At 65.8% G+C, this 57,298-nt stretch carries 51 protein-coding genes and 1 tRNA gene (2 of these 52 cut by a window edge); 28 read left to right on the top strand and 24 right to left on the bottom strand.

Features of this window, described 5'->3' with window-relative positions; translation table 11 throughout:
* Both CEY05_RS15420 and CEY05_RS15415 read right to left on the bottom strand, forming a co-directional pair.
* Positions 1-451, bottom strand: partial view of a hypothetical protein gene (locus CEY05_RS15420; RefSeq protein WP_198952784.1) — the 5' portion only. Its footprint begins 104 nt before the window's first position; 451 of the gene's 555 nt are visible here — the first part of the coding sequence; it begins with the start codon at positions 449-451; the stop codon falls past the left edge of the window.
* Positions 448-1,029: a TIGR00730 family Rossman fold protein gene (locus tag CEY05_RS15415; protein WP_088599159.1), complete on the bottom strand. Its 582-nt coding sequence runs from the start codon at positions 1,027-1,029 to the stop codon at positions 448-450. Before CEY05_RS15415 ends, CEY05_RS15420 begins: the two co-directional genes overlap by 4 nt.
* 253 nt (positions 1,030-1,282) lie before the next feature.
* On the opposite strand from CEY05_RS15415, the gene CEY05_RS15410 reads away from it, so the two are divergent.
* Positions 1,283-1,831 carry a bacterioferritin gene (locus CEY05_RS15410; protein WP_088599158.1) on the top strand — a complete coding sequence of 183 codons (549 nt, stop codon included), beginning with the start codon at positions 1,283-1,285 and terminating at the stop codon, positions 1,829-1,831.
* A gap of 102 nt (positions 1,832-1,933) precedes the next feature.
* Here the strand turns inward: CEY05_RS15410 and rimO are convergent, their stop codons facing one another.
* The 4 genes from rimO to CEY05_RS15390 all read right to left on the bottom strand — a co-directional run bounded on the left by rimO (position 1,934) and on the right by CEY05_RS15390 (position 4,838).
* Positions 1,934-3,430 (bottom strand): 30S ribosomal protein S12 methylthiotransferase RimO, encoded by a 1,497-nt coding sequence (gene rimO, locus CEY05_RS15405; RefSeq protein ID WP_255407767.1) that lies wholly within the window; start codon positions 3,428-3,430, stop codon positions 1,934-1,936.
* A gap of 61 nt (positions 3,431-3,491) precedes the next feature.
* Positions 3,492-3,743 (bottom strand): DNA-binding transcriptional regulator, encoded by a 252-nt coding sequence (locus CEY05_RS15400; RefSeq protein ID WP_088599157.1) that lies wholly within the window; start codon positions 3,741-3,743, stop codon positions 3,492-3,494.
* 201 nt (positions 3,744-3,944) lie between these two features.
* A complete protein-coding gene (locus CEY05_RS15395; protein ID WP_088599156.1) occupies positions 3,945-4,394 on the bottom strand; it encodes a PA2169 family four-helix-bundle protein in 450 nt (149 codons plus the stop codon).
* A gap of 81 nt (positions 4,395-4,475) precedes the next feature.
* Complete coding sequence (locus tag CEY05_RS15390; protein WP_088599155.1) at positions 4,476-4,838, bottom strand: hypothetical protein; 363 nt, start codon at positions 4,836-4,838, stop codon at positions 4,476-4,478.
* A gap of 260 nt (positions 4,839-5,098) precedes the next feature.
* Here CEY05_RS15390 and rsmB point away from each other — a divergent pair, with 260 nt between their 5' ends.
* The 7 genes from rsmB (at position 5,099) to CEY05_RS15355 (ending at position 14,755) form a co-directional block, all read left to right on the top strand.
* Positions 5,099-6,529 carry a 16S rRNA (cytosine(967)-C(5))-methyltransferase RsmB gene (gene rsmB, locus CEY05_RS15385; RefSeq protein WP_088599154.1) on the top strand — a complete coding sequence of 477 codons (1,431 nt, stop codon included), beginning with the start codon at positions 5,099-5,101 and terminating at the stop codon, positions 6,527-6,529.
* A gap of 18 nt (positions 6,530-6,547) precedes the next feature.
* Entirely contained in the window at positions 6,548-7,153 is a 606-nt protein-coding gene (locus CEY05_RS15380; protein WP_198952804.1) for a DUF4390 domain-containing protein, read from the top strand.
* A complete protein-coding gene (locus CEY05_RS15375; protein WP_088599153.1) occupies positions 7,150-9,504 on the top strand; it encodes an ATP-binding protein in 2,355 nt (784 codons plus the stop codon). Before CEY05_RS15380 ends, CEY05_RS15375 begins: the two co-directional genes overlap by 4 nt.
* 12 nt (positions 9,505-9,516) lie before the next feature.
* A complete protein-coding gene (locus CEY05_RS15370) occupies positions 9,517-10,236 on the top strand; it encodes a response regulator (RefSeq protein ID WP_088599152.1) in 720 nt (239 codons plus the stop codon).
* Between the two features lie 10 nt (positions 10,237-10,246).
* Entirely contained in the window at positions 10,247-11,626 is a 1,380-nt protein-coding gene (gene trkA, locus CEY05_RS15365; RefSeq protein ID WP_088599151.1) for a Trk system potassium transporter TrkA, read from the top strand.
* A 79-nt stretch (positions 11,627-11,705) separates the two neighbouring features.
* Complete coding sequence (locus CEY05_RS15360) at positions 11,706-13,175, top strand: TrkH family potassium uptake protein (RefSeq protein WP_088599265.1); 1,470 nt, start codon at positions 11,706-11,708, stop codon at positions 13,173-13,175.
* Between the two features lie 308 nt (positions 13,176-13,483).
* The gene (locus CEY05_RS15355; RefSeq protein ID WP_088599150.1) at positions 13,484-14,755 is read left to right on the top strand and encodes a YbdK family carboxylate-amine ligase; all 1,272 of its coding nucleotides are present in this window, start codon (positions 13,484-13,486) and stop codon (positions 14,753-14,755) included.
* A 135-nt stretch (positions 14,756-14,890) separates the two neighbouring features.
* On the opposite strand, the gene CEY05_RS15350 is transcribed toward CEY05_RS15355, so the two are convergent.
* Together CEY05_RS15350 and CEY05_RS15345 are read right to left on the bottom strand one after the other, a co-directional pair.
* Positions 14,891-15,877 carry a tripartite tricarboxylate transporter substrate binding protein gene (locus CEY05_RS15350; protein ID WP_088599264.1) on the bottom strand — a complete coding sequence of 329 codons (987 nt, stop codon included), beginning with the start codon at positions 15,875-15,877 and terminating at the stop codon, positions 14,891-14,893.
* A gap of 239 nt (positions 15,878-16,116) precedes the next feature.
* Entirely contained in the window at positions 16,117-17,034 is a 918-nt protein-coding gene (locus tag CEY05_RS15345) for a methyltransferase domain-containing protein (protein ID WP_088599149.1), read from the bottom strand.
* Between the two features lie 299 nt (positions 17,035-17,333).
* Between CEY05_RS15345 and CEY05_RS15340 the strand changes: the two genes are divergently transcribed.
* A complete protein-coding gene (locus tag CEY05_RS15340; protein WP_233161532.1) occupies positions 17,334-17,942 on the top strand; it encodes a ComF family protein in 609 nt (202 codons plus the stop codon).
* Positions 17,943-18,027: 85 nt separating this feature from the next.
* Entirely contained in the window at positions 18,028-18,498 is a 471-nt protein-coding gene (locus tag CEY05_RS15335) for a tRNA (cytidine(34)-2'-O)-methyltransferase (RefSeq protein ID WP_088599147.1), read from the top strand.
* Positions 18,499-18,601: 103 nt separating this feature from the next.
* Here the strand turns inward: CEY05_RS15335 and CEY05_RS15330 are convergent, their stop codons facing one another.
* The 5 genes from CEY05_RS15330 to CEY05_RS15310 form a co-directional block, all read right to left on the bottom strand.
* Positions 18,602-19,606, bottom strand: coding sequence for a tripartite tricarboxylate transporter substrate binding protein (locus CEY05_RS15330; RefSeq protein WP_088599146.1), 1,005 nt, complete (start codon positions 19,604-19,606; stop codon positions 18,602-18,604).
* 48 nt (positions 19,607-19,654) lie between these two features.
* Positions 19,655-20,758, bottom strand: a complete 1,104-nt coding sequence (locus tag CEY05_RS15325; protein WP_088599263.1) for an NAD(P)H-dependent glycerol-3-phosphate dehydrogenase — start codon at positions 20,756-20,758, stop codon at positions 19,655-19,657.
* A 13-nt stretch (positions 20,759-20,771) separates the two neighbouring features.
* Entirely contained in the window at positions 20,772-21,287 is a 516-nt protein-coding gene (gene secB, locus CEY05_RS15320) for a protein-export chaperone SecB (protein WP_088599145.1), read from the bottom strand.
* Positions 21,288-21,425: 138 nt separating this feature from the next.
* Positions 21,426-21,683, bottom strand: a complete 258-nt coding sequence (gene grxC / locus CEY05_RS15315) for a glutaredoxin 3 (protein WP_088599144.1) — start codon at positions 21,681-21,683, stop codon at positions 21,426-21,428.
* A gap of 128 nt (positions 21,684-21,811) precedes the next feature.
* Positions 21,812-22,228 (bottom strand): rhodanese-like domain-containing protein, encoded by a 417-nt coding sequence (locus tag CEY05_RS15310; protein WP_088599143.1) that lies wholly within the window; start codon positions 22,226-22,228, stop codon positions 21,812-21,814.
* A gap of 170 nt (positions 22,229-22,398) precedes the next feature.
* Here CEY05_RS15310 and gpmA point away from each other — a divergent pair, with 170 nt between their 5' ends.
* The 5 genes from gpmA (at position 22,399) to CEY05_RS15285 (ending at position 28,649) form a co-directional block, all read left to right on the top strand.
* Positions 22,399-23,151 carry a 2,3-diphosphoglycerate-dependent phosphoglycerate mutase gene (gene gpmA, locus CEY05_RS15305; RefSeq protein ID WP_088599142.1) on the top strand — a complete coding sequence of 251 codons (753 nt, stop codon included), beginning with the start codon at positions 22,399-22,401 and terminating at the stop codon, positions 23,149-23,151.
* Positions 23,152-23,153: 2 nt separating this feature from the next.
* Positions 23,154-24,815, top strand: a complete 1,662-nt coding sequence (locus CEY05_RS15300; RefSeq protein ID WP_088599141.1) for a murein hydrolase activator EnvC — start codon at positions 23,154-23,156, stop codon at positions 24,813-24,815.
* A 35-nt stretch (positions 24,816-24,850) separates the two neighbouring features.
* The gene (locus CEY05_RS15295; RefSeq protein WP_088599140.1) at positions 24,851-26,329 is read left to right on the top strand and encodes a S41 family peptidase; all 1,479 of its coding nucleotides are present in this window, start codon (positions 24,851-24,853) and stop codon (positions 26,327-26,329) included.
* Between the two features lie 78 nt (positions 26,330-26,407).
* On the top strand, positions 26,408-27,160 hold the full coding sequence (locus tag CEY05_RS15290) for a molybdopterin-synthase adenylyltransferase MoeB (RefSeq protein WP_088599139.1): 753 nt from the start codon (positions 26,408-26,410) through the stop codon (positions 27,158-27,160).
* A 79-nt stretch (positions 27,161-27,239) separates the two neighbouring features.
* Positions 27,240-28,649, top strand: a complete 1,410-nt coding sequence (locus CEY05_RS15285; protein ID WP_088599138.1) for an FAD-binding oxidoreductase — start codon at positions 27,240-27,242, stop codon at positions 28,647-28,649.
* 11 nt (positions 28,650-28,660) lie between these two features.
* On the opposite strand, the gene CEY05_RS15280 is transcribed toward CEY05_RS15285, so the two are convergent.
* The 3 genes from CEY05_RS15280 to CEY05_RS15270 form a co-directional block, all read right to left on the bottom strand.
* Entirely contained in the window at positions 28,661-29,617 is a 957-nt protein-coding gene (locus tag CEY05_RS15280; RefSeq protein WP_088599137.1) for a 3-hydroxyacyl-CoA dehydrogenase family protein, read from the bottom strand.
* Positions 29,614-30,336 carry a GntR family transcriptional regulator gene (locus tag CEY05_RS15275; RefSeq protein WP_088599136.1) on the bottom strand — a complete coding sequence of 241 codons (723 nt, stop codon included), beginning with the start codon at positions 30,334-30,336 and terminating at the stop codon, positions 29,614-29,616. The genes CEY05_RS15280 and CEY05_RS15275 overlap by 4 nt, the downstream gene beginning before the upstream one ends.
* Before the next feature lie 68 nt (positions 30,337-30,404).
* Positions 30,405-32,138, bottom strand: coding sequence for an IlvD/Edd family dehydratase (locus CEY05_RS15270; protein ID WP_088599135.1), 1,734 nt, complete (start codon positions 32,136-32,138; stop codon positions 30,405-30,407).
* 180 nt (positions 32,139-32,318) lie between these two features.
* On the opposite strand from CEY05_RS15270, the gene CEY05_RS15265 reads away from it, so the two are divergent.
* Positions 32,319-33,311, top strand: a complete 993-nt coding sequence (locus CEY05_RS15265) for a tripartite tricarboxylate transporter substrate binding protein (RefSeq protein WP_088599262.1) — start codon at positions 32,319-32,321, stop codon at positions 33,309-33,311.
* A gap of 67 nt (positions 33,312-33,378) precedes the next feature.
* Here CEY05_RS15265 and slmA read toward each other — a convergent pair whose 3' ends face one another.
* From slmA to argB, 3 genes are all read right to left on the bottom strand, one after another.
* Complete coding sequence (gene slmA / locus CEY05_RS15260) at positions 33,379-33,966, bottom strand: nucleoid occlusion factor SlmA (protein ID WP_088599134.1); 588 nt, start codon at positions 33,964-33,966, stop codon at positions 33,379-33,381.
* 99 nt (positions 33,967-34,065) lie between these two features.
* On the bottom strand, positions 34,066-34,809 hold the full coding sequence (locus CEY05_RS15255; RefSeq protein WP_088599133.1) for a pyrimidine 5'-nucleotidase: 744 nt from the start codon (positions 34,807-34,809) through the stop codon (positions 34,066-34,068).
* Positions 34,809-35,711, bottom strand: coding sequence for an acetylglutamate kinase (gene argB / locus CEY05_RS15250; RefSeq protein WP_088599132.1), 903 nt, complete (start codon positions 35,709-35,711; stop codon positions 34,809-34,811). The genes CEY05_RS15255 and argB overlap by 1 nt, the downstream gene beginning before the upstream one ends.
* Before the next feature lie 398 nt (positions 35,712-36,109).
* On the opposite strand from argB, the gene CEY05_RS15245 reads away from it, so the two are divergent.
* On the top strand, positions 36,110-36,901 hold the full coding sequence (locus CEY05_RS15245) for a MetQ/NlpA family ABC transporter substrate-binding protein (protein ID WP_088599131.1): 792 nt from the start codon (positions 36,110-36,112) through the stop codon (positions 36,899-36,901).
* A 147-nt stretch (positions 36,902-37,048) separates the two neighbouring features.
* On the opposite strand, the gene CEY05_RS15240 is transcribed toward CEY05_RS15245, so the two are convergent.
* The gene (locus tag CEY05_RS15240; RefSeq protein ID WP_088599261.1) at positions 37,049-37,795 is read right to left on the bottom strand and encodes an aldolase; all 747 of its coding nucleotides are present in this window, start codon (positions 37,793-37,795) and stop codon (positions 37,049-37,051) included.
* Between the two features lie 194 nt (positions 37,796-37,989).
* On the opposite strand from CEY05_RS15240, the gene CEY05_RS15235 reads away from it, so the two are divergent.
* From CEY05_RS15235 to ppk2, 3 genes are all read left to right on the top strand, one after another.
* Positions 37,990-38,484, top strand: a complete 495-nt coding sequence (locus tag CEY05_RS15235; protein WP_088599130.1) for a MarR family transcriptional regulator — start codon at positions 37,990-37,992, stop codon at positions 38,482-38,484.
* A gap of 120 nt (positions 38,485-38,604) precedes the next feature.
* A complete protein-coding gene (locus CEY05_RS15230; protein ID WP_088599129.1) occupies positions 38,605-40,158 on the top strand; it encodes an MDR family MFS transporter in 1,554 nt (517 codons plus the stop codon).
* A 160-nt stretch (positions 40,159-40,318) separates the two neighbouring features.
* Positions 40,319-41,221 carry a polyphosphate kinase 2 gene (ppk2, locus tag CEY05_RS15225; protein WP_088599260.1) on the top strand — a complete coding sequence of 301 codons (903 nt, stop codon included), beginning with the start codon at positions 40,319-40,321 and terminating at the stop codon, positions 41,219-41,221.
* A 9-nt stretch (positions 41,222-41,230) separates the two neighbouring features.
* On the opposite strand, the gene CEY05_RS15220 is transcribed toward ppk2, so the two are convergent.
* Together CEY05_RS15220 and CEY05_RS15215 are read right to left on the bottom strand one after the other, a co-directional pair.
* Positions 41,231-42,235, bottom strand: a complete 1,005-nt coding sequence (locus CEY05_RS15220) for a DNA topoisomerase IB (protein WP_088599259.1) — start codon at positions 42,233-42,235, stop codon at positions 41,231-41,233.
* Between the two features lie 255 nt (positions 42,236-42,490).
* Positions 42,491-44,401, bottom strand: coding sequence for a glycoside hydrolase family 15 protein (locus CEY05_RS15215; RefSeq protein WP_088599128.1), 1,911 nt, complete (start codon positions 44,399-44,401; stop codon positions 42,491-42,493).
* Between the two features lie 198 nt (positions 44,402-44,599).
* Here CEY05_RS15215 and CEY05_RS15210 point away from each other — a divergent pair, with 198 nt between their 5' ends.
* Positions 44,600-46,306 carry a response regulator gene (locus tag CEY05_RS15210; RefSeq protein WP_088599127.1) on the top strand — a complete coding sequence of 569 codons (1,707 nt, stop codon included), beginning with the start codon at positions 44,600-44,602 and terminating at the stop codon, positions 46,304-46,306.
* Between the two features lie 43 nt (positions 46,307-46,349).
* Here CEY05_RS15210 and CEY05_RS15205 read toward each other — a convergent pair whose 3' ends face one another.
* On the bottom strand, positions 46,350-46,859 hold the full coding sequence (locus CEY05_RS15205) for an acyl-CoA thioesterase (protein ID WP_088599126.1): 510 nt from the start codon (positions 46,857-46,859) through the stop codon (positions 46,350-46,352).
* 232 nt (positions 46,860-47,091) lie between these two features.
* Between CEY05_RS15205 and fdnG the strand changes: the two genes are divergently transcribed.
* From fdnG to CEY05_RS15165, 7 genes are all read left to right on the top strand, one after another.
* On the top strand, positions 47,092-50,160 hold the full coding sequence (gene fdnG / locus CEY05_RS15195) for a formate dehydrogenase-N subunit alpha (protein WP_143220450.1): 3,069 nt from the start codon (positions 47,092-47,094) through the stop codon (positions 50,158-50,160).
* Positions 50,161-50,173: 13 nt separating this feature from the next.
* The gene (gene fdxH, locus CEY05_RS15190) at positions 50,174-51,076 is read left to right on the top strand and encodes a formate dehydrogenase subunit beta (protein WP_088599123.1); all 903 of its coding nucleotides are present in this window, start codon (positions 50,174-50,176) and stop codon (positions 51,074-51,076) included.
* Positions 51,069-51,776 (top strand): formate dehydrogenase subunit gamma, encoded by a 708-nt coding sequence (locus CEY05_RS15185; RefSeq protein WP_088599122.1) that lies wholly within the window; start codon positions 51,069-51,071, stop codon positions 51,774-51,776. The genes fdxH and CEY05_RS15185 overlap by 8 nt, the downstream gene beginning before the upstream one ends.
* A 75-nt stretch (positions 51,777-51,851) precedes the next feature.
* Positions 51,852-52,793: a formate dehydrogenase accessory protein FdhE gene (fdhE, locus tag CEY05_RS15180; protein ID WP_088599121.1), complete on the top strand. Its 942-nt coding sequence runs from the start codon at positions 51,852-51,854 to the stop codon at positions 52,791-52,793.
* A 3-nt stretch (positions 52,794-52,796) separates the two neighbouring features.
* Positions 52,797-54,407 (top strand): L-seryl-tRNA(Sec) selenium transferase, encoded by a 1,611-nt coding sequence (gene selA / locus CEY05_RS15175; RefSeq protein ID WP_088599120.1) that lies wholly within the window; start codon positions 52,797-52,799, stop codon positions 54,405-54,407.
* A complete protein-coding gene (locus CEY05_RS15170; RefSeq protein WP_233161531.1) occupies positions 54,404-56,461 on the top strand; it encodes a SelB C-terminal domain-containing protein in 2,058 nt (685 codons plus the stop codon). Before selA ends, CEY05_RS15170 begins: the two co-directional genes overlap by 4 nt.
* A gap of 97 nt (positions 56,462-56,558) precedes the next feature.
* Positions 56,559-56,654 (top strand) — tRNA-Sec (locus CEY05_RS15165).
* Between the two features lie 159 nt (positions 56,655-56,813).
* Here the strand turns inward: CEY05_RS15165 and CEY05_RS15160 are convergent.
* Positions 56,814-57,298, bottom strand: the 3' end of a protein-coding gene (locus tag CEY05_RS15160) for a sigma-54-dependent Fis family transcriptional regulator (protein ID WP_088599119.1). It continues 1,477 nt past the right edge of the window; the window shows 485 of its 1,962 coding nt (coding positions 1,478-1,962); its start codon lies beyond the right edge, outside the window; the stop codon is at positions 56,814-56,816.

The raw sequence follows: 57,298 nt of genomic DNA, 5'->3' as shown, positions 1-57,298 counted from the left end.
CCGTGATCCAGTCGAACACCGCGCCCGCCGTCTCGGCCGGCAACACCTCCATGGCATCGATGGTGATGGCCAGTTCACGCACCAGGTGCGGATCGGCCTGGAAGTGCCAGTCATAGCTGCCGCAACCCACGCGCACCTGGCCGCTGGTCTTGTCGGTCATGGCCACCATCCAGTCGCAGGCGAACTGGTCCAGCCGCGCGCCGGCGGTCGGGCGAGCCAGATAGAAGGTGTACACGTTCTCGTAGGTCTGGCCGAACTTGCGCACCAGCGTGTCGGCGATGCCGGGCGCGCCTTCGACCTCGGAGGGAAAGGCGATGGCCTGGGTCTTCAGGATCATGCGCAGCCGCGCATCCGGCGCGAAGGCGCGCGCGATGTAGAGCGGACGGTTCTCGTCCTTGCCGTGAAAGTAATCGCGCAGCAGCGCTTCGCTGGTGGGTTGCGGGCGGGTCATGGGCGGCTGATCCATTTGGAAACGGTGGGTGCGGTGTAATGCGCGAAGCGGTCCAGCAGCTTGCCCGGATCGCTGTCCACCATCAGCATCGCGCGATGTTCGGGGCGCATGAAGGCTTCCTCTTTGGCATGGTCCAGGAACTGGGCCAGCTTGTCGTAGAAGCCCGCGATATTGAGCAAACCGCAAGGCTTCTTATGCATGCCCAACTGCGCCCACGTCCACGTCTCGAAGATTTCCTCGAACGTGCCGGCGCCGCCGGGCAGCGCGACGAAACCATCGGCGCGTTGCACCATCATGGTCTTGCGCTCATGCATGGAGCCGACGATATGTTGTTCGGTCAGGCCCGCGTGGGCCATTTCCTTCGCTACCAGCGATTCCGGAATCACGCCGATGACGCGGCCACCCGCGGCCAGGACGGCATCGGCCAGTACGCCCATGGTGCCGGCGCGGGCGCCGCCATAGACCAGGCCCAGCCCGCGCCGGGCGAGCTCGCGGCCGAAGGCGGCGGCTTGTTCCACATAGACAGGCTGGCGGCCCGAGTTCGAGCCCAGATACACGCAGATATTTTCAAGTGCCATGGATACGTCGGAAATGGTCGGCCGGGCCGGGCGGTTCGCGCCCGGGGCAAGCGGGATAGTTTACGCATATTTTCAATTGGTCCTGCCAGGGGCAACCGACCCGCGGCACGGGGCTTGCGTAGGAGGTCCACACACAGCGGTCCGGCTTTCCCTTATCTGCTCAACAGGGCAGCTGGAAATTACCGGGAAATCCGCGGAAACGGCGTCGCAGGACGCCGTTCCATTCACTGCAACGCGATCAGGAGAGTACGCCATGGATATGCCCACCCGTTCGGCCGACAACGGCAAGTTCGATATGGATGTCGAGGCCATACGCAAGAAGGCGCGCCAGGATATCGAGGACGGCGCCATCACCGATAGCTATCAAGCGGATCGTGAGACGGTGCTCAAGCTGCTCAATGAAGCATTGGCCACCGAGGTGGTCTGTGTGCTGCGCTACAAGCGCCACTTCTTCATGGCCCGCGGCATGAACGCCGAGCCGGTCGCCGCCGAGTTTGCCGAGCATGCGACCGAAGAGCAGCAGCACGCCGACAGCCTGGCTGAACGCATCGTGCAATTGGGTGGTGCGCCCGACTTGAATCCGGACCGCCTGAGCAAGCTCAGCCATTCCGAATATGTCGAGGCCAACACGCTGGAAGACATGATCAAGGAAAACCTGATCGCTGAACGTATCGCCATCGACAGCTACAAGCAGATGGTGCAGTACATCGGCGACAAGGATCCCACGACGCGCCGCCTGCTGGAGCAGATCCTGGCCGTCGAGGAAGAACACGCCGACGACCTGGCGGACTTCCTGGGCTGATAGCGTATCAGGGGTAGCGTAGAAAAAAAATGCGCGCCACGGAGAACCGTGGCGCGCATTTCGTGTTGATTCGATCAGGTGCGGCCAGCCGGGCGTTTCGAGTTACGCGCGCGGCGTATCGACTTCGTCGGCCCACAGATCGTATTCGTCCGCATCGGTGACTACCGCGCGCACCATGTCGCCCGGCTTCAGGTCGCGGTCCGACGACAGGTAGACGCTGCCGTCGATTTCCGGTGCGTCGGCGCTGCTGCGGCCGACGGCGCCGTCTTCGTCGACTTCGTCGATCAGCACGTCGATTTCACGACCTACCTTGGCCAGCAGGCGCTGGGCGGAAATCGCCTGCTGATGCGCCATGAAACGTTCCCAACGTTCCTGCTTCACTTCATCGGGTACGTGGCCTTCCAGCGCGTTGGCGGGCGCGCCTTCCACCGGCGAATACTGGAAACAGCCCACGCGATCCAGCTGCGCTTCGGTCATCCAGTCCAGCAGGTATTGGAAGTCCTCTTCGGTTTCGCCGGGGAAGCCGACGATGAAGGTGGAGCGCAACGTCAGGTCCGGACAGGCTTCGCGCCAGCGCTTGATGCGTGCCATCGTCTTGTCTTCGAAGGCCGGGCGCTTCATCAGCTTGAGCACGCGCGGGCTGGCGTGCTGGAAGGGGATGTCCAGATACGGCAGGATCTTGCCCTCGGCCATCAGCGGGATCACTTCGTCGACGTGCGGATACGGATAGACGTAGTGCAGGCGCGTCCACACGCCCAGGTCCGACAGGGCCGCGCACAGCTCGGTCATGCGGGTCTTCACCGGGCGGCCGTTCCAGAAGCCGCTGCGGTATTTGACGTCGACGCCGTAGGCGCTGGTGTCTTGCGAGATCACCAGCAGTTCCTTGACGCCGGCCTTGACCAGGCGCTCGGCCTCGTTCAGCACGTCGCCCACCGGGCGGCTGACCAGGTCGCCGCGCATGGACGGGATGATGCAGAAGCTGCAGCGGTGATTACAGCCTTCCGAGATCTTCAGGTAGGCGTAGTGGCGCGGCGTCAGCTTGACGCCTTGCGGGGGCACCAGGTCCAGGTAGGGATTGTGGTTGGCCTTGGGCGGCGCGGCGCTGTGCACGGCGCGCACCACTTGTTCGTACTGCTGCGGACCGGTGACGGCCAGGACGCTGGGGTGCACGTTGCGGATGACGGCTTCTTCGACGCCCATGCAGCCCGTCACGATGACCTTGCCGTTTTCGGCGATGGCTTCGCCGATGGCGTCCAGCGATTCGGCCTTGGCGCTGTCGATGAAGCCACAGGTGTTGACCACCACCACGTCGGCGTCGTCATAGGAAGGCGTGACTTCGTAGCCTTCGGTGCGCAGTTGCGTGAGGATGCGCTCGGAGTCCACGAGCGCCTTCGGACAGCCCAGGCTGACGAAGCCGACACGCGGGGTACGGCCGCTCTGGCCGTCATTGCCGCCCCCGCCGCCCTGGCCGCCATTAGCACCGCCGTTGTTGCCGATCTTGCCGATGTCACCGCCATTGCCACCTGCGTTGATCGCAGCAGCATTGCCGGAAGCGTTATCGGCACTCGCGCCGGGCCGGGATTTTTCCAGGATTTCCAATCTATTTCACCGTAGGTTCGCGCAGCGGCAGGCGCCGTGCGGCAGATATTCATTCGTACATTCAGGCAGATTCGTCCGCGTGCCAGCGGGGCAGGTCGCGCAGGGTTTCCGGATGGAGTATTGCCACCTGCAGCAGTGTCTTGGCCGCGCCGGAGGGATTGCGCCGTCCTTGCTCCCAATCCTGCAGGGTACGCACACTGACCCCCAGCAACTCCGCGAAATCCGCTTGGGGCAAGCCGACACGGCTACGCGCCTCGCTGATATGCGACGCCTGCCACCGGCCGGAACATGCCGGCGGGGCTACTTTCTTCATGACTCGATCGATTCACGGGCTCGGCGGCACGACGCCACCACCCTGTTTCAGGCCGCCGTTCCGGATCGGACAACGGGGATGGGCCGGAATTATACGGCATTGCCGTACCGAAGTTCCAGCACCTTGAAAAGAAAAGCCCCGCGCGAGGCGGGGCTGGGCTGCATAGGCGCGAGCGGCGCCAGGTAACAGCTCAATGTGCGCTCAGTGCGCTGCTTTGAAGCGATTGCGCAGGTCGCGGATCTGGTCGTGGTTGCGCAGTACGCCTTGGTACTGGCGTTCCACTACCGCGCGGACGTCAGGCGTCAGCTGTTCCTTCAGCGCATCGGTATATTGCGCCTTTGCATGGTCCTCGCCGCGTTCGCATTCTTCAAGGATGGCGGCGTCGCTGCGGCCGGTGACGGTGGACTTGAGTTCGGTCCAGCCGCGGTGCATCGCACCGGCAACCGTGCCACCCGTCGCGGGATCGCCGCCCAGTTGGCGAACGATGGCCTGAAGCTCGCCCGCACCCGTGGCGCAGTCGCGCGCACGGCTTTCAAACAGGGCCTTCAGCTCCGCGGTCTTGGTGTCCTCAGCGGCTTTGGCAAATCCCTTCTCGCCGTTCTTCGAAGTTTCAATCAGGTCGTTCAGTACTTTGACGATGTGGTCAGCCATGGCTGTCTCCTGGGAATATGGGTCTACGACAAATAAACGGCGGACGCGATATCGACGTCCGCCTCGGCTCCAGCCGTATTCTTATTGGTGGTACTGCTTCTTGGCGTTGGCAACGCAGGTGTCCTTGGCATCACCAGACATGGCGTCGCACTTTTCCTTCGCTACCTTGTAGTCGGCGTCCATCTTGGTCTTGCTGGCATCGCGGCCGGCCTTGGCCTGTTCCTTGTTTTCCTTCAGGTCGGCCTTGGACTTGTCGCGCGTGGCCTTGGCCTGCTGTTCGCACACATCCTTGTCATTGCCCTTCATGGCGTCGCAGCGCTTCTGCTCCGTCTTGTAGTGGGCGTCGATGTCTTTGTCGGTGGTTGCGGTCTGCGCATGCGCACCGAACGACAGGGCGGTCAGGCTGAAAATGGCAGCAGCAAAAGCAGGTTTGAAGTTCTTCATTTGATTCTCCTTTGATCAAGCGCCACCGGAAAGCCCCCTCGGCATTTCCGGCCGCTTGAATAATCAGGTGGCTCGCGCCACACGCCGGTCCATTAAGCAACCGTCGTGCCTGAGCTGATGCCTCGTCCGATACCTTGCCCGACCCTTCCTGCTCCTTTCCCTCCTTTCTCTCCTTTCCCCCATCCATTGCCGCGACCCTGCAGTGACGCCGCCGGATGCCCGCCGGGGTACCATACGGATCTTTGCGTCCGCGATTCGCCATGTCCTCATCTCCTCCTGCCTCGTCCCGTCCCAGCGCTCCTCTGCATGACCTGCTGCTGGAAAGTGCCGAGGTGGTCCGCGCCGTGCAGGCCGGGCGCTCGATGACCGACGCCATCGCGCAGGTGCCGGCAGAATTCCGCGCCGGTACCCAGGCCCTGTCCTTCCACACGATGCGCCATCTGGGCACGGCGCGCGCGCTGCGCCGGCTGCTGGTGCCGCGCGATCCGCCCGAACCGCTGGTGGATGCGCTGCTGCAAGTGAGCCTGACGCTGCTGCTGCCCGCGGCGAGCGCCGCAGGCGCAGCCGCCGCTGCCGATTCCGCAACGCCGGCCACCACGGCAGCTACGGCAGCTACGACCTCAGCGCCGGCTGTCGGCACCCGCTTGCCCGACAGCAGCGCGCCCATCTACACCTCCCATACCGTCGTCGACCAGGCCGTGAAGGCCGCCGACAGCATGCGCCGCCTGCTGCCCTTCAAGGGCCTGGTCAATGGCTGCCTGCGCGGTTTCCTGCGTGATCCGGCCGGCCTGCTGGCTCAGGCCGCCAAAACCGTGGAAGGGCGCTGGAACCACCCCCAATGGTGGGTCGACAAGATACGGTCCGCCTATCCGGCTGACTGGCAGCAACTGCTGGCCGCAGCCAACGTGCCCGCCCCCCTGACCCTGCGCGTCAATCGCCGCCGCGCCACCCGCGAGCAGGTGCTGGCCGCGTTCGCCGCCGCCGGCATCGCCGCCGAGCCCAGCGGCAGCGACGGCCTGGCGCTGGCCCAGCCGCGCCCGGTGGCGCAATTGCCCGGCTACGACCAGGGCTGGTGGTCGGTGCAGGACGCCGGCGCCCAGCTGGCAGTGCCGCTGCTGGCCGTGCGCGACGGCGAACGGGTGCTGGATGCCTGCGCCGCCCCGGGCGGCAAGACCGCTCATCTGCTGGAACTGGCCGATGTCAGCCTGACCGCGCTGGACGCCGACGGCGTCCGCCTGCAGCGGGTGCGTGAGAACCTGGAACGCCTGGACGTGCGCCGTCCCGACACCGTCCTGCGCCGTGCCGACGCGGCCGATCTGGCCGAATGGTGGGACGGCGTGCCCTTCGACGCGGTGCTGGCCGACGTGCCCTGCACGGCGTCCGGCATCGTGCGGCGCCACCCCGACATCCGCTGGCTGCGCCGGGCCGACGACGTACCGCGCACGGTCAAGCTGCAGACCCGCATCGTCGACGCGCTGTGGACCACCGTGGCGCCGGGCGGGCGCCTGCTGTACGTCACCTGCTCGATCTTTCCCGAGGAAAACGAGCGCCAGGCGGCTGCGTTCCTGACCCGCCACCCCGATGCCCGCCGCCTGGACGCCCCCGGCCAGCTGCTGCCCGTGGCGATGGATACAACACCCGGAGCCCAGCGCGACGGCTTTTTCTATGCCCTGTTTGCCAAGGCCTCCTGAATCGCCAAGAATATCGGCATCGCCGCGCAAATGTTCCGTATGCCCCTCCTACCGCGACTGCTCCTGGCCCTGGTCTGCCTGTTCACGCTGTTGCCGTGGAGCGGTGACAGCATGGCATCCGAACCCACCGTGGTGCGCATCGACCCGGCGCTGCGCAACGGCCGCGTCGAAATCGACGCCGATATCGACATCAAGCTCAACGACCAGTTGCGCGAGGCGGCCGAACGAGGCCTGCCGCTGTATTTCACCGCCGACATCACCATCACCCGCTCGCGCTGGTGGTGGCTGGACAGCACCGTCGCCGACACCAGCATGACCTGGCGTATCGTCTACAACGCGCTGACCCGGCAATGGCGCGCCGGCGTCGGCGAATTGTCGCTGCCCGTGCGGTCCCTGGACGACGCCATGGACATGATCCGTCACATTCGCGGGTGGGCCGTGGCCGATGCGGGCGATTTCAAGCCCGGGGTCAAATACGAAGGCCAGTTGCGCCTGCGCCTGGATACCTCGATGCTGGCGCGGCCTTTCCAGGTCAACGCCTTGAACAGCAGCTCCTGGACCCTGTCCACGCCCTGGGCGGGTTTCGAGTTCGCCATCGCCGATGAAGGGAATCGGGACCGATGAGAAAACTACTGCGCTTCGCCTTGGTCGCAGGCGCGTTGGCGGGTGTGCTGCTGCTGGGCCTGCTGGCCTGGTCCACCGGCAATGCCTCCCGCTTTGCCCGCTATTACGATGCCCTGCTGCTGCTCAACGGCGTGGTGGCGCTGGCCCTGTTCGCCTGGGTGCTGGCCCTTACCGTCAAGCTGGTACGGCAGATCCGCCGGCGCCAGTTCGGGGCGCGCCTGACCGCCCGCTTCGCCCTGGCCTTCACTCTCATAGGCGTGGTTCCCGGCGCATTGATCTACACCTTGTCGGTGCAGTTCATGTCGCGCTCCATCGAGTCCTGGTTCAACGTGCGGGTCGATTCCGCCCTGGAAGCGGGCTTGAACCTGGGCCGCGCCGCGCTCGATTCCCTGCTGGCGGATCTGGATGCGCGGGCCCGGTCCATGACCACCGAGCTGAATCGCGCCAGCGACAGCAATATCGCCTTGACCCTGACCCGCCTGCGCGAAGCCAACGGCGTGCAGGAGGCCATGGTCTTCACCGGCTCCGGCCGCATGATCGCCTTCTCGACCAACCAGTACGGGCAACTGATGCCTGCGCTGCCGCCGTCCACGGTGCTCAACCAGCTGCGCCTGTCGCGTGGCTACTCGGCCGCCGAAGCCGACGACCCGGTGCAGTCCGAGAGCGGCGGCGCGCTGCACCTGCGGGTGGTCATCCCGCTGCTGCCCAATGAACGCTTCGACGGCCTGCTGGGCGCTTCGGCCGAACCACGCTGGCTGCAGCTGCTGCAGCCTGTGCCGGACCAGATCGCGCACAACGCCAACCTGGTGCAGCAGGGCTTCCGCGATTACCAGGAACTGGCCCTGTCGCGGCTGGGCCTGCGCAAGCTGTACGGCATCACGCTGACCCTGGCCCTGCTGGTGTCGGTGTTCACCGCCATTGCCGTGGCGTTGTCGCTGTCCAAGCGCCTGGTGCGCCCGCTGCTGCGGCTGGCGGCCGGCACCCAGGCGGTGGGCGTGGGCGACTATCGCCCGCTGCCGGAGCCGCCCGAACGCGACGAAGTGGGCCAGCTGACCCGCTCGTTCAACGCCATGACGCGCCAGCTGGACGAGGCTCGCCGCATGGTGGAAAGCAATCGCCAGCAGCTGGAACGTTCCAACGTCTACCTGGAAAGCGTGCTGTCCAACCTGTCTTCCGGCGTGTTGGTGTTCGACGAAGCGTTCCGCGTGACGACGGTCAACCAGGGTGCGCAGACCATTCTGCAGAGCGATCTGCGCTCGGTCATCGGCCGCCCGCTGGAAACCATAGACGGCATGCTGCCCTTCGCACAGGTGGTGCGCCAGGCCTTCGCGGCCCATGCGGCGGTGGGCTCGGAACGCCAGCACTGGCAGCAGCAATTCGAAATCCAGCCGGTGCAGATGGATAACGCGGGCGCCGCCGGGGCTTCCCACGCGTTCCCCGTGGCGCAGTCCTCGCACGGACAATCGCTGACCCTGCTCGCCCGCGGCACCCATCTGCGCGTGGACGGCCGCGGCAACGGCTATCTGGTGGTCTTCGACGACATCACCGAATTGATGTCCGCCAACCGCACCGTGGCCTGGGGCGAGGTGGCGCGCCGCCTCGCGCATGAAATCAAAAATCCGCTGACGCCCATCCAGCTGTCGGCCGAGCGCCTGGCCATGAAACTGGCCGATCGCCTGCAGCCGGCCGACCGCCAGATGCTGGAACGCTCCACCAATACCATCGTCAACCAGGTCAGTTCGCTGAAGCACATGGTCGATGATTTCCGCGAATTCGCCCGCACGCCGCCCGCCGTGATGCAGCGTATCGACTTCAATGCGCTGGTCTCCGACGTGCTGTCGTTGTATGGTTGGGATCCTGTGGAAGGGCTGGTACGTGACCACGTCAACTCGCTCAACCTGGAGGTGGACCTGGCGTCGGACCTGCCCGCCATCGAGGGCGATCCAACGCAATTGCGCCAGGTCATCCATAATCTCCTGGCCAATGCGCGTGATGCGATCGCAGGGCAAGGCGAGGGCCGGGTGCGCGTTTCGACCCAGCTGACGCAGGCCCCGCAGAGCGAAGGCGTGGAGCATCGAGCGCTGCGTTTCACCGTGTCCGACACCGGTCCGGGCTTCTCGCAGCAGGTCATGCAGCGTGCCTTCGAACCATACGTGACAACCAAGTCGCACGGTACTGGGTTAGGATTGGCGATCGTTCGCAAAATCGTGGAAGAACACGGCGGACGTATCGACTTGGCGAATCGCCGCGAGGGCGGGGCGCGTATTTCTATACTATTGACCCGTCTGGCGGGCGCGGTTGATACTCTGGACGCATCCGCACAACAACAGGATAATGCGGCTACGCAATAGGTGGATGGGCTTATGGCCAGAATTTTGGTGGTTGACGACGAAGTTGGCATTCGCGAGCTTCTGTCCGAAATCTTGTACGACGAAGGGCACACGGTGGAGCTGGCCGAAAACGCGGCGCAGGCTCGTGCCGCGCGCCTGCGGGCACGTCCCGATCTCGTGCTCCTGGACATATGGATGCCGGATACCGACGGTGTCAGCCTGCTCAAGGAGTGGGGCTCGCAGGGTCTGCTGGACATGCCCGTGATCATGATGAGCGGTCATGCCACCATCGATACCGCAGTCGAAGCCACCCGTATCGGCGCCATGGACTTCCTGGAAAAGCCGATTACCCTGCAAAGGTTGTTAAAAACTATTTCGGCTGGACTGGCTCGTGGCCGCGCGCCGCAGTCCGTTCCCATGCCCGCGGCATCGGTCGGCCAGGCCCCGCGCGACGACGATGGCGATGCACCCCTGGGCAGCACCGCGGTGGGCGCCATCGCGAATTCCAGCGTGAATGCCGGCGGCGCCGCTGAACTGCCTGCCTCCGGCAATGGCCAGTTGGGCAGCATCTCGCTGGACCAGCCGCTGCGCGAAGCCCGCGATGCCTTCGAGCGCATCTACTTCGAGTACCACCTGGTCCGGGAAAGCCACAGCATGACGCGGGTTTCCGAGCGCACCGGGCTGGAACGCACCCACTTGTACCGCAAGCTGAAGCAACTGGGCATCGAGTCCGCGCGCAAGCGCAGCACTTGAGCCGCCTGCCTTGAAAGTCCTCATCGTCGGCGCGGGTCGCGTAGGCACCAGCGTCGCGGAAAATCTGGTCTCCGAACAGAACGACATCACGGTCATCGACACGGATGTGCGCAATCTGCAGGGCTTGCAGGAACGCTATGACCTGCGCGCGATGCAGGGCGACGGCACCCAGGTAGCGGTGCTGGAAGCGGCCGGTGCGGCCGATACGGATCTCTTCATCGCCTGTGCCGCCTCGGACGCCGTCAACATGGTGGCGTGCCGCATCGCGCGCCAGCACTTCAACGTGCCCCGCCGCATCGCCCGCATCCGCGCGGCGGATGTTGCCGAATACCCGGCGCTGATGGGCGACGAGGGCTTCTGCATCGATGCCCTGATCAGCCCGGAGCGCAGTGTCACCGCCTATCTGCACAGCCTGATCGAATTTCCCGAGGCCCTGCAGGTGGTGGAGTTCGCCGACGGCCGCATCAGCGTCATCACGGCGCGGGTCAGCCGCGGCAGCGCCATGGCCGACCGGCCCGTGGAGGACCTGCGCGAAGCCTGGCCCGACGTCACCGCCTGTGTCATCGACGTGCTGCGCAACGGCCGGCCCCTGCAGGCCGGCACCAAGACGGTCATCGCCCCGGACGATGAAGTGGTGGTGCTGGTCGATACGCGCCACGCGCGCCGTGCCGTGCGCCAACTCTGCGATGCGGAGAAAACGGTACGCCGTGTGATGATCGCCGGCGGCGGCAATATCGGCATGCGGCTGGCGCGCCAGCTGGCCGAGGAAAGCTATAGCGTAAGGCTGATCGAACGGGATCCGGCACGCTGCGAATACCTGGCCGTCAACCTGCCGGGCAATGTGCTGGTGCTGCAGGGTAACGGCACGGACGAAGACCTGCTGCGGCGCGAGAACATCGGCGACATGGACACGTGGCTGGCGTTGACCAGCGACGACGAGGACAACATCATGTCCTCGCTGCTGGCCAAGCGCCTGGGGGCGCACAAGGTGATCGCGCTGATCAACCGGCCGGCCTATGGCGAGCTGATGCAGGGCAGTCATATCGATATCGCCGTGTCGCCCGCGCAGGCCACCATGAGCGAGCTGCTGCGCCATGTGCGGCGCGGCGACGTGGTGGCCGTGCATCGCTTGCGCCAGGGCGTGGCCGAAGCGGTGGAGGCGGTGGCCCACGGCGACAGCAAGACGTCCCACGTCGTGGGGCGGCGCGTTGGCGAACTGCGCCTGCCCAAGGGCGCGACCATCGGGGCGCTGGCGCGCGACGAAGACATCATCATTCCGGACGCCGATACGGTCATCGAAGCGGGTGACCACGTCATCGTGTTCGTCCCTTCGCGCCAGCAGATGGCGCGCGTGGAGAAGCTGTTCCAGGTCTCCGCGTCGTTCTTCTGAGCGCCCGTCCATGCCCCATTTCCGTTCCCGAGCCTTCGCGACACCAGGCCAGCGTCCGTATCAACGCAGCACGGGTCCGCTGAGCCGCCTGCTGGCCCTGGTCAATCTGCTGGGGCTCGTCATGACGCTGTTCGCCCTGACCATGGTGATTCCCCTGGCGGTCTCGCTGTACCTGGGTGACGCGGCCTTGTCGGCCTTCATCGACGGGTTCCTGGTGGCCTTGGGCATAGGCGGCGCGCTGTGGCTGGTCTCGCGTCGCCATCGCTATGAATTGCGGCCGCGCGACGGCTTCCTGCTGGTGGCGCTGGTCTGGACCGTGCTGCCGCTGCTGGCGTCGATACCGCTGTTCATCTACTTCCACCGTGCCGGCCTGCCGCTGTCCTTCACCGACGGCTACTTCGAGGCCATGTCGGGCTTGACCACCACGGGCGCCACCATCCTCAACGGGCTGCACAAGCTGCCGCCGTCGATCAATCTGTGGCGCGCCACCCTGGTGTGGCTGGGCGGCATGGGCATCCTGGTGCTGGCGGTGGCCATCCTGCCGCTGCTGGGCGTGGGCGGCCACCAGGTGTTCCGCGCCGAAACACCCGGTCCGATGAAGGACGAGAAGCTGACGCCGCGCATCGCCGGTACCGCCAAGGCGCTATACGCGGTGTACTTCGGCTTTTCGCTGCTGTGCTTTCTGGCCTATCGGGTGGCCGGACTGCCCTGGTTCGAGGCCTGGTGCCACATGGCCACCACCATGGGGCTGGGCGGGTTTTCCACCTGGGACGACGGTTTCGCCCATTTCGATTCCGTGCCGGTGGAAATCGTGGCCGTGATCTTCATGCTGATCGCCGGCATCAACTTCGCCACGCACTTCAGCGCCATCAGCCAACGCCGCCTGCGGCCTTACCTGACCTGTCCGGAGACCTTGCCCTACCTGGTGCTGACCCTGGGCGTGGCGCTGTTCGTATCGGCCTACCTGTACGTCGAAGGTGTCTATACCGCGCCGCTGGATGCCTTGCGCTACGGCATCTTCAACACGGTGTCGGTGATCACCACCACCGGTTACGCCAATGTCGACTACACCACCTGGCCCATCCTGGCGCCCTTGCTGATGCTGCTGCTGTCGGGCGTGGCCACGTCGGCCGGCTCGACGGGCGGCGGCATCAAGATGATCCGCGCGGTACTGCTGTGCAAGACGGCGGGTGCGGAATTGAAAATGATGCTTCACCCGCAGGCGGTCAGTCCGGTGCGGATCAAGGGGCGGGTGGTGAATCCGCGCATCCTGGCCTCGGTCCTGGCCTTCATGGTGGCTTACGGCTTCTCCATCGCGGTACTGACGGCCTTGATGCTGGCCTCCGGCCTGGACGCCATGACCGCCTTCAGCGCGGTGGTGGCCAGTGTCAACAATACGGGCCCCGGCCTGGGCGCGATCGGCCCCATGGGCAGTTTTTCCGTGCTCAGCGACTTCCAGACATGGGTGTGCACGTTCGGCATGCTCATCGGCCGGCTGGAGCTTTTTACCGTCCTGATGCTCTTCACGCCGGGCTTCTGGCGCACGTAGCGGCCGCGGGAACGTTTCCTGCTCAGGGCGTGACGAACCGGGTTCGGCTCCTTACCGCGCACCACGCGCTTGAAGTGCTTAGGGGATTTCCCCAGGCACGTAAGTGCTTGCTACGCTGCAGACGGCATGAACCGGTCAAGATCGCCGCTGTTGCTTATAAATGTCACGTTTTTCCCCTATGTTGACGAAAGTGTGCAGCTAAACTGCCACCTCGTCGCGCCACATCAAGAGATGCCCCCCGGGTAGTTTCCGGGCTTCAAGGCATGGTGGCGTCCTCCCCACATGTATAAGTTAGATAGGAGCCGGAGATGGAACAGATCCCGTTCGTCCCTTCCGCCCCCAACACCCTGGGCATCGAACTCGAGCTGCAACTGATCGACCCCCGTACCTTTGATTTGACGGCCGCATCCGACGAATTGCTGGCCCAGATGGCAAACCATCCCATCGCTGACCGGGTAAAACCGGAAATCACCCGGTCGATGATCGAGTTGAACTCGTCGGTGCATACCCACCCCCTGGACCTCCTGGCTGAAATGCGCGAAATGCGCAGCGCCCTGTGCGAGGCCGCTGACGCGGTCGGCGTGACGGTGGCCGGAGGCGGCGCCCACCCCTTCATGCGTTGGCAGGAACGTTCGATCTCCGATACGCCGCGCTTCCAGTACCTGGCCGAGATGTACGGCTACCTGGCCCGCCAGTTCACGGTGTTCGGCCAGCACATCCACCTGGGTGTGGGCAACGGCGACGAGGCCATCAAGCTGACCCGCCAATTGTCCGCCTATGTGCCGCACTTCATTGCCCTGTCGGCGTCGTCGCCCTATTACGAAGGGGTCGATACGCTGTTTTCCTGCTGCCGTTTGAATGCAGTGAATAGTTTTCCCCTGGCTGGCCATCTGCCGCCCGAGGTCAACGACTGGTACCAGTTCGAAGCCCATCTTGCGCAGCTGCGCACCTACGGCCTGGCGGAAAGCATCAAGGACCTTTACTGGGACATCCGCCCCAAGCCGGAATTCGGCACGGTGGAGATCCGCGTCTGCGATACCCCGCTGACGGTGGAGCGTGCCTGCCAGATCGCGGCGTTCGCGCAGGCGCTGGCGGTGCTGCTCAAGCGTCAACCGCAGTCCGAGAAGGGATTGTGGCTGGCTTACCGCAACAACCATTTCCAGGCCTGCCGCTTTGGTTTGCAGGGCAGCTACGTGACCGGCGACGGGCAGCGTTTGCGCCTGATCGATCACCTGCGCAGCGTGTTCGGCCTGCTGGCGCCGATTGCCGAGGAACTGGGGACCAGCGACATGCTGGCTTCGCTGCGCGATGACGCGCTGAAGTCGGGCAACGATGCGCGCTGGCTGCGTGGCCAGTTCCACCGTCTGCGCGATCTGCCTTCGGTAGTGGATGCGATGTCGGTGGCGTTCCGTGGCGACGGCGGCATGGCCGCTGCCGCCGCGGTGAACCTGTCGGGCGCGGATCCCACCGCGGTGGCGCGCCGCCGCGTGCGGGCCACTTCCGAGCCGTTGCTGGGGGCGGTGGGCGTGCAGACGCTGGCCGAACCGGACGAGCCCATCACGCCGCGCCGGCTGCACTGAGCGGGGCCGATGCAGCAAAACAATGGCGGCGCCTTTTGGGCGCCGCCATTTCTTTCTTCCCGCTTGCCGCGTGAACGGTGGCGGTGTTCCCTCGGGGGCTGTTGCGGCACGGGCCGGGCCCGCGCGCGCCAGGTCTCACTCCGTGTGGATATTGGCTTTCTGGATCAGGTCATGCCACTTGGCCACTTCCGATTTCTGGAAGGCGGCCAGTTGGGTCGAATCCATGCCCGACCCGTCGATGGCCATGGCGGCGAACTTTTCCTTCACGTCGGGCTGCTGCAGGATCTTGAGGATCTCCGTCGACAGGCGCTTGACGATGGGCGCCGGCGTGCCGGCCGGGGCGAACACGGCCTGCCAGGAAACGATCTCGTAGTCCTTCAGCCCGACTTCCTGCAAGGTGGGCACGTCCGGCAGATTGGGATCGCGCTTGGCCGAGGTCACCGCCAGCGCGCGGATCTTGCCGGACTTGATCAACGGCAAGGTGGGCGGGATGTTGTCGAAGGCCATGGACAGCTGATTGCCAAGCAGCGCCTGCAGCACCGGGCCGCTGCCCTTGAAGGGCACGTGCATGATGTCGACCTTGGCGATGGATTTGAACAGTTCGCCCGACAGGTTCTGCGAGGTGCCGTTGCCGGCCGAGCCGTAGCTGAGGTGGCCGGGAGTCTTGCGTGCCGCCGCCAGCACGTCATCGACGGTCTTGTAAGGGCTTTCGGCCGGCACGACCAGGACGTTGCCCAGCTTGCCCGTCAGCGCCACCGGCACGAAGGACTTCTGCATGTCGTAGGGCATGTTCTTGTACAGGCTGCCGTTGATGGAGTGCGAGCTGATGGTGCCGCCCACCAGGGTGTAGCCGTCCGGCTTGGCCTTGGCGACGAATTCGGAGCCGATATTGCCGCCCGCCCCGGGCCGGTTTTCCACCACGATACTGGTGTGCAGCACCGGGCCCAGCTTGGTGGCCACGATACGGCCGATCACGTCGGTGGCGCCGCCGGGGGCAAAAGGAACGACGTAGGTGATGGGCTTGCCGGCGGGCCATTGGTCCGCCTCGTCTGCCGCGTGCGCGGTGGTGGCCAGGCCGAGCGTGCAAAGAAGGGGCAGGGCAAAGCGAATGCCGAAACGCATGTTGTCTCCGTTATGTTCTTGCATATCCATGGGACCGGCGTCTGGGCGCCGTTTGCTGCCATAGCATACCTGCGCAGCACGCGTCATATCGCCCCGCGGCACCATCGTTAACCCGCATTGGAGCCATCGGCCCATGGCCAGGATGCGTCGAAGCCACCGGAAGGAGGTGAAGGGGAATACTTTCCCTTCATATTCTTTCTGGCGATAGGAATCTACATGGCCGTTGGCGGCCCGCGCGGTTACGGGCGGCGGCGGCCGATGGCGCTGACGGACAGGGTGGTCTCGCCGGGGGCGGTCCGGCGAGTAGCGGCGCGCCACGCGTGGCCATAAGCCACTTCGATACTCAACTTGATCAGGCCGTCGTCGCCGCGCTGCCCTTCCAGCGCGGCGAACAGACGCTCGCGCCAGGCGGGCGTGGCCAGGCCGCGCCGGCGCGCGCTGGCGGGGTTGCCGCCCAGCGCGCGCACATCTTCCAGCAGGCGCTGCGGCGTGCGATACGTCAGGGTGAGGGTTTCCTGGTCCATCACGGGATCGGCGAAGCCGTTCTCCACCAGCAGGTCGCCGAAGTCGTGCATGTCGACGAAGGCGGGCGTGGCGGTGCGCAGGCCGGCATCATCCAGGGCCGCGCGCAATTCCCGCAGGGTATTGGGCCCCAGGCAGGAAAACATCGCCAGGCCTTGCACCTTGAGAATGCGGCGCCATTCGGCCAGCGCGGCATGGGGTTCCGGATGCCAGTGCAGGGCCAGGTTGGACCAGACCAGGTCCACCGATTCCGGCTGCAGGCCCGTCGCGGCCATGTCGGCCAGGACGAATTGCGGCCGCGCGGCGGCCTTGCCGGTCAGGCGCCCGAGCATGCCGGCCAGGCCGGCGGGCGTGTGGCGTTCGCGCGCGATGTCCAGCAGCGGCGCACAGGCGTCCAGGCCGACGTAGGCGGCGTCGGGATAGCGTTCGCGCAGGCCGGGCAGAGTGGCACCGGCGCCGCAGCCGACGTCGAGCAGGCGTTGCGGCTGGATGCGGATGTAGCGCAGGCGGTCGAGCATGCGGCCGGCGATTTCCCCGTACAGGAACTGGGCGTTTTCCAGATCGCCGCGACGGGCGAATTGGCGCGCCACGTCGGCGCTGTTCAGGGGGAGGGCGGAGATCGGGGCTGGTGACATAACGGTCGCAGCGGCCGGCGGGGCGGCGCGATACGTGTTCAGATGAATGTCCCGACATTATTGCGCACCGGCAGCTTGCCACGCCGGTATCCCCGCGGCGTGGGTAGGGTATGGGAGGGGCGATGAAGCGTTGGCCCAGGTGGCGGGCATGGCTTGCCGGGGTGGCGTCCGAGTGTCCGATGTGCGCCGGGCCGGCGCGGGGCGGGGGCTTGTGCCAGGGTTGCCACGCCGATGCGCGGGCGACGATGCATCCTGCGCAGCGCCGGTGCGAACGGTGCGCCTTGCGGCTGGGGTTTGCCATGCCGACCTGCCCGGATTGCGAGCGCTGTCCGCCGGTTTATCGCCGGGTGGTGGCTGGCTGCGACTATGAGGCGCCTGCCGATTTGCTGATCACCCGGTTGAAGGGCGAGCACCGCTACGCCATGGCTGGCCCCTTGGCGGGACTGATCCTGGATGCCCTGGCGGGCCCCGGGCCCGGGCCGTCCTCCAGCGCCACGGGCGCTGCGCCGGCATGGCCCGACGGTGCCGTCCTGGTGCCGGTGCCCGCCGCGCGGGCTTCCCTGCGGCGGCGCGGGTTCAATCCGGCGGGGGAAATCGCGCGGGAGCTGGCGCGCGCTACGGGGCTGCCATTACATCCGGCCTGGCTGCGGCGCGTTGCCGAGGGCCCGCGCCAGGCGTCCCTGGACCGCGCCGCGCGGCTGGGCGTGGCGGCGTCCACCTACGCCTGCCCGTTCCGCCTGCCGCCTCGTCCGGTCCTGCTGGTCGACGATGTCATGACCACCGGCGCCACGCTTAACGCCGCCGCCACCGCGCTGCTGGCGGCCGGCGCCAGCGACGTCACAGGCCTGGTGGCCATGCGCGCACCCGCCGAGGACGGAGGCGCCCTGGCACAATATCGCCTGCCGTAGCCACCACGCCGTCAGGGACGGCTGCAGTGAGATGAACATCTCAGGCCGGTTCCAACGCATGAATTCATCGTCTTAACTTTCATCCATGTTCCACGTCATCCTCGTCCAACCCGAAATTCCGCCCAACACGGGCAACGCGATACGTCTGTGCGCGAACACGGGCTCGCAGCTGCATCTGGTGGAGCCCCTGGGTTTCGAACTGGACGACGCACGCCTGCGCCGCGCCGGGCTGGATTATCACGAGTGGCAGCCGATGAAGGTGCACAAGACCCTGGAGGACGCCCTGGTCCATACCGGCGCGCCGTCCGACCGCATCTTCGCCCTGACCACGCGCGGTGCGCGGCCCATTGCCGAGTTGTCCTTCCAGCCTGGGGATGTATTCGTCTTCGGCCGCGAAACGGCCGGCTTGTCCGAAGAGGATCTACGCCTGTTCGGCCCATCGCAGCGCCTGCGGCTGCCGATGCGCGAGGGGCAGCGCAGTCTCAACCTGTCCAACGCGGTGGCAGTGACCGTGTTCGAAGCCTGGCGCCAGAACGGCTACGCCGGCGGAGTCTGAGGCCGCCTACCGCGCGGAGCACGGGTCCCCAATTGAAAAGACCTGTGCAATGCACAGGTCTTTTTCTTTGCCCACGGCGCGCCGTCTGCGAAGGGCTCGATCCTCAATCCAGCGAAAGATTCAGCTTCTCGATCACCTTGTCCCAGCGCGCTTTCTCATCGCGCATGCGGGTCGTCAGTTCGCCGGGGGAAGACGGCGCCGGCGTGAAGTACTGCACGGCCATCATCTTGCGGATCTTGTCGCTGTCGATGATGCGCGCCAGTTCACTGTTCAGCCGCTCGATGATGACGCTGGGCGTGCCGGCTGGCACCAGCACCGCATCCCAGGAAATCGCCTCGAAGCCCGGATAACCCTGCTCGGCCATGGTCGGCACGTCAGGCAACACGCTGCTGCGTTGCAGGCTGGTCACCGCCAGCACCTTGACCCGGCCATCGCGGGTCTGCGGCATGGCTATGGCCGGCACCATGAACCCGGCCTGGATGTCGCCGCCAATGATGGCGCCGATCACCTGCGGAAAACCGGCATAGGGGATATGCACCAGGTCCAGTCCGGCCTGGCTCTTGAACATCTCCATCGCCAGCTGCGAAGCGCTGCCCGGGCCCACCGACCCGTAATTCAGCGCGCCCGGCCGTTCACGCGTCATGCTGACGAACTGCCCCAGGTCCTTGACGTTGAGGTCCCCCGGCACGGCCAGCACATTGGGACTGGTGGCCACCAGCGTCACCGGCGCCAGGTCGACGAAAGGATCGTAGCCCAGCGTCTTCTTGTACAGCGTGGGCGCCGTCGTCAGCGGCCCATTGATGGTGAACAGCATGGTGTAGCCGTCCGGCTTGGCCTGCGCCGCCATGCGCGTACCGATATTGCCGCCGGCACCTGACTTGTTCTCGATGATGATGGGCTGGCCCAGCGCCTGGGACAGGGGCTCGGAAACCATGCGCGCCAGCAGATCGGGCGAGGATCCCGCCGGGAAGGGCACGATCATGGCGATCGGGCGATCCGGCCAATCGGCCTTGGCCGGCCCGCCGGCCGCCAGGATGCAAAGGCTGGCCAGGCCAAGGCACAGGCCGCGCAACTGTTTGCCGAACTTGGGACGTACGGGGGACGTCATGATGGGTGTCTCCAATGATTTTTTGAGTATGTGGGATCCCGCGCGGATTCAATCCGGCGCGCGCAGGTCTCCGGCTTCGTGACGCGCGTCACGCGCCAGCAGCGTGGATACGGCCGTCATCGGCGCCACGCCGTCGAACAGCACCGCGCACACTGCCTCGGTAATGGGCAGGTCGACGTTCAGGGCCCGCGCACGCGCCAGGGCCGCGCGCGCCGCGTGGGCGCCTTCAGCCGTCATGCCGCCGGCCAGGATCTCGTCCAGCTTGCGGCCGGCGCCGATCTCCAGGCCCACGCGCCGATTGCGCGACAGGTCGCCAGTGGCGGTCAACACCAGGTCGCCCAGGCCGGTAAGGCCGGCAAACGTATCCGGCTTTGCACCCAGCGCCACGCCAAGCCGGCTCATCTCCGCCAGGCCGCGCGTGATGAGGGCGGCACGGGCATTGGTGCCCAACTGCAAGCCGTCGGACACGCCGCAGGCGATGGCGATGATGTTCTTCAACGCGCCGCCCACTTCCACGCCGACGACGTCGTCGCCCGCATACACACGCACCGCGCCGCCGTGCAGCGCGGCGGTCGTGCGGCGGCAGACGGCGTCGTCAGCGCTGGCGATGGTGAGTCCCACCGGCAGCCCTTGCGCGACTTCGCGCGCGAAGGACGGGCCGGACAGCACGCCCAGGCGGATGCCGGGCAGGCCCGCCAGCGCGTCGCGCGCGATCTCGTGCGGCAGGCGGCCGTCGTTTTTCTCGAAACCTTTGCAGGTCCAGACGATATGGGGCAACGGCCCGCCCAGGGTGGGCAGCAGCGCCAGCAGGGCCTGGCAGATGTCCGCCAGGCCAGCCACCGGCACGCCCAGCAGGATCAGGGGCTGGGCGTCGCCCGGCAGTGCCGTGCCCTCCATCTGCGCGGGGGCCTGCAGATGGCGCAGCGCCTGTGCCAGGTCGGCCGTCACCGCCAGCGTGGCGGGCAAGGAAACGCCCGGCAGATACCGGGCGTTTTCGCGGGTGGCAGCGATGCTTTCAGCCTGCTCGGCCTGGCGCGCCCACAGCATGGTGGGGTGGCGGCGTGCCGCCACCGCCGCCAGCGCGGTGCCCCAACTGCCGGCGCCCAGCACCGTCACGCGCGGCGCGTCGGCCGCGCGGTTTGTTGCAGGCATGGCCGCGACGGGCTTATTGCCGGGTGGCATTGGGCGGCAGGATGATGCCGGAGTCGTTGCCATTGGCGCCGGCTTCGCCGCCTTGTTGCTGGGCGAACTCGGCCAGGCGCTGTTCGTACAGGGCCTGGAAGTTCACTTCGGCCAGGTGCACGGGCGGCAGCGAGGTGCGCGTGATGGCGTCGGCGATGTTGGCGCGCAGGTAGGGATACAGCATGGTCGGGCAGACGATGCCCAACAGCGGATCCATCTGGTCTTCCGGAATGTTGGCCAATTCGAAGATACCGGCCTGCGTGGCTTCGACCAGGTACAGCACCTTTTCGTTGATGCGGGTGGTCACGGTGCAGGTGACGCTGGATTCAAATATGGTTTCCGCCAGACGCTGGCCGCCCACCTGGATGTCCACGGACACCTGGGGCGTGTCCTGTTCCAGGAACACGTGAGGCGCGTTGGGCATTTCCAGCGACAAGTCTTTCAGATAGACGCGTTGAAGATTGAACGACGGCTGGTTGGTTTGGTCCTGATCGGCCATGAAATTTCCTGGTGGAGGGGGTGAATGCTGCTTGCAGGGGCGGCGCGAGGGGCGCCGCCATGTAGTCGGTTCAGACCCGGGTTAAGACCCGGGTTCGGATCGGAGTTCGGATCATCGCAGTGACGTCCACGGCGCGGATCACGCTGCCAGCATGGGAACCAGCTGGCCGGCGCGATCGAGCGCATACAGGTCGTCGCAACCGCCCACATGGTCCTCGCCGATATAAATCTGCGGAACCGTGCGGCGGCCCGTGCGCTGCATCATGACGTCGCGCTGGGCGGGATCCTGATCGATGAAGATCTTTTCGATCGCTTCGACGCCGCGCTGCTTGAGCAGCATCTCGGCGCGGGAGCAGTACGGGCAATACCCAGTTGCATACATCACGACTTTCTTCATTTTGCTTCTCTAGGCTTACCGTGAGATGAAGGCGGCTGGCCTTTGCTCACGGAGGGGTTCAAGCAGGCTGAACGGGTTCAAGCGCGTTGAAGGGTCAGGCTCGTTGAAGGTTCAAGCGCGTTGATGGATCAGGCTCGTTGAGTCACCGGCAGGCCGGCATCGCTCCATGCCTTCATGCCGCCGTCCAGCGCCACGACGTCGGCAAAGCCGGCGGCGCGCAGGGCTGCCACGGCCTTGTTGGCATCGCGGCCGACCTGGCCGACGACGACCAGCGGCTTGTTCTTGGGCAGCGCCGAGGCTTTTTTCTCGATATCGCCAGCCGGCACGCTACGTGCCTGGGCGATGTGGCCGGCCTGGAACTGTTCGATCGTCCGGACGTCCACCCAGACGGCCTGGCGCTGGTTGATCATCTGGATGGCCTCGGCGGTGCTGACGCCCCCCGAACTTCCCTTGCGGGTGGACATCAAAAGCATGACGCCGGAAACCACCGCGACCGCGAGGATGAAGATGTTGTTCTGGCCCATCAAAAATTGCACGAAATCCACGGAAGGTCCTGAAATATCACGGTTTATCCGCGATTTTCGATCGCGGAACATGGCCCTGAGCCCCCGTTCGGCGCCCTGGCCGGGAAGGGATGTCAGCGGGGTACAAGCCGGCAATTATAAAATGAGCGCCAATCGCGGCTTTTTCAACCTCCGTTTCTAGTGATCCCACCATGCATAAACTCGTTCTGATGCGCCACGGCGAAAGCCAATGGAATCTTGAAAACCGTTTCACGGGCTGGACGGACGTGGACCTGACCGAAAAGGGTCGGGAAGAAGCCCGCGCCGCCGGTGAGCTGCTCAAGAAAGAGGGCTACGCCTTCGACGTCGCTTTCACGTCGGTTCTCAAGCGCGCCATCCGCACCCTGTGGATCGCGCTGGACGCCATGGATGCCATGTACACCCCCGTGGGCAATTCCTGGCGCCTGAACGAGCGCCACTACGGCGCCCTGCAGGGCCTGAACAAGGCCGAGACCGCCGCCAAGTTCGGCGACGAGCAGGTGCTGATCTGGCGCCGTGCCTACGCCATCGCCCCCGATCCCCTGGCCCAGGACGACGAGCGCCACCCGCGCTTCGACGGCCGCTACGCCAAGGTGCCGGCCGACCAGCTGCCGGCCACCGAATGCCTGCAGGACACCGTGGCGCGCGTGCTGCCGTTCTGGAACGAGTCCATCGCCCCGGCCATCAAGGCCGGCCGCCGCGTCCTGGTGGCCGCGCACGGCAACAGCCTGCGCGCCCTGATCAAGCATCTGGACAATGTCTCGGATGACGACATCGTCGGCGTGAACGTGCCCACCGGGCAACCGCTGGTCTATGAACTGGACGACGACCTGCGTCCCATCCGCCATTACTACCTGGGCGACCCCGCGGCGATCGAAGCCGCGATGGCCGCGGTGGCGGCGCAGGGCAAGGCGAAGAAGGCCTGATAGTGACGCGTCTGGCTGCATGCCTGGTTTGGTCGGCCGCCCTGGCGCTGCCGACCGTTGCGGCCTGGGCCGCGCCCGCGGACCTGGCCCAGCGCCAGACCGAGGCGCAGCGCCAGCAATCGGCGCTGCGCGATCGCATCCAGTCGCTGCAGAAGACTATCGAGCAGCGCGAATCGGACCGCCAGGATGCGGCCGACGCATTGCGCCAGTCCGAGACCGCCATCTCGCAGATCAACCGCCGCCTGGCGGAGCTGGGCGCACAAAGCCGCCAGGCGCAGGCCGATCTGGCCAGCCTGGAAAAGCAACTCGCCAGACAGCAGGAAGTGCTGGCGCAACGGCGCGCGGAACTGGCGCGCCAACTGCGCGCCCAGTACACCAGCGGCTTGTCGCCCTGGACCGCGCTGCTGTCCGGCGACGATCCGCAACAGCTGGGCCGTAACCTGGCCTATCTGGATTACGTCTCGCAGGCCCGTACCGAAACGGTGCAGGCCCTGCGCCAGGATCTCGACCGTCTGGCCCAGCTGCAGGGCCAGGCCGATGCGCGCCGGGCGGAGATAGAAAAGGTGGTCGCCGAGACGGCTGAGCAGAAAAGCGCCTTGGTGACCCAGCAGAAAGAACGTTCCACGGTGCTGGCGCGCATCGAAGGGCAGATCAACGCCCAGCGCGAGGAAGCCACCAAGCTGGGGCGTGACGACCAGCGCATGAGCCGCCTGATCGACGGCCTGCAGACCGCCATCGAGAAGCAGGCCGAGGAAGCGCGGCAGGCGGAAGAGGCCCGTCGCAAGGCCGAGGAAGCGCGCCGCCAGGCGGAAGCCGAGGCCGCGCGCAAGGCTGACGAAGCCCGCCGCAAGGCGCAGGAAGAGGCGCGCCACAAGGCCGAGGAGGCGCGGCGCCTGGCCGCGCAGGCCGAACGCACCGCGCAGCTGGCGCGCAAGGCGCAGGAGCAGAAGGACGCTGCCGAGGCCAGTGATCAGGCCAGAGATCAAGCCAAAAATCAGGCCAATGGTCAGGAAAGCGCGACCCAGGCGCCGAATCGGGGCAACACGGTCAGCGCCCAGGATCGGAATAACGCGCTCAAAGCCCGCATCCAGGCCGAAGCCGCCGCCCGCCGCGATGCGATGGCGGCCGCCCAGGCCGCGCGCCAGGCCGCCGAAGCCGAAACCGCCGCGAAGGATGCCGGCCGGCCGGTGGCGCGGGGAACACTCGACGGTTTACAAGCTGCTGAACCGGCACGCCAGGCGCCCGTCGCGGCACGGCCCCAACCGCCGGCCGGCCAAGGCCTGCGGCGCGGCTTGCCCATGCCGGTCGCCGGCGCCACCATCCAGGGGCGCTTCGGCGTCGGCCGCCCGGATGGCGGCACCTGGCGCGGTATCGTGCTGCGCGCGGCGGAAGGCGCGCCGGTGCATGCGGTGGCGCCCGGTGTCGTGGTTTACGCTAATTGGCTGCGTGGCTTCGGCAACCTGATCATCGTGGATCATGGTCAACAGTATTTAACCGTTTACGCTTATAACCAAAGCCTGCTCAAGCAGGTGGGTGACCACGTAACGGCTGGCGAGGCCCTCGCCACGGTGGGCGCCACGGGCGGCCAAGTGGAATCGGGCCTATACTTTGAAGTTCGTCACGGTGGCGCCCCAGTGGACCCAGCTCTTTGGCTGGCCCAATAGAAGCCTATCGGCAAAACCCAATTCAGGATGTGTGCATGGGCACTCGCAAGTATCGCAGTTTCGGTCTGGTATCGGTCGGTGTCGTTGCCGGTGTCCTGCTCAGCGCCGGGGTAACGGCCGTCGCACAACGCGGCAGCCCCCTGCCACTGGACGAATTGCGTGCGTTGACCAACGTCTTCGGCGCTATCAAGAACAACTATGTTGAACCGGTCGACGACAAGACCCTGATCAACAATGCCATCTCCGGCATGGTGTCGGGCCTCGATCCTCACTCCGCCTACCTGGATGCCGATGCCTATCGCGACATGCAGACGCAGACGCAAGGCGAGTTCGGCGGCCTGGGCATCGAAGTCGGCGCGGAAGACGGTTTCGTCAAGGTCATCTCGCCCATCGAAGACACCCCGGCCGCGCGTGCCGGCGTGCTGGCGGGCGACCTGATCACCAAGATCGACGACACGTCCACCAAGGGCATGGCGTTGAACGATGCCGTCAAGCTGATGCGCGGCGCGCCAAAGTCGCCGATCAAGCTGACCATCCTGCGCGCGAACCAGCCGCAGCCCATCGTGCTGACCATCGTGCGCGACGTCATCAAGGTGCGCAGCGTGCGCAGCAAGATGCTGGACGACGGCGTCGCCTATGTGCGCGTGGCCCAGTTCCAGGAAAAGACCGGTTCCGACCTGGCACGCCAGTTGGCCGAACTGGGCGCCAAGCAGCCGCCCAAGTATCTGGTGCTGGACCTGCGTAACGATCCGGGCGGCCTGCTGACCAGCGCTATCGGCGTGGCCGGCGCATTCCTGCCCAACGACGCGCTGGTGGTGTCCACCGACGGCCGTACGCCGGATGCGCGCCACAAGTACCTGGCGACCCCGTCCGAATACGCCCGCGGTGAAAGCAACTACCTGGCCGGCCTGCCCGCATGGGTGAAGACGGTGCCCATGGTGGTGCTGGTCAACGTCGGCTCGGCCTCGGCTTCGGAAATCGTCGCTGGCGCGCTGCAGGACCACAAGCGCGCCAAGGTCATGGGCAACCGCACGTTCGGCAAGGGTTCGGTGCAGGTGATCCTGCCGCTGACCGAAGACACGGCCATCAAGCTGACCACGTCGCGCTACTTCACGCCGAACAACCGCTCCATCCAGGCTACCGGCATCGAACCTGACTACGTGGTGGCCGACACCGCCGAAGGCGATCTGTTCCGCCTGCCGCGCGAAGCCGACCTGCAGCATCACCTGGACAACCCGCTCACGCCCAAGACCGAGTTCAAGTCGAACGCCGCTGACATCACGGGCGCCATGCCGGCCAAGATTTTCGAATTCGGCGGCAAGGACGACTTCCAGTTGAAGCAGGCCATCAACTCGCTGCAAGGCAAGCCGATCCAGAAGGCGACGCCGAAGACGGCATCCAGCCAGGACGCCAAAGACAACACCGCGGCCGCGGCCAAGGCCGGTGCGTCGGCGCCGACCGAGCGCATGACCATCACTCCGGATGGCGTGCAGCCGAGTCAGCAGAAACGCTAAGGTAGACGGCGCGGGGCAGCATCAGCGGGCTGTCCATGCCCCGCCGCCGAATCCGACGTTTCAGTGGGCTGAGCCAAGATGAACGACCAGCAGTTACTGCGTTACGCGCGCCATATCCTGCTCGACGAGCTGGGTATCGAAGGCCAGGAAGCTTTCCTGGGCGCGCGGGCGCTGGTGGTGGGCGCCGGCGGACTGGGTTCGCCGGCCGCCATGTACCTGGCCAGCGCCGGTGTCGGCCACATCGTGCTGGCGGACGACGACACCGTCGAACTGAGCAATCTGCAGCGGCAGCTGCTGCACACCACGGATCGCCTGGGGCAATCCAAGGTGGCTTCGGGACGCGCCACGCTGGCGGCCCTCAATCCTGACATCCATGTGCAGATCGTCGAACGCCGCCTGGTGGATGACGAGCTGGATGAACAGGTGGCCGCCGCCGATGTGGTGCTGGATTGCTCCGACAATTTCGCCACACGCCATCAGATCAACCGAGCCTGCGTGCGGCATCACAAGCCGCTGGTGTCGGGCGCCGCCATCCGCTTCGACGGGCAAGTGGGGGTTTTCGATCTGCGTGATGCCGCCGCGCCTTGCTACCACTGCCTGTTTCCAGAAGAGGCAGACGATGTCGAAGAGGCCAATTGCGCCACCATGGGCGTGTTCTCGCCCCTGGTCGGCATCATAGGCAGCATGCAGGCCGCCGAGGCGCTCAAGGTGCTGGCGGGGCTGGGAACCAGCTTGTCGGGACGCCTGTTGCACCTGGACGTTTTGACCATGCAGTGGCGCAGCATGAACGTGCCGCGCGATCACGAGTGCGCGGTGTGCGCGGCGCGCTGAGCGAACGTGGCGTGCGCGTCAGGGTGACGACTTTCCGCGGTGGCCAACCGCATAAAAAATCCAGAACCAGGCCGAGACCATGACCAAGAATATCGCTTCCCAACTCGTCGAGGCGCTTGGCGCCGACGTCGTCACCATCGATGCCGACGGCATCGCGCCGTGGCTGTCCGACTGGCGCGGCATCTATACGGGTCACGCCCAGGCCGTGGTGCGCCCGCGCACGGTCGAACAGGTGTCGCGCTGCCTGGCCTTGTGCCAGCACGTCGGCGTGCCGGTGGTGCCGCGCGGCGGCAACACCGGCCTGTGCGGCGGCGCCACGCCGGATGATTCAGCCGACAATGTCATTCTTTCGCTCGATCGCATGAACGCGGTGCGCTCGCTGGACACGGTGGCCAATACGCTGGTGGCCGAAGCGGGTTGCATCCTCGGCAATCTGCGCCGCGTGGCGCAGGAGGCGGGGCGCCTGTTGCCGCTCAGCCTGGCGGCGGAAGATTCCTGCCAGATCGGCGGCAACCTGGCCACCAATGCCGGCGGCGTCAACGTGGTGCGTTATGGCATGACGCGCGAACTGGTGCTGGGCGTGGAAGCCGTGCTGCCCAATGGCGAGGTCTTTCATGGCCTGCGGCCCTTGCGCAAGGACAATACCGGCTATGACCTCAAGCAATTGCTGATCGGATCCGAAGGCACGTTGGGCGTGATCACCGCGGCGTCGCTGCGCCTGCTGCCGCGCGCGGACGTGCGTTCGGTGGTGCTGGCGGCGGTGTCGTCTTCACAGCAGGCACTGCAGCTGTTCGAACTGTTGTACGGCCAGTGCGGGGCGCGCCTGCAGGCCTTCGAATTCTTCACCGGCGATTGCGTCGACCTGGTGCTGACGCACGCCGCAGGGGTGCAGGAGCCGTTCGCGCAGCGCTATCCGGCCTATGTGCTGGTGGAGCTGGCGGACAGCGTGGACGAGAACGGCTTGAACGCCATGCTGGAATCCGTCATGGGCCAGGCGCTGGAGAAGGAATTGTGCCTGGACGCGGTGGTGTCGGCGTCCTTGAGCCAGCTGCAGGCCTTGTGGAAGCTGCGCGAGGAAATCTCCGAAGCGCAGCGCGCCGATGGCCCGCACCTGAAGCACGATATCTCGCTGCCCATCGAGGACATTCCCGCCTTCATGGCGTCCTGCGAGAAGCGCCTGCAGGCTGTCGATGCCGGGGTGCGGCCCTTCATCTTCGGCCATTTCGGCGATGGCAACCTGCACTACAACATCTCACGTCCCGCCGGCGCGCCGCGTACGTGGGCGGCCGAACAGGGCGAAGCCATCACCGCCGAGGTGATGGATGAAGTCATGCGCTACAACGGCAGCATCAGCGCCGAACACGGCATCGGCCAGCTCAAGCGCGAGTACTTTCACCGCTACAAGCATCCCCTGGAACTGCGCCTGATGCAGGACATCAAGAAGCTGCTCGATCCAGCGGGGATCATGAATCCCGGCAAGCTACTGTAGGCCTTGCGTGCTCAAGGCTCGATCGGCGGCAGTTCGCTTTCGATCAGCGCCAGGGCCGCGCGCAGGGTCTGCGCGTAGCGGGCTTTTTCCGCGGCGATGGTTTCCGGCGTCCACTTGAAGAAGCCTTCGCCGGTCTTCATGCCCAGCTTGCCCGCGGCGACGCGCTCGGTAAGCACGGGGAAGGGGCCGTCGGCCTTGGACAAGGACGGATAGGTCGTGGTGGTGGCGGCGCAATGCACTTCCAGCCCCGCGTGATCGCGCTGCAGGATGGGTCCGGCGGCCAGGAAGCGGAAGCCGAAGCCGAAACGCACGGCCGCATCGACGTCCTCGGCGCTGGCCACGCCGTCCTGTACCAGCGCGAACGCTTCGCGCGTCAAGGCATGCTGCAGGCGGTTGCCGAGAAAGCCCGGCACGTCCTTGCGCACCAGTACCGGCACCATGCCGCAACGGCGCATGAAGGCATACAAGGCATCGCCCGTGGCAGGATCGCTATCAACGGACAACACCACCTCGACCAGCGGCACCAGATGCGCCGGCATGAAGAAGTGCAGGCCCAGCATGCGGTGGCGCGTTTGCAGGCTTGCGCCGATCTGGCTGATGGGGAAGCTGGAGCTATTGCTGGCCAGGACGGCCGCGGCCGGCGCCAGGCGCACGAGGTCGGCGAACAGCGTCTGCTTCAGCGGCAGCGATTCCGGTATGCACTCGATCACCAGGTTGACATCGGCCCACGCGACATCCTCCAGCGCCGTCGCCACCGTCACGCCGGCCGCATACCGTTCCAGTCCGCGTTGCTGCAGATTGGCCCGCACGCTGTCGCGTATGACGTCGTGGCGCGTGGCGTCACGTTCGACCACCGTCACACGGCACGCCGCGCGCGCCAGTACCACGGCGACATCCGCGCCCATGGTGCCGCCGCCCACGACGACGGCATGGCAGGCGGAAGGGGCGGGCAGGATGGCAGGGTTCATGGTGTCTCCGGAGCTATGGTTTTAAGGGATCGAAAATCGGCCAGATGGCGATTCGCCGCCAGATAGGCATCGCGCGACGGCTGCAGATGCGCGCGGCACAGGGCCACCAGGTCGTCGCGGCGCCCATCGCGCAGGGCTTCGATAATGGCCCAGTGTTCATGGCGCGCCCGCCGGCGGTATTCGGAAGTCACCAGCGTGCCGAAGCGGATGGGATGCGTCTGCCGCGCATATTCCTGGATGGCGCGCACCAGCACGGTATTGCCGCACATGCCGAAGAGGGCCTGGTGGAAGCGCAGATTATTCCGGAACACCTGGCGCGGATCCTCGGCGTCGACCGCGGCATCGTGTCCGCGCTGGATGTCGATCAGCGCCTGCAAGGCCGCGGGCTCGGCCGGGCAGGGCACCAGCCGTGCCGCTTGCGTCTCCAGCAACTCGCGCATCTCATACAGTTCGACCACTTCGCGGGGGGCGAAGGAGCGCACTTCGGAACCGATGTTCTTGCGCCGCTCCGCCAGGCCCAGCCGCGCCAGCTCCACCAGCAGCTCGCGCACCGCATGGCGCTTCAGGTCGAAGCGCTGCATCAGGTCGTCTTCGATGAGCCGTTCGCGCGGATGCAGGCGGCCCAGCACGATGTCTTCCTCCAGCGCCTGCACGGCCCGCTCCAGCGCCGTCTGAGTGGCGGCGGGCGCGGGATCGGGCATATCGGCAAGACGGGACATAAGCTATCGGTTACGGCGGGCGGGAGTCCAGCGGGGCTGGTTTGGACAGGCTGTCTTGTCCAGGGTAATCAGCGTGAGCCGGGGATTTTCCCGCGAATCTCGGCGGCACGCAAAAAGTCGAAGTCCACGCCCTGGTCAGCCTGGGTCACCGACTGCAGGAACAGCTTGCGATAGCCGCGCGCCGCCGACGGGGTTTCCTGCGGTTGCGCGGCGGCGCGACGCGCCAGTTCGGCATCGTCCACCAGCAGGGTGATTTCGCGATTGGCCACGCTAAGGCGGATGCGGTCGCCGGTCTGCACATAGGCCAGCGGACCGCCGATGGCGGACTCGGGCGTGACATGCAGCACGATGGTGCCGGCCGCCGTGCCGCTCATGCGGCCATCGGAAATGCGCACCATGTCCTTGACGCCGGCGCGGGCCAGCTTGCGCGGGATGGGCATGTAGCCGGCTTCAGGCATGCCCGGCGCGCCCTTCGGGCCTATCATCTTGAGCACCAGGATGTCTTCGGCCGTCACGTCCAGATCCGGATCGTCGACGCGCTGCGCCAGGTCCTCGGCATTCTCGAACACCACCGCGCGGCCTTCGTGCTCCATCAGCGCCGGCGCGGCGGCCGACTGCTTGATGATGGCGCCGCCGGGCGCCAGGTTGCCCTTGAGCACCGCGATGCCGCCCTGCGGATAGATGGGCTGGGTGAAGGGGCGGATGACGTCCTGCGTGAACGGCGCCGGCGCGGCATCCAGTTCCTCGCCCAGCGTGCGGCCGGTCACCGTCATGGCGTCCAGATGCAGCAGGGGCCGCAACTCGCGCAGCAAGGCCTGCATGCCGCCGGCCTTGTGGAAATCTTCCATGTAATGCTGGCCGGACGGCTTGAGGTCCACCAGCACGGGCGTCTCGCGGCTGAGCGCATCCACGCGCGGCAGGTCCACTTCGAAGCCCATGCGGCCGGCGATGGCGGTCAGGTGGATGATGCCGTTGGTCGAACCGCCGATGGCCAGCAGCACGCGCAAGGCGTTCTCGAAAGCCTTGGCCGTCATGATGCGGTCGGGCGTCAGCTTGCTGCGCGCCAGCTGCACGGCGGTGGTGCCGGTCACTTCCGCCACGCGTACACGGTCGGCCGTCACCGCGGGTGCCGAAGCACCGCCGGGCACCATCATGCCCAGGGCTTCGGTGATGCAGGCCATGGTGCTGGCGGTACCCATCACGGAGCAGGTGCCCACGCTGCCGACCAGCCGGTTGTTGACGTCGACGATCTCTTCGCCGTCGATTTCCTCGGCGCGGTACTTGCCCCAATAGCGGCGGCAATCGGTGCAGGCGCCGACGCGCTCGCCGCGATGCGAGCTGGTCAGCATCGAACCGGTCACCAGCTCGATGGCGGGCACGTTGGCCGAGGCCGCGCCCATCAACTGCGCCGGCACCGTCTTGTCACAGCCACCGATCATCACCACCGCGTCCATGGGCTGCGCCAGGATGGCTTCCTCGGTGTCCATGGACATCAGGTTGCGCAGATACATGCTGGTGGGGGCGGAAAAGCTCTCGTGCACGGAGATCGTGGGAAAGTCCATCGGCAGGCCGCCCGCCATCAGCACGCCGCGCTTGACCGCCTCGATCAGCTGCGGGGCGTTGCCATGACAGGGGTTGTAGGCGCTGCCGGTGTTGACGATGCCGATGACCGGACGGTCCAGCGCATGGTCGGTATAGCCGGCGCCCTTGATGAAAGCCTTGCGCAGGAACAGGGAAAAGCCTTCGTCGCCATAGCTGGTCAGGCCCTTGCGCATGCCCTTGGGATCGGTTTTGTCGCTCATCGTCCGTCTCGAAGAATTATCGATAATAATGTTGACGATAGTATCACCATCTTTCTATCATGGTCGTTCAAAAAAAGGCGGGCCCACCACGAGGCGCGCAACAACGGAGACAAGACCATGCGATTCAACCGCGGGCAGTTCCTGCGCGTCCCTCTCGTGAAGGGCACCTCGGCGCCAACCATGCCGGTGCCCCGCCGCGCCGTGCTGGCCGGCGCCCTGGCGCTCACCGGTGTCCTGGCTGCCGCCGGGCCTCTGGCGGCGCAGGCGGCCGGCTATCCAGACCATCCCATCCGCCTGATCGTGCCCTATCCGCCAGGAGGTGCCACCGACGTCATCGGCCGTGTCGCCGCCCAGGCGCTGGGCCAGGAGCTGAACCAGTCGGTGGTGGTGGAGAACCGCGCGGGCGCCACCGGCAATATCGGCGCGGCGGCCGTGGCGGCCGCCGCGCCCGATGGGTATACGTTGCTGATGGGCGCGCTGACCAGCCATTCCATCAACGCCGCGCTGTATGGCAGCAAGGTGCCCTACGATCTGCAGAAGAGTTTCGCGCCGGTGTCGATGCTGGGGCGGGTGCCGCTGGTCTTCGTGGTCAATCCCCAGGTGCCGGCCAAGAACCTGCAGGAACTCATCGCCCTGGCCAAGTCCAAGCCGGGGCAGCTGACCTTCGCGTCATCGGGAAATGGTTCGCCGCAGCATCTGGCCGGTGAGCTGTTCAAGGTGGCGGCCGGGGTGGATATGCTGCATGTGCCTTATCGCGGCAGCGGCCCGGCCATGACCGACCTGGTGGGCGGCCAGGTGCTGACCATGATCGAAACCGCGCCCGCCGCCCAGCCGCAGATCAAGGCCGGCAACCTGCGTCCGCTGGCGGCCGCGTCGGCCCAGCGCATTCCCACGCTGCCCGACCTGCCCACCGCGTCGGAGGCCGGCCTGCAAGGCTTCGAGGTCAGTTCCATGTTCGGCATCCTGGCGCCGGCCGGCACGCCGCCGGCCGTGGTCGACAAGCTCAACGGGGCGTTGAAGAAGGTCTTGTCCAGCGACTCGGTCAAGGCTCAGATGCTGGAGCAGGGCGTCATCGCCGAATACGCCACGCCGCAGGGCACGGCGCAGGAGATCAAGGCCGAGATCGACAAGTGGACCATGGTGATCCAGAAGGCGAATATCAAAGGGGAGTAGGTTTCTGGTCTGGCGGTTCGCGCCGTGGCAGGCGCGGCCCATGCACACGCCATGGGCCGAGGCCCGCTTACGCGCCGGCCGCGCCCAGGGCCAGCCGCAACTGCTCTTCCAGATGCACCGTCGGCGGCACGCGCCAGCCGCTTTGGGCGTAGCGCAGCCAGCGGCCCAGCACGAAGTGGGTCAGCAGGCTGGCATGGGCCGTGATGTCGGCATCCGCCGGCAGGCTGCCGTCCTCGACGGCGATGCGCAAGGCCTGCTTGATGGACGCTTCGATACGGTCGTTGATGTGGTTGATGCGTTCCTGCAGGCGATTGTCCTCGGTGACGAGGGCGTCGCCTGTCAGCACGCGCGTCATGCCTTTGTTCTTTTCCGAGAAAGTCAGCAGCATGCCGATCATCCCGCGCGCCTGCTGCACGCCGCGCGGTTCGGCCGCGTTGATCTGGTTGACCAGGGTGAAGATGGTCGTCTCGATGAATTCGATCAGGCCCTCGAACATCTGGGCCTTGCTTGCGAAATGCCGATACAGCGCCGCTTCCGAAACCTGCATGCGGCCGGCCAGCGCGGCGGTGGTGATGCGCGCGGCGTGCGGTTGTTCCAGCATCTCGGCCAGCGTCTCCAGTATCTGCGTTTTTTTCTCGCCGGGTCTGCTTGCCATGGCTGTCGCCGCGTCGGACGCGGATTATTCAAAAGTGGGTGGATGAGCCGCGCGCTGCCGGCGTCCCTGCCGCGCAGCGCGGCGGGGGCCAGGCGGCGTCTAGCGCAGGGGCCGCCGGCTAAGCAGCAACTCGCTGACCGAGTTTACCCGCAAGTCCACATAGGCCGGCCGCTGGCGCAAACCACTGGCGAACGGGGTGCCGGGATGGAACACATGCACGGTGCGCAAGCCGGCGCGGCGGGCGCCCCGCAGATTGGCCAGCGTGTCTTCCACCAGCACGGTATTGCGCGGTGCCGCGCCTTCGCGCGCCAGCACATGGCGCAGCAGCGCGGGCGAGGGCTTGGGGCGGAAACCGCCGTGCCAGCGCATGTGCTCGATCGACCACAGGCTTTCGAACTGGCGCAGCACGCCCATATGCCGCAGCACCGCGCGGGCGTAGTGAAAGGGCGCGTTGGTCAGCAGCACCTTGCGCCCCGGCAGGCGGCGCAGCTTGGCCGCCAGGCCGCTTTCCGAACGGATCAGCGGCCGCACATCGAAGTCGTGGCTCGTCCGCAGGAATTCATCGGCATCGACGCCGTGATGCTTCACCAGCCCGATGACCGTGGCGCCGTAGCGTTGCCAGTATTCGCGGCGCAGCGAGTTGGCGGTGGCCGTGTCCACGCCCAGCGCCTGCTCCACCGCGCGCGTCATCCCCGCATCGATGAGCGGGAAGATGGCGTGCGAAGTGTTGTGCAGCGTGTTGTCGAGATCGAACAGCCACAGGCGCTGGCTGACGCCCGTACCGATACGGCGCGAGCGGCGCAGGCGCGCCGCCGGCCGCAGCAGATGGCGTGTCGCCAGCATCAGCGCGACGTGATCATGGTGCCCACGCCCTGGTCGGTCAGCAGTTCCAGCAACAGGCAGTGCGGCACGCGGCCGTCGACGATGTGCACCGAATGCACGCCGCTGCGCGCCGCGTCCAGCGACGAGGAAATCTTCGGCAGCATGCCGCCGGAGATGGTGCCGTCGGCGAACAGTTCGTCGATGGCGCGCGCCGACAGGCTGCGCAGCAGCTTGCCGTTCTTGTCCAGCACGCCCGGCGTGTTGGTCATCATCAGCAGCTTTTCCGCGTTCAGCACTTCAGCCATCTTGCCGGCGACCACGTCGGCGTTGATGTTGTAGGCGGTGCCGTCCTGGCCGTAGCCGATGGGCGAGATGACCGGAATGAACTGGTCGTCCTGCAGCGCCTTGACCACCGCCGGATCGACCTGGGTGATGTCGCCGACGAAGCCGATGTCGAGCGGCTCCGCGGGATTGTCCTTGTTGTCCATCAGCTTCTTGCGGGCGCGGATCAGGCCGCCATCCTTGCCGGTCAGGCCCACGGCCTTGCCGCCGACCTCGTTGATCATCATGACGATGTCCTGCTGCACCTGGCCACCCAGCACCCACTCGACCACTTCCATGGTCTCGGCGTCGGTGACGCGCATGCCTTGCACGAAGGTGCCTTGCTTGCCGATGCGGCGCAGCGCATCGTCGATCTGCGGGCCGCCGCCGTGCACGACCACGGGGTTCAGGCCCACCAGCTTGAGCAGGACGACATCGTGAGCGAAGCTGCGCTGCAGGCGCTCTTCGGTCATGGCGTTGCCGCCGTACTTCACCACGATGGTCTTGCCGTGGAATCGTCGGATATAAGGCAGGGCCTCGGACAAAACACTGGCCTTGACGGCGGGCGACAAGGAGGCGGCAGGATCTTGGATGTCGGTCATGACGGTGCGTTACCCCGGGAAAAAAGGGAGATGAAAAAAAGCCTGCAAGGTCGGCAGGCCGTTTCCGCCGGCGGGCGACCAGACGCCGACCGACGAAGCACGGGAGCAATTGTAGTACCCATGGGGGGACAGGGCCTATCCCTGTGAAAATCGCCCTGGATCGGGGGCGGTTGCGGGGGGTGCGACCAAGGCTTGGCGTGCCCGCCCCTGGGGCCTGTTCGCCCGGAAGAATCCTTACTTCCGCGCGTTATGTGAATATGGGATACAAATAAGTCTGCTTCATGTAGATTCATTTTCCTGGCCGTGCGTCGTACCTGGCGGGCATGAAGTCCCGGGTGCCATTGCTACGGCCCTGCATCTTCGACGTGCCCGGCATTACACCTAGGAGGAAACAACCCATGTTCAAGACATCCCTGCGTGCCTTCGCCGCCCTGGCCGGCGCGCTGTTGCTGGCCGGCACCGCACCGGCGGCGGAAAAACTGGTGATCGCGGCGACCCAGGTCCCGCACGCCGAAATCCTGGAGTTGGTCAAACCGACCCTGGCGCGCGAGGGGGTGGACCTGGACATCAAGGTGTTCAGCGATTACGTCCAGCCCAATCTGCAGACGGTCGACAAGCAGGTCGACGCCAATTTCTTCCAGCACAAGCCTTATCTGGACGCCTTCAACAAGGACCGCGGGGCGCATCTGGTGGCCGTGGCCGCCGTGCACGTCGAGCCGTTCGGGGCGTATTCGCACAAGATCAAGAAGCTGGCGGACCTGAAGGACGGTGCTACCGTGGCCATTCCGAACGATCCTTCGAACAGCGGCCGCGCGCTGTTGCTGCTGGCCAAGCAGGGCCTGATCACCTTGAAGGATCCATCCAATATCCAGGCCACGGCCCTGGATGTGGCCAACAATCCCAAGCATCTGAAGTTCCGCGAACTGGAGGCGGCCATGCTGCCGCGTTCGCTGGACGACGTCGATCTGGCCTTGATCAACACTAACTACGCCCTGGAGGCGAAGCTGGTGCCGACGCGTGATGCCTTGTTCATCGAAGGCGCGGACTCCCCCTACGCCAACCTGATCGTGGCGCGCGAGGACAACAAGAACTCGCCCGCGCTGACCAAGCTGGTGCAGGCGCTGCACACGCCCGAGGTGAAGAAATTCATCCAGGACAAATACAAAGGCGCCGTCGTCCCGGCGTTTTGATGCCGTGCCCGTAGGGGCATCCGCTGCGATATCCATCAAGCAACAAGCAACAAGGAAAAGCCCGGCATGCCGGGCTTTTCGCGATTTGCGGCAGGGGTTGGCCGATACGTCGTTGCGGAATGCGGGCCGGGCTGGCCCGGTGCCCGCTCAGCGCTTCGGCGCGGGCAGCATCCGGCGCAGCGCTTCGAAGAACAGGGTCGATTGCAGCCGTTCGCCGGCGGCCTGGTCCGCCACGAATTGCGCCATCTCGGGGGCTACCGGCTCCAGGGGCAGGCCGGTGGAACGAGCCAGCACCTCGGCCTCGCAGGCGCGTTCGACGAAGTACAGGTCCTCGTAGGCGTAGTCGACCCGTTCGCCGCAGACCACCACCCCGTGATTGCCCAGGAAGGCGATGTCCGCGCCGTTCATGGCGTGCGCGATGCGCTCGCCTTCGGCCGGGCTCAACGCCAGGCCGTTGTATTTGCCGTCCGTGGCCACCCGGCCGTGAAAGCGCATGGCCGACTGCGACAGCGTGGTATCCAGCATGCGGCGCGACGTCAGCGTCAACGCCGTTGCGTAGGGCATATGGGTGTGCAGCACACAGGCCTTGCCGGCGATGCGGTGCACGGCCGCGTGGATGAACATGGCGGTGGTCTCGACCTCGTGGCGGCCGGCCAGGCGCTTGCCTTCGCCGTCCACCATGACGACGTCGTCGGCGTCGATTTCGCTCCAATGCAGTCCGCGCGGATTGATCAGGAAGCGGTCGGTACCGTCCGGGATCAACACGCTGAAGTGGTTGCACACCCCTTCATCCAGGCCGTGATGCGCGGCGGCACGCAAAGCCAGCGCCAGGTCGGCGCGCAGGGCCAGGGTCTCCAGCGGATGAGCGACGATATCGCGAGACAGGGTATCCATGAGGGTGTGGACCAGAGCGAAGAAAGCGGCCAGGCCGCGTAGCCGCCCATTTAACATCGAATCGCCGCCCGCTGCACAGGCGTCCCGGTCCGGGCCGGCCCCGGCGTCCGATGGGGCCCGCAGCGCCGCAACAGCCGAATGAAAGCCGAACGACACTATAATAACTTCCGTTATTAGTTCCTCGCCGCACCTCCATGTCGTCTTCCTTCGAACCTTTCGAACAAGCCATGCGCGACCTGGCGCAGCGTCTGGCCTCCCGCCAGCAATTGCGCGAGTCGGTGCTCAGCCGCCTGGTCCTGCACGTTGCCACGCGCATGGCCGATTCCATGGACGAGCCGCTGAAGTCGCATGGCCTGAACACCACCTTGTGGACATCGCTGGTGGTGATCTACGCAGCCGAGGGCCACAGGCTCAAGCCGTCGGAACTGAGCGTCTTCATGAATTCCTCCCGCACCAACAGCACGCGGGTGGCCAAGGAGCTGGAACGGCAGGGCTTCGTCGAGCGCATCGGCAGCGAACTGGACCGGCGCCAGGTGTTCCTGCAGCTGACCCCGCGAGCCCTGGAGTTCGTGAAGGAAAACATGCCGCGCCGGCGCACGCAGTTGAAGGAAATGTTCGAAGGCTTCGAGCCGCAAGAGGTCGATGAACTGGAACGCCTGCTGCGCAAGCTGCTGACGCGCTTCAGTTGATGTGAATGCGGCAGGTGGGTCGGCGCGCCATGCCGGCCCGCCTCCCGCCAACGCGGTTTCGATGCCCTTTTTTTTATCCATGTAGTAACGGCAGTTATTAGTTTCACGACCGATCCTTCGATGAATACCGACCTGAAAGCCCCCGCCGTCCCGCATCGCCTGATGATCACGGTGTCCATCATGCTGGCCACCATCATGCAGACCCTGGACAGCACCATCGCCAACGTGGCGCTGCCGCACATGGCGGGCGGGCTGTCGGCGTCGCAGGACCAGATCACCTGGGTGCTGACCTCGTACATCGTGTCGGCGGCCATCGCCACGCCGGTGACCGGCTGGCTCAATGGCCGCTACGGCCGCAAGAAGGTGTTCCTGGTGTCCATCGCCGGCTTCACCATCATGTCGCTGGCCTGCGGCGCGGCGGGCAACCTGCTGGAGATCGTCCTGGCCCGTCTGCTGCAGGGCGCTTTCGGCGCCGCGCTGGTGCCGCTGTCGCAGGCCGTGATGCTGGACATCAACGAGCCCAAGGATCACGGCCGCGCGATGGCGGTCTGGGGCATGGGCGTGATGCTGGGCCCCATCCTGGGGCCCACCCTGGGCGGCTGGCTCACCGACAACATGAACTGGCGCTGGGTCTTCCTGATCAATCTGCCGGTGGGCATCCTGTCGTTCTACGGCGTCTACCGCTTCATCCATGAAGACGGCGCGCACGACACTCCCAGGCGTTTCGACGTGTTCGGTTTCGCCACGCTGGCCCTGTCCATCGGCCTGCTGCAGCTGCTGCTGGACCGGGGCGAGCAGGTCGACTGGTTCGACGCCATCGAGATCCGCGTCTATGCCATCGCGGCCATCATCGCGTTCACGTTCTTCCTGCTGCATACCGCCACGTCCGGGCGCGACTCCTTCTTCAAGGTGGACCTGCTGCGCGACCGCAACTTCGCCATGGGCCTGGCCTTCTACTTCCTGGTGGGGCTGCTGCTGTATGCGACGCGCGCCTTGCTGCCGCCCATGCTGCAGACCGTCCTTGGCTATCCGGTGGTGACCACCGGCCTGGTCACCGCGCCCAGCGGTGCCGGCACCATGGTCTCCATGCTGTTCGCCGGCCGCATGGTGGGCCGGGTGGATGGCCGGCTGATCATCGCGCTGGGCTTCGGCCTGACGGCGCTGTCGCTGTGGCAGATGGCCGGCTACAGCCCCCAGGTCACCGAATGGGAGATCGTCATTCCCGGCTTCATCCAGGGGCTGGGCCTGGGCTTCATCTCCGTGCCGCTGACCACCATGACGTTCTCCACCCTGGACCGCGGCCTGCGTTCGGACGGCACCGCCATCTACAGCCTGTCGCGCAATATCGGCAGCAGCATCGGCATCTCGGTCATGCAGAGCCTGTTCGTCCGTAACTCCTCCACCATGCATGCGTCCCTGGCGACGCTGATCTCCGCCGAGACCCTGATGCAGCATCCGGATGCCCTGTCGCAGGTCTTCGACGTGCATGCTCAGGCCGGCCTGGCGGCGCTCAATGCCATGGTCGACAACCAGGCGGCTTTCATCGCCTATCTGGATGACTTCCGGTTCATGCTGTGGCTGACGCTGGCGGCCATCCCCTGTCTGATCTTCATGCGGGTCAACAAGAAAGCCGCGCCGCCTTCCGCCGAGGAAATGCACGTCGCGGCGGAGTAAGGGCGGCGACCAGGCGCCGGGGCCGACCTGGGCCTGGCCCACGCGTCCGGCCTGCGCTGCCGTGCCACGGGCAGGTTGCGATTCGGTCATATTTTTGCCACGGCTGCGTCATACGATAAGGGCGCCTTCGCCTTACCCTTTGGAGCCCGACGTGTCCCCCATCGATCCCGAACAGCTGCGCCGCCTGCACCGCGACCTGGCCGACCATTACGACGAAGAACTGGAACTCGAACTGGAGGACCGTACCTTCGAGGAACTGGAAGGCCGTTCCCCCGAGGACGAGGAAGAGCGCGCGTTTCGCCGCCTCTATTTCCGTGAACTGCTGCGCCTGCAGGGCGAGCTGGTGAAGCTGCAGAATTGGGTGGTCTCCACCGGGCACAAAGTGGTCATCGTCTTCGAAGGCCGCGATGCCGCCGGCAAGGGTGGCGTGATCAAGCGCATCACCCAGCGCCTGAACCCGCGCGTCTGTCGCGTCGCCGCGCTGCCGGCGCCCAACGATCGCGAGCGCACGCAGTGGTATTTCCAGCGTTACGTGTCGCACCTGCCGGCCGCCGGCGAAATGGTGCTGTTCGACCGCAGCTGGTACAACCGCGCTGGAGTCGAACGCGTGATGGGTTTCTGCAATGACGAGCAGTACGAAGAGTTCTTCCGTACCGTGCCCGAGTTTGAAAAGATGCTGGTTCGTTCCGGCATCCAGGTGATCAAGTACTGGTTCTCCATCACCGATGACGAACAGGAAATCCGCTTCCTGGGCCGCATCCACGATCCGCTCAAGCAATGGAAGCTGAGCCCCATGGACCTGGAATCACGCCGCCGCTGGGAAGACTACACGCGCGCCAAGGAAGTCATGCTGGAGCGCACCCACATTCCCGAAGCGCCGTGGTGGGTGGTGCAGGCTGTCGACAAGAAGCGCGCCCGCCTGAACTGCATCGACCATCTGCTGCACCAGATGCCTTATGTCGAAACGGAGTTGCCGACGGTGGTGCTGCCGCAGCGCGAGCGCCACGAAGACTACGCGCGCCATCCCGTGCCGGACAGCATGGTGGTGCCGGAGAAGTATTGAGGGCGCGCCTCAGGCGGTCGCTTTCAAGAAAGCCAGAAACCGTCGTTCATCCGCGTTGAGGCCACGCGGGCTGGCGGGCGCGGGGCCGTTCACCTTGAGTTCGCCAGCCAGATAGGTTTGCAGCACGCGCGGGTGGATGTAGCGCTCGCGGCACACGGACGGTGTGTTGCCCAGCCGGCGTGCCACTTCCTTGACCACTTCCACGACGGTGCGCTTGGCCTGCGTCTCGCTTTCCCATGCGCGCTGGCGCAGCAGGGCCAGCGCCAGCACGGAGCCGGCCCAGGTGCGATAGTGCTTGGCGGTGAAGTCGGCGCGGCCGGCATCGCGCAGGTAATCGTTGACGCTGCCTGAATCCACACCCCGGGGCGAGCCGTCTTCGCCCAGATAGCGGAACAGCTCCTGGCCGGAGATCTCCATGCAGCGCTTGACCACGGCGGCGATGCGGCGGTCGGTCACGGTGACGTCGTGGTCGACGCCGCTCTTGCCGCGAAAGCGCAGGCGGATGCGGCCGCCCGCCACCGTGATGTGGCGCCGCTTCAGCGTCGTCAGGCCGTAAGAGCCGTTGGCGCGCGCATAGGCGGGCGTGCCGATGCGCACCAGGGTGGTCTCCAGCAGGCGTACCACCACCGCCACCAGCTTTTCCTGGGTCAGGCCCGCGCCCGCCATGTCGCGTTCCACCTGGCGGCGTATGCGCGGCAGGGCGGCGGCGAATTCGGACAGTTGCTCATACTTGGTGTTGCCGCGCAGTTCGTGCCAGGCATCGTGATAACGGTATTGCTTGCGGCCACGCGCGTCGCGTCCGGTGGCCTGGATGTGGCCGTTGATCTTGGGACAGATCCACACGTCGACGTAAGCCGGCGGGATCGCCAGCGCGTTGATGCGCTTGATCGCCTCCGGGTCGCGGATGCGGCTGCCGTCGGCGGCGAAGTACTGGAAGTGTTCGCGCACGAGACGGCGCGTGACGCCCGGTTTGCTGTCGTCGACATAGATCAGGCCGGCGGCCTTGCATTCCATGTCGGGCGTGCAGACGACACTGTTGGCCACCACGGCCGGCGGCGCATCGGCGAGACTCTTGAGTTCCGTCTTGCTGATCCTCGCCTTCCCTGCGGCCTTCGCCGGCGGCCTGGCCTGGACGCCGCGATCCGGATCGGGCGCCGGGGCGGTGCGGGTAGCGCGGGTACGGGTAGCACGAGGCTGACTGACGGCTTGCAACATAGTGGCGGCTCCAGCAAGAGGGCCTGCACTATGCAAATCGCGTGCCCGTGCCCGCTAGCTATCCGTGTGCGGCACATCCTTGGGCGGTTTCTGGTGCGGCGCGTCACCGTTGTGCGGTGCTGAACTGCTGGCGCGCTGCTGTGCCGGACCGGACGTCGCTTTCATCAGGTTGTAGCCCGTGTTGACTATGCCGATATGCGAAAAGCCCTGCGGGAAATTGCCGATCAGGCGCTTGCTGACGGGTTCGTATTCCTCCGCCAGCAACCCCAGGTCATTGCGCAAGCCCAGCAGCCGGTTGTACAAGGCGCGCGCGTCATCCATACGTCCCTGCATGACATAGACGTCGGCCAGCCAGAAGCTGCACGCCAGGAACACGCCTTCGCCATCGGGCAGGCCGTCGTCGGTCTGGGTGGAGTCATAGCGATAGACCAGGCCGTCGTCGCGCAACAGGCGTTGTTCGATGGCCTTGACGGTGCCCGTGACGCGCGGATCGTCGATGGGCAGGAAGCCCACCTGCGGGATCATCAGCAGGCTGGCATCCAGCGCCTTGCTGCCATAGGACTGGACGAAGCTGTTGAGCTTGGGATCGAAGCCATGCTCGCAGATGTCCGCGTGGACCTTGTCGCGCAATGCCACCAGTTCTTCCTTGGAGCCTTGCAGGTCCAGGTTGAAGCGTTCGATCGACTTGATGGCGCGGTCGAACGCCACCCAGCACATCACGCGCGAATGCGTGAAGGCCCGGCGCGGGCCGCGCACTTCCCAGATGCCGTGATCGCGGGTGTTCCAGTGTTTCTTCAGCGGCTGCAGCAATACCCGCTGCAGGCGCCATGCATGTTCCAGGGGCGCCAGCTCGGCTTCGCGCGCGGCGTGCAGCGCCTCGATGACTTCGCCATAGATATCCATCTGGATCTGCGTGGACGCCGCATTGCCGATGCGCACCGGCTTGCTGTTCTCGTAGCCGGGCAACCAGGGCAGTTCGAATTCCGGCAGTTGCCGTTCGCCCGAGACGCCATACATGATCTGCAGTTGGTCAGGCAGGCCGGAGGTGGCCCGCATCAGCCAATGGCGCCAGGCTTCCGCCTCGTCGCGGTAGCCACCGTTGAGCAGGGCATACAGGATCATGGCCGAGTCGCGCAACCAGCAATAGCGATAGTCCCAGTTGCGCTCGCCGCCCAGCCGTTCCGGCAGCGACGTGGTGGGCGCCGCCACCATGCCGCCGGTGGGACGGAAGGTCAGCAGCTTCAGCGTGATCATCGAGCGCACGATGGCGTCGTGCCAGATGGGGTGATGTTCCGCGTCACCCCGGCAACGCTTGGACCATTCGCGCCACCAGCCTATGGTGCGGTCCAGGCTCTCGCCGCGGTCGGGCACGAAGTGCGGTGATTTGTGCGAGGGATGGTAGGACAGCGTGAAAGCCGGCGTCTCGCCTTTATGTACGGTGAAGCGCGAGGTGGTCTTCATGTCCTCGCCCTTCATCGGCACCTGGGTGTGGATCTCCACCGCGTCCGGCCCGGCCACCGCGCTAAGGCCGTAATCGCGCCGACGCACCCAGGGCACCGCCTGCCCATAGTTGAAGCGCAGGATCAGTTCCATGTCCATCTCGACATGGCCTTCGTCACCGCGTATCAGGCGCACCACGTCCACTCGATGTTCGTCGTCCGACAGCGGCATGAAGTCGAAGACCGTGACCTTGCCGGTGGCGGTCTCGTGGCAAGTCTCCAGCACCGCCGTCCCGGGCACGTAGCGCCGCGTCGTACGGCATTCCGCGGCGCGGGGCCGTAGCTGCCAGCGGCCGTTCGATTCATTGCCCAGCAGGGCGGCGAAGCAGGCCGGGGAATTGAAGTGGGGCAGGCACAGCCAGTCGATCGAGCCATCGCGCGCGACCAGCGCCGCCGACAGCATATTGCCGATCAGGCCGTAGTCTTCCAGCGGCTTGGAACGAGAACTCGAAGTTTGACGGGTCATAGGCGAATCAGACTATCACGGAGGTGAAATCCTTCTCATCCATGGGTGCAACGCGGCGTAACACCCGTAGCGGGAGGGCGAACTGAGTAACATTCTCGGCCTGCGGTTCGCTCGTTGTTACAAGTGGCGGGGCAATCAGGGAAACCCCTGTATAGACTGGTCCGTCCTCCACTGCGTTCCCACCAGGAACATCTGCCAATGGAACAACGCGTGACTACCGTCCCGTCAGCAGGACAGACTACCGCCGACAGCAGCCAGCCAATTCTGGTCCTGGCTCCGCGCGGCCGCGACAAGCGCGCGCTCAGCACGGTGCTTGCCGAATATGGCGACCGTGTGCGCGAATGCCTCGACCTGGACACTTTCATCGCCGGACTTGAAGATGCCGCCTGCGGCCTCGTCGCCGCCCAGACTATCGGCACGCACGAGTGCGATCGCCTGGCCGCCTGGGTGCGCGCCCAGCCGGCGTGGTCCGATTTCCCTTTCATCGTGATCAACGGTGCCAGCGGCCCCCCTACGGGCATCGAAAGCCTGGGCAATGTGACCTTGCTCGAACGCCCCTTGCGCGGCGAGGCCTTGCGCCTGGCCTTGAGCGCCGCGCTGCGTTCGCGCTTGCGGCAGTACGGCGCGCGCGCGCAACTGGGCCGGCAGGGAGAAATCGAAGAGGCCTTGCGTGTGCTCAACGACACCCTGGAAAGCCGGATTTCCGTGCGCACGCACGACCTGGCGCGCGCCAACGACAACCTGATGAAGGAAGTGCGCGCCCGCGAGCGCACCCAGAGCGCCCTGGTGCAGTCGCAGAAGATGGAATCCATCGGCCAGCTGACCGGCGGCCTGGCGCACGATTTCAACAACCTGCTCAACATCATCATGGGCAGTATCGAGCTGATCGACCGCTCCACCGACGACCCCCGCATCCGCCGCCTGGCGGGCAATGCGCGCCAGGCGGTGTCGCGCGGCGCGCGGCTGACCAGCCAGTTGCTGGCCTTCGCGCGCAGCCAGACCATGGACCTGCGCGTCACCGACGTCAACGATCTGTTGAGCGGCATGCACGATCTGCTGGGCCTGTCGCTGGGGCCGACGGTGTCCGTGGTGACCCATCTGGATCCCCACATTCCCGCGGCCATCGCCGATGCCAACCAGCTGGAGTTGGCGGTGCTGAACCTGGGCATCAACGCGCGCGACGCCATGCCGGGCGGCGGCACGGTGACGCTGACTACGTCCTTACGGCGCGGCGACGGCGATCTGCCTGACGGCGCTTATGTGGTCATCGCCGTGGCCGATACCGGCAGCGGCATCGCGCCGGCGGCCTTGTCCAAGGTGTTCGATCCCTTCTTCACCACCAAGCCGGTCGGCAAGGGCACCGGCCTGGGCCTGAGCCAGGTGTATGGCATTGCCCGCCAGTCCGGGGGCACCGCCCGCATCGACAGCGAGCTGGGCAAGGGTACGGTGGTCGAGCTGTGGCTCAGTGTGGCATCCGGGGGCGCCCCGGCGGCCACGGCCACGGCGGCCGCCGATGCGGCAAAGGCCACGGCCGAGGGTCACGCCAGCGGCGACGACATCCTGGTCATCGATGACGATGCCATCGTGCGTAACCTGATCGTCGAATGCCTGCAGACCCTGGGCTACCAGGTGCGCCAGGCGGCCGACGGCGAAACCGGCTTGAAGATGTTGGCGGAACAGGCGCCCGACCTGCTCATGGTCGACTTCATCATGCCGGGCTTGAACGGCGCGGAAGTGATCGAGCGCGTGCGGGCCGTGCTGCCCGACCTGCCCATCATCCTGGCCACGGGCTACGTCGATGCCCAGGTGAGTGCCGAACTGCTGCAGCGTGAACTGATCCTGCAGAAGCCCTTCGACATCGACGACCTGGCCGCCATGGTGAGGCAGGCCCTGGCCCGGGCTTGATGCAAGAGCGCTGCCGCTCAGTGACTTAGCTCAGCGACGTCGCTCATGCGGGTTTGCCGGCACTCTGCGCCACGGATTTCTTGATGGCCTCGTGGCGCTTTTCCATTTCCTGCTTCAGGGCGCGGCGCTGGGCGGCGGCCTCGAAACGCTGCTTTTCTTCTTCGGTGCGCAGCTCCAGCGGCGGCACGGGCGTGGGATTGCCCAGCTCGTCCATCGCCACCATGGTGAAGTAACAGCTGTTGGTGTGGCGTACCAGCTTCTGGCGGATGTCTTCGGTGACCACCTTGATGCCGATTTCCATCGAGGTGCGTCCCGTGTAGTTCACCGACGCCAGGAAGGTCACCAGTTCGCCCACGTGGATGGGCTCGCGAAACACCACCTGGTCGACCGACAGGGTTACCACGTATTGGCCCGCATAGCGGCTGGCGCAGGCATAGGCCACCTGGTCCAGGTACTTGAGAATATGGCCGCCGTGCACATTGCCGGAGAAATTGGCCATGTCCGGGGTCATCAGGATGGTCATCGACAACTGGTGGCTGAAGGCTTCGTCCATGGTGTTCTGCCAAGAGAAAATTGGAAGGAGGGAGGGAATGTTGCATTGCCGCATGAACGCAGCTGGCCGCATGTTAACTCCCTCATACCACCGTGTTAACGAAATCTTGCGCTTTCCCTCCTATACTTAGACCCGTATGACCACGCGGAATGAAGCAAACATTCCGGTCCGGCGCGCTTGAGGCGATCCCTTATGGCCCCGGTTAGAGTCAGAGTCCAAGGAGTAACGTTCCATGGTTAACATGAACCGGCGCCAATTCTTCAAGGTGACCGGCGCGACCCTGGCGGGATCCAGCCTGGCCGTGTTGGGGGTTTCCCCCACGCCCGCCCTGGCTGAAGTCCGCGCCTATAAGCTCGCCCGGATGACCGAAACCCGCAACACCTGTCCGTACTGTTCGGTCGCCTGTGGGATCCTGATGTACGGTCTTGGCGACGGCGCCAAGAATGCCGCCGCCAGCATCATCCACATCGAGGGCGACCCGGACCACCCCGTCAATCGGGGCACGCTCTGTCCGAAGGGCGCAAGTCTGATCGACTTCGTCCATAGCCCCAACCGCCTCAAGTACCCGGAATATCGCGCGCCTGGCTCCGACAAGTGGCAGCGCATGTCCTGGGACGATGCCCTGACGCGCATCAGCAAATTGCTGAAGCAGGACCGCGACGCCAACTTCGTCGCCAAGACCGCGGATGGCAAGACCGTCAATCGTTGGCTGACCACCGGCATGCTGGCCGCGTCGGCGTCCAGCAACGAAGTGGGCTACATCACGCACAAGGTGATACGCAGTACCGGCATGCTGGGATTCGACAACCAGGCTCGTGTCTGACACGGCCCGACGGTGGCAGGTCTTGCCCCGACGTTTGGCCGTGGAGCGATGACGAACCATTGGGTCGACATCAAGAACGCCGATGTAGTACTGGTCATGGGTGGCAATGCCGCCGAGGCCCACCCTTGCGGGTTCAAATGGGTTACTGAAGCCAAGGCCCATAACAAGGCCAAGCTGATCGTCGTGGATCCGCGCTTTACGCGCTCGGCATCCGTGGCGGACTTCTACGCGCCCATACGTACCGGCAGCGACATTGTTTTCCTGGGCGGGGTGATCAACTATCTGCTCACCAACGACAAGATCCACCACGAGTACGTGCGCAATTACACGGACTTCCCTTATCTGGTGCGCGAGGACTTTGCCTTCGATGCCGGCCTGTATTCGGGCTACAACGCGGACAAACGCACCTATGACAAGACGTCGTGGGACTACGAGAAGGGCGAGGACGGCTTCGTCAAGACCGACCCGACGCTGCAGCATCCCCGCAGCGTCTATCAGTTGATGAAGAAGCACTATTCCCGCTATACGCCGGAAATGGTGGAACGCGCCTGCGGCACGCCCAAGGACAAGTTCCTCAAGGTGTGCGAGATGCTCGCCAGCACGGCCGAGGCCGGCCGCGCGGCGACCATCCTGTATGCCTTGGGCTGGACGCAGCACTCCATCGGTTCGCAGATCATCCGCACCGGCGCCATGGTGCAGCTGCTGCTGGGCAATATCGGCATCTCGGGCGGGGGCATGAATGCCTTGCGCGGGCACTCCAATATCCAGGGCTTGACCGATCTGGGCTTGATGACCAATCTGCTGCCCGGTTATATGACGCTGCCCAACGAGCCGGAGCAGGACTTCGACAAGTACATCGCGACGCGCGCCACCAAGCCTTTGCGTCCCAACCAGCTCAGCTACTGGCAAAACTACAAGAAGTTCCACGTCAGCCTGATGAAGGCCTGGTGGGGCAAGGCGGCCACCGCGGAAAACAACTGGGCCTACGACTACCTGCCCAAGCTGGACCGCAGCTACGACATGCTGCAGGTGTTCGAGTTGATGAACGAGGGCAAGGTCAATGGCTACATCTGCCAGGGCTTCAACCCGCTGGCGGCCGCGCCCAACAAGAACAAGCTGAACGGGGCGCTGGCCAAGCTCAAGTTCCTGGTCATCATGGATCCGCTGAACACCGAGACCGCGGAGTTCTGGCGCAATATGGGCGAGCTCAACAACGTCGACACCGCGTCCATCCAGACCGAGGTCTTCCGCTTGCCGACCACCTGCTTCGCGGAGGAAGAAGGCGCCCTGGTCAACTCGGGCCGCTGGCTGCAATGGCACTGGAAGGGCGCCGAGCCACCGGGCGAAGCGCGTAGCGACATCGAGATCATGTCCGCCTTGTTCGGGCGGCTGCGCAAGATGTACAAAGAAGAGGGCGGCGCGTATCCGGACCCCATCGTCAACCTGGACTGGCCGTATTCCAACCCGCTCAGTCCCACGGCGGAAGAACTGGCCAAGGAATACTCGGGCCGCGCCATCGTCGACCTGGTCGACCCCAAGGACCCCACCAAGGTCTTGCGCAAGGGCGGCGAACAGTTGTCCGGCTTCGCGGAGTTGCGTGACGACGGCACCACGCTGAGCGGCTGCTGGATCTTCGCCGGCGCCTGGACGCAAGCGGGCAACCAGATGGCGCGCCGCGACAACAGCGATCCGACCGGCATCGGCCAGACCCTGAACTGGGCCTGGGCGTGGCCGGCCAACCGCCGCGTGCTGTACAACCGCGCGTCCTGCGACGTGGAGGGCAAGCCCTTCAATCCCGATCGCAAGCTGATCAGCTGGAACGGCAAGACCTGGGGCGGTGCCGACGTGCCGGACTTCAAGGTGGACGAGGATCCGGCCGGCGGCATGGGGCCCTTCATCATGAATCCCGAAGGGGTGGCGCGCTTCTTCGCGCGCGCCGGCATGGCGGAAGGGCCCTTCCCCGAGCATTACGAACCGTTCGAAACGCCGATCGGCTTCAATCCGCTCAACCCCACCCGGCCGGAAGTGACCAACAACCCGGCGGCGCGCATCTTCAAGGACGACCTGGCGCAGATGGGCAAGGCCGACCGCTTCCCGCATGCGGCGACCACCTACCGCTTGACCGAGCACTTCCATTACTGGACCAAGAATGTGCTGTTGAATGCCATCGTGCAGCCGCAGCAGTTCGTGGAAATCGGCGAGGTGATGGCGCAGGAACTGGGGATCGCCAACGGCAGCATGGTCAAGGTGTCATCCAACCGCGGCTATATGAAGGCCGTGGCGCTGGTCACCAAGCGCATCAAGCCGCTGATGATCGAAGGAAAGAAGGTGCATCACGTCGGCATTCCCATCCACTGGGGCTTCGTGGGACTGGCCAAACCCGGCTATATCGCCAACACGCTGACGCCTTTCGTGGGCGACGGCAATTCGCAGACACCGGAATTCAAGTCCTTCCTGGTGAACGTGGAAAAGGCCTGAGGGGAGAATCGATATGTCTATGCAATCCCTGGATATCAAGCGGCGCTCCGCCACCACCACGCCCATGCCGCAGGTGCGCGAGCCGTCCACCGGCTCCGTGGCCAAGCTGATCGATGTCTCCAAGTGCATCGGCTGCAAGGCCTGCCAGACCGCGTGCATGGAGTGGAACGACCTGCGCGACGAGGTTGGCACCAACGTGGGTGTCTACGACAATCCGGCCGACCTGACCGAGCATTCGTGGACCGTGATGCGTTTCTCGGAATTCGACAATCCCGACACGGGCAACCTGGAGTGGCTGATACGCAAGGACGGCTGCATGCACTGCGAGGACCCGGGCTGTCTCAAGGCCTGTCCGTCGCCGGGTGCCATCGTCCAGTACACCAACGGCATCGTCGATTTCCATGAAGAGAACTGCATCGGCTGCGGCTATTGTGTGACCGGCTGTCCCTTCAACGTCCCGCGGATTTCGAAGAAGGACCACAAGGCGTACAAGTGCACCTTGTGTTCGGACCGCGTGGCGGTGGGCCAGGAGCCTGCCTGCGCCAAGACCTGTCCCACCGGCGCCATCGTGTTCGGCACCAAGGAGGACATGAAGCACCACGCGGAAGAACGCATCGAGGACCTGAAGTCGCGCGGCTTCGATAACGCCGGCCTGTACGATCCGCCCGGCGTAGGCGGCACGCATGTCATGTACGTGCTGCACCACGCCGACCGGCCGTCGCTGTATCACGGCCTGCCGGAGAACCCGCGCATCAGTCCCATGGTGGCTTTCTGGAAGGGCATCTCCAAGCCCTTGGGCGTGGCCGCCATGGCGTTGACCGCGCTGGCGGGTTTCTTCCATTACGTGCGCGTGGGTCCGAACGAGACCGACGAGGAAGACGAACGCCGAGCCGAAGAGGAGGTGCGCCATGGCTGAAGACCTTAACCAGGCGGGTTTGCCGCGCGATCCCTTGCTGCAGGGGGATACGGCTGGCCCGCGGCATGGCGGGGTCCGCTGGATCCAGCGCTATACCGCCGGCGAGCGCACCAACCACTGGATCGTCGCCATCACCTTCGTCCTGCTGGCCGCTTCCGGCGTGGCGCTGTTCCATCCGTCCATGTTCTGGTTGTCGGCGGTGCTGGGCGGCGGCCCCTGGGTGCGCATCCTGCATCCCTTCGTCGGGCTGGTGATGTTCGTGTGTTTCGCATTGCTGGCGCTGCGCATGTGGCGGCATAACCTGATGCAAAAGCGCGACGTCCAGTGGCTGAAGCAGATTGGCGACGTGCTGAACAATCGCGAAGACCGGCTGCCCGAAGTGGGCAAGTACAACGCCGGCCAGAAGATGCTGTTCTATGTGTTGATCCTGTGCATGCTGGGTTTGCTGGCCAGCGGCATCGTGATCTGGCGCCAGTATTTCAGCTTCTATTTCCCCATCGGCGTGATCCGGGCCGCGTCCGTGCTGCACGCGGTTTGCGGTTTCGGCATAATCTGCGCGATCATCGTGCATATTTATGCGGCCATATGGGTAAAGGGTTCGATAGGCGCCATGGTGCGCGGCAAGGTCACCTGGGGCTGGGCGTGGAAGCACCATCGCGCCTGGTTCCGTGATGTTGCTACGGGCCGCATGCGCAAGTAGGCGGGTCCTGGCGGGCGGCGGGTTTGCCGGCTGCACGCGCCGGCATCCGCCGCCTTTTCATGTCAGGAGTACTTAGTGCAACGTATTCTGCCGCGGGGGGAAATCGAATCCCTCGACCATAACCACATTCCGCGGCTGATCGCGCCGGTGCGCGCCGAGGTCTTCCGCCTGCGCGCGGCGCGGCTGCGGCAACTGGCGCAGGACAGTGCCATCGGCGACTATCTGCGGCTGATCGCCGTGCTGGCCGATGCCCAGCATGCCGCCCTGGCCGAGTGCGAGACGCCGGCGGTGGATGCGCAGCGGATCGCGCTGGCCCAGGCGCATGGCATGGCGCCCGTGGCGACGGGCGAGATTCCGAACGATCCGGCGTGGCATGCGCTGCTGTTGCAGGTGCTCGATCGTGTGGATGCCGCGCCGGGGGTGCCCGCGCCGGTGCGGGCCATTTGCGGCGATCTGCGCTTGTCCGTGCAGGACGATGCCGAAGGGCTGGACCGTGCCGCCGCGGCCTTGGTGGGTGACGGCAGCGGACAGATAGACGTGGCGACCGCGCCTTTCCTGATGGCCGCGCTGCAGGTGTATGCCACCGACCAGGCCTGCCGCTTTGACGCGGCGCAATTGCCCGTTGTCAGTCCTTACGGGCTGTGCCCCGTCTGCGGATCGCTGCCGGTCGCCAGCGTGTTGCGCGTGGGCGGGCAGCAGGAAGGGTATCGCTATTTGTGCTGCTCGCTGTGCTCGACGCAGTGGCATGTGGTGCGCGTGAAGTGCACGACCTGCGAAGAGACCAAGGGTATTGCCTACCAGGGCATCCAGGGTGAGGGGCGCGCGCCGGAAAAGGAAGCGGCGCGGGCCGAGACGTGCGACCGCTGCCATACCTATCGCAAGATTTTCGCGCAGGAAAAGGACTTCGACGTGGATCCCGTCGCGGACGATCTGGCGACCTTGGGGCTGGATGTGCTGGTGGGGGAGGCGGGGTATCAGCGGGCTAGCGGTAATCCTTTCCTGTGGCAGGGGGAGTAGGCCATGGCGGACAGCGCGCTGCGGATTCCTTCCGTCGATCGGCTGCTCGCCGCGCCCGCGGTGGCGGCGCTGACGTCCCGGTATGGACACGGCGCCACGGTCGCGGCATTGCGAACGAGGCTGGATGAATTGCGACCGGCAGTGCTGGCGGCGGGTGCGGGCGTGGTTCCGGCACTTGCCGCGCCCGCTGATCCTGATGAGGTCGACAGCACCAAGCCGCTTGGCGATCCGGCGGCCGAATCGACCCACCATGTCGCGTTGCAGTTGCGGCCCGATTCAATCGCGGATGTCATCGGTGCGCGGCTGGCGGCGTTGAACGCGCCGCGTCTGCGCGCGGTCTTCAATCTGACCGGCACCGTGCTGCATACGAACCTGGGCCGTGCCTTGTTGCCGGAAGCGGCGGTGCAGGCCGTGGTGCGCGCGCTGACCACGCCGGCCAACCTGGAATTCGACCTGGCCAGCGGCGGCCGCGGCGATCGCGACGATCTGATCGTCGATCTGCTGCGCGAACTGACCGGCGCCGAAGCCGCCACCGTCGTCAACAACAACGCGGCCGCGGTGCTGTTGATGCTCAACGCCTTGGGCGAGCGCAAGGAAGTGGTAGTGTCGCGCGGCGAACTGGTGGAGATCGGCGGCGCGTTCCGCGTGCCGGACATCATGAAGCGGGCAGGCGCGAAGCTGGTCGAGATCGGTACCACCAATCGCACGCACGCGGCCGACTACGAGAACGCCATCGGCCCGAAGACCGCCATGCTGATGAAGGTCCATTGCAGCAATTACGCGATCAGCGGCTTCACCCATAGCGTGGGTATCGCGGACGTGGCGCGTATCGCCCACGCCAAGGGCCTGCCGGCGGCGGTAGACTTGGGCAGCGGCACGCTGGTCGACCTGACGCAATGGGGTCTGCCGCGCGAGGACACGGTGCGCGAGACCATCGCCGCGGGTGCCGACCTGGTGACCTTCAGCGGCGATAAATTGCTGGGCGGTCCCCAGGCGGGTTTGATCGTCGGCCGCGCGGATCTCATACGCAAGATCAAGAAGAATCCTTTGAAGCGGGCGCTGCGGGTGGGCAAGTTGACGCTGGCCGCGCTGGAGCCGGTGCTGGCGCTGTATCGCGCGCCGGAACTGCTGCCGCAACGCTTGACGACCTTGCGCCTGCTGACGCGTCCACAGGCCGTGATGCAGGAACAGGCCACGCGCCTGGCACCCGCGCTGCAGGCCGTGGTGGGCGCCGGCTACGAGGTTGCCATGGCGCCCATGTTCAGCCAGATCGGCAGCGGTGCCTTGCCGGTGGATCAACTGCCCAGCTGCGGCCTGGTCATACGCGCCGTGGGCAAGTCCCGCAATGGCCGCGCCTTGAGCCGGCTGGAAGAGGCCTTGCGCGGTCTGCCGCGCCCGGTCATCGGCCGCATCACCGACAACGCGCTGTGGCTGGACCTGCGTTGCCTGGAGGCTGACGACGAAGCGGTCTTCGTTGCGCAGTTGCCGGAGCTGGTTGCTGCTTTAGCGCCGGCAATGCCCGCTCCAACGCCGCGACCATTGGTGTCGCCAAGCGCCGCGACGCCACGATCTTCGCCGGCACGGGATGCAGCCGGAAAGGTGCGTCTGTCGTGATCATCGGCACCGCTGGCCATATCGACCATGGGAAATCCACGCTGGTGCGTGCGCTCACCGGCGTGGACACGGATCGCCTGAAGGAAGAGAAGGCGCGCGGGATTTCCATCGAACTGGGCTATGCGTATTTGCCGGCGCCGGATGGCCAGGTGCTGGGTTTCATCGACGTGCCCGGCCACGAAAAGCTGGTGCACACCATGGTGGCCGGGGCCAGCGGTATCGACTTCGGCTTGCTGGTGATCGCCGCCGACGACGGCGTGATGCCGCAAACGCGCGAACACCTGGCCATCCTGGAGCTCGTGGGTGTGTCCCGTGGCGCGGTGGCATTGACCAAGATCGACCGGGTCGACACCGCGCGCGTGGACGAAGTGACGCAGCAAGTGCGGTCGCTGCTTGCCGGCACGGCGCTGGCCGACGCGCCGGTCTTTCCCGTGAACGCGCTGGCGGGCGCGGACGCCGGCGACGTAGTGGCGTTGCGCGAACACTTGTTCGCTGGCGCGGCAGCCTTGCCCGCACGGCGTGAAGACGGCTTCTTTCGCCTGGCCGTGGACCGTGTCTTCACCCTCGCGGGCCACGGCACCGTCGTCACGGGGACCGTCTTCAGCGGGCGGCTGGATGTCGCGGTGGCAGGCCGTGGAGCGCCGCACGGCGACTCGCGTCAGGAGGGCATCGAGGACGGCCTGAAAGGCCAGCAACGAAGCAGCCAGCAAGACGATCCGCGGGAAAATCGGGAAGGTCACCACGAAACCGTGGCGCTCGTGCTCGCGCCCGCGGGCACTCCCGTGCGTGTGCGCAGCCTGCACGCGCAGAACCGGGCCGCCACGGTTGGCGTGGCCGGCCAGCGTTGCGCCTTGAACCTGGCCGGTATCGATACTCGCGCGATCGAGCGTGGCGACTGGATCGCCGATGACCGGGCGATGGCGCCGTCCACCCGCATCGATGTCGACCTGCGCTTGCTGGCCGATGCCGATACCACGGTCAAGGCGTGGACGCCGCTGCATATCCATTGGGGCGCCGCGCGCCGCCTGGCGCATGTCGTGCCGCTGTCGGCGGACAGCATCGCCCCGGGCACGCGCGGCCGCGTGCAACTGGTCTTCGACAAGCCCGTCTGCGCTAGCGCCGGTGACCGCTTCATCGCGCGTAATGCACAGGCCACCCGGACCATAGGCGGCGGCGTGGTGCTGGACCCGCAGGCACCGGACCGCAAGCGCCGCTCGTCCGCGCGCCTGGCCTGGCTCGACGCCATCGAAGCCATGCTCACCGACGGCGGCCTCGAACCGATCCTGGCCGAAGCCCCCTTGGGCGTTCGTACGGCCGACCTGCAACGCCTTACCGGCCGTGCGCTATCACGCCTGCCCGCTGATGCCTTGCGTATCGGCGACATCGTCATCCTGCGGCGCCACCGTGATGCTTTGCGCGATGCGGCGCTGGCGGCGCTGCGCAAGTTCCATGGCGATCTGCCCGACGAGCCCGGCGCCGACATCAGCCGCCTGCGCCGCATGGCATGGCCCACCCTGGACGATGGGCTGCTCCACGCCCTGGTCGACGACCTGCTGCGTGACGGCGAGCTCCAGCGCAATGGGCCGTGGCTGCATCTGCCTGGACACAGCGCCGCGCTCAGCGAGGAAGACGAAGCATTGGCGCAACGCCTGTTGCCCGATCTCCGGGCGGGCGCCTACGACCCGCCCTGGGTACGCGACCTGGCGCGCAAGCACAACCAGCCCGAAGAACGCGTGCGCGTCTTGCTGCGCAAGCTGATGCGACGCGGTGAAGTCAGCCAGGTCGTGAAGGATCTTTTCTATCACCGCGAACGAGTGCGCGAGTTGGTGCAGTTGCTGGCGCGCCTGGATGTTGAAGCAGGGGCCGCATCGACTCCCGCTACCGCCGCTGCGAAGTCGCCGTCGCGCGGCATCGAGGCCGCGGCCTTTCGTGATGCCACCGGCCTGGGCCGCAAACGTGCCATCCAGATCCTGGAGTTCTTCGATCGCGTCGGATACACTCGCCGCGTACGCGACACCCACATCCCGCGCGCCGACGCGCAGTGGGAAATATGACGGCATCGTCCCGCTGGCAATGGCATCGTCAGCGATAATGATCCCGTCGTCACGATGACGATTGCATCTGGCGATCGATGCGTGATCGTGGAGATAAGGAAGGCATCCGTGCCCGGTGGCACGGCCGGGCTTCAAACCCGGTTGGGGGCGTCAGCCGTTCCCAGGTAGGTTCGACTCCTGCTGCCTTCCGCCACTGCTTCACCAGATCACGTGGGGCACGAAAGGAATAGGGCCAGGCCCCTGGTGATCCACAACTTCCGGCATACGGGGCCGCATAATAGGCGGACCACTGCGAAAACTCGCGGAGCAAGCATGCAGCGGCTACCGTTCGAACGGTGCCCAGCCCGGCGTTTTACGACCCACCGCCTTTTACACGGCGGTACAAGGTGCTGCGGTGTACGCCCAGGCGCCGCGCGGCCTGGCTGACGTTGCCGTCGCAGGCCTGCAGCGCACCGCGGATGGCGAGGTCGGTCAGGCCTTGCAGCGTGCCGGGCGCCGCTTCCTCGACCAAGGATGGCAAGGCCCCGCGGATGTCGGCGGACAACATGTCGACCCGCAAGTCTTCATCGCCGGCCAATACATGCAGCGTGCGCAGGGTCGTCGACAACTGCCGGAAATTGCCTGGCCACACATAGTCGGCCAGCAGGCGCAACACTTCAGCGGGCAAGCGCGGGCCATCGCTCGCTGCCCCGCAACGCATGCGCCACAGCGCGCGCACGATGGCGCCACGGTCGGCATATTCCCGCAAGGCGGGCAAACGCACGGTGTATTCGGCGATACGGAAATATAGATCGCTACGTACCGGGCTGCTTACATGCCCGATGTCCAACGGCTGAT

The sequence above is a fragment of the Achromobacter sp. HZ34 genome (assembly GCF_002209485.1).
Lineage (GTDB): Bacteria > Pseudomonadota > Gammaproteobacteria > Burkholderiales > Burkholderiaceae_B > Bordetella_C.
The sequence above is the reverse complement of the archived record's forward strand: the minus strand, read 5'-3'. Positions and strand labels throughout refer to the sequence as shown.

Coding starts and splice junctions, on each gene's coding strand:
- CEY05_RS15415 (WP_088599159.1), bottom strand. CDS start 1,029: ATGGCACTTGAAAATATCTGCGTGTATCTGGGCTCGAACTCGGGCCGC.
- CEY05_RS15410 (WP_088599158.1), top strand. CDS start 1,283: ATGGATATGCCCACCCGTTCGGCCGACAACGGCAAGTTCGATATGGAT.
- CEY05_RS15400 (WP_088599157.1), bottom strand. CDS start 3,743: ATGAAGAAAGTAGCCCCGCCGGCATGTTCCGGCCGGTGGCAGGCGTCG.
- CEY05_RS15395 (WP_088599156.1), bottom strand. CDS start 4,394: ATGGCTGACCACATCGTCAAAGTACTGAACGACCTGATTGAAACTTCG.
- CEY05_RS15390 (WP_088599155.1), bottom strand. CDS start 4,838: ATGAAGAACTTCAAACCTGCTTTTGCTGCTGCCATTTTCAGCCTGACC.
- rsmB (WP_088599154.1), top strand. CDS start 5,099: ATGTCCTCATCTCCTCCTGCCTCGTCCCGTCCCAGCGCTCCTCTGCAT.
- CEY05_RS15375 (WP_088599153.1), top strand. CDS start 7,150: ATGAGAAAACTACTGCGCTTCGCCTTGGTCGCAGGCGCGTTGGCGGGT.
- CEY05_RS15370 (WP_088599152.1), top strand. CDS start 9,517: ATGGCCAGAATTTTGGTGGTTGACGACGAAGTTGGCATTCGCGAGCTT.
- CEY05_RS15355 (WP_088599150.1), top strand. CDS start 13,484: ATGGAACAGATCCCGTTCGTCCCTTCCGCCCCCAACACCCTGGGCATC.
- CEY05_RS15350 (WP_088599264.1), bottom strand. CDS start 15,877: ATGCGTTTCGGCATTCGCTTTGCCCTGCCCCTTCTTTGCACGCTCGGC.
- CEY05_RS15345 (WP_088599149.1), bottom strand. CDS start 17,034: ATGTCACCAGCCCCGATCTCCGCCCTCCCCCTGAACAGCGCCGACGTG.
- CEY05_RS15340 (WP_233161532.1), top strand. CDS start 17,334: ATGCCGACCTGCCCGGATTGCGAGCGCTGTCCGCCGGTTTATCGCCGG.
- CEY05_RS15335 (WP_088599147.1), top strand. CDS start 18,028: ATGTTCCACGTCATCCTCGTCCAACCCGAAATTCCGCCCAACACGGGC.
- CEY05_RS15330 (WP_088599146.1), bottom strand. CDS start 19,606: ATGACGTCCCCCGTACGTCCCAAGTTCGGCAAACAGTTGCGCGGCCTG.
- CEY05_RS15325 (WP_088599263.1), bottom strand. CDS start 20,758: ATGCCTGCAACAAACCGCGCGGCCGACGCGCCGCGCGTGACGGTGCTG.
- secB (WP_088599145.1), bottom strand. CDS start 21,287: ATGGCCGATCAGGACCAAACCAACCAGCCGTCGTTCAATCTTCAACGC.
- grxC (WP_088599144.1), bottom strand. CDS start 21,683: ATGAAGAAAGTCGTGATGTATGCAACTGGGTATTGCCCGTACTGCTCC.
- gpmA (WP_088599142.1), top strand. CDS start 22,399: ATGCATAAACTCGTTCTGATGCGCCACGGCGAAAGCCAATGGAATCTT.
- CEY05_RS15295 (WP_088599140.1), top strand. CDS start 24,851: ATGGGCACTCGCAAGTATCGCAGTTTCGGTCTGGTATCGGTCGGTGTC.
- CEY05_RS15290 (WP_088599139.1), top strand. CDS start 26,408: ATGAACGACCAGCAGTTACTGCGTTACGCGCGCCATATCCTGCTCGAC.
- CEY05_RS15285 (WP_088599138.1), top strand. CDS start 27,240: ATGACCAAGAATATCGCTTCCCAACTCGTCGAGGCGCTTGGCGCCGAC.
- CEY05_RS15280 (WP_088599137.1), bottom strand. CDS start 29,617: ATGAACCCTGCCATCCTGCCCGCCCCTTCCGCCTGCCATGCCGTCGTC.
- CEY05_RS15275 (WP_088599136.1), bottom strand. CDS start 30,336: ATGTCCCGTCTTGCCGATATGCCCGATCCCGCGCCCGCCGCCACTCAG.
- CEY05_RS15270 (WP_088599135.1), bottom strand. CDS start 32,138: ATGAGCGACAAAACCGATCCCAAGGGCATGCGCAAGGGCCTGACCAGC.
- CEY05_RS15265 (WP_088599262.1), top strand. CDS start 32,319: ATGCCGGTGCCCCGCCGCGCCGTGCTGGCCGGCGCCCTGGCGCTCACC.
- slmA (WP_088599134.1), bottom strand. CDS start 33,966: ATGGCAAGCAGACCCGGCGAGAAAAAAACGCAGATACTGGAGACGCTG.
- CEY05_RS15255 (WP_088599133.1), bottom strand. CDS start 34,809: ATGCTGGCGACACGCCATCTGCTGCGGCCGGCGGCGCGCCTGCGCCGC.
- argB (WP_088599132.1), bottom strand. CDS start 35,711: ATGACCGACATCCAAGATCCTGCCGCCTCCTTGTCGCCCGCCGTCAAG.
- CEY05_RS15245 (WP_088599131.1), top strand. CDS start 36,110: ATGTTCAAGACATCCCTGCGTGCCTTCGCCGCCCTGGCCGGCGCGCTG.
- CEY05_RS15240 (WP_088599261.1), bottom strand. CDS start 37,795: ATGGATACCCTGTCTCGCGATATCGTCGCTCATCCGCTGGAGACCCTG.
- CEY05_RS15235 (WP_088599130.1), top strand. CDS start 37,990: ATGTCGTCTTCCTTCGAACCTTTCGAACAAGCCATGCGCGACCTGGCG.
- CEY05_RS15230 (WP_088599129.1), top strand. CDS start 38,605: ATGAATACCGACCTGAAAGCCCCCGCCGTCCCGCATCGCCTGATGATC.
- CEY05_RS15220 (WP_088599259.1), bottom strand. CDS start 42,235: ATGGAATGCAAGGCCGCCGGCCTGATCTATGTCGACGACAGCAAACCG.
- CEY05_RS15215 (WP_088599128.1), bottom strand. CDS start 44,401: ATGACCCGTCAAACTTCGAGTTCTCGTTCCAAGCCGCTGGAAGACTAC.
- CEY05_RS15210 (WP_088599127.1), top strand. CDS start 44,600: ATGGAACAACGCGTGACTACCGTCCCGTCAGCAGGACAGACTACCGCC.
- CEY05_RS15205 (WP_088599126.1), bottom strand. CDS start 46,859: ATGGACGAAGCCTTCAGCCACCAGTTGTCGATGACCATCCTGATGACC.
- fdxH (WP_088599123.1), top strand. CDS start 50,174: ATGTCTATGCAATCCCTGGATATCAAGCGGCGCTCCGCCACCACCACG.
- CEY05_RS15185 (WP_088599122.1), top strand. CDS start 51,069: ATGGCTGAAGACCTTAACCAGGCGGGTTTGCCGCGCGATCCCTTGCTG.
- selA (WP_088599120.1), top strand. CDS start 52,797: ATGGCGGACAGCGCGCTGCGGATTCCTTCCGTCGATCGGCTGCTCGCC.